Source organism: Marinobacter sp. UBA3607, assembly GCF_002375525.1.
GTDB lineage: Bacteria > Pseudomonadota > Gammaproteobacteria > Pseudomonadales > Oleiphilaceae > Marinobacter > Marinobacter vinifirmus.
On the sequence record NZ_DFLY01000004.1, the window covers coordinates 37,556 to 79,265 of the forward strand.

Consider the following 41,710-nt stretch of genomic DNA (forward strand, 5'->3'; position numbering starts at 1 on the left):
ACCAACTGAACTACCGCTCCGCGCGGCGTGCCTGAGCTGTCTTGCGACTGCTCTGTGACAACGAGGGCGCATTATAAAGACGCCCCCGTTTATGTCAACGCTTTTGAAGAACTTTTTTCAGATTTTCAGAAAACCGCCTTACATGGCGTCGACCATCACATCCTTGGTCTGGGCGGTTTTACGGTACTCGATCGGCGTCATGCCAGACCAGCGCTTGAACGCTCGGTAAAACGTGCTGGGTTCGGAGAAACCGGTCAGATACACGATCTCGTCGATGGACTCGTCGGTCGTTGCCAGCAGCTGTCGGGCCAGCCGGTAGCGGAAATCCGCCAGCACCTGGTTGAAACTGGTTTCAGCTTCGGTCAGCCGGGTGCGCAGGGTTCTGGGCTTGATACCCAGCCTTTCGGCCACCGCATCCAGTGTCACCTCACCGCTGTCCAGCAGCTCGGCAATAATCCGCTCCACCTGCCCTACGATGTCTTTCTTCTCGAGCCTCGCTACCTGCTCACTGGCAAAACGCTCGTGCAGGGCCAGCAGTTCCGGCTCGGCATGGGGCGAGGCATAGGACAGAATTTCCACCGGGAAGTACAGACGGTTTTCACGGGCGCCGAACACCACATCACAACCGAGCACTTCCTTTGCGTGGTCGATACCTTTTTCCCGCTCATGCTCGAACTCGATGCGGGAGGGATAAAAACGGCCATCGGTGATGGATTTGAAGAAGGTAATCAAGCCCTGCACAAAACACTCGTTGAAGTGCCGCAGCCGGCTGACTTCTTCCGAGGCTGCATCCAGCACCATGCAGGCTTCGTCGCCTTCCACAAAGAAATCGGTATTGGCCGCATCACTCAGCAGGCGCTGATAGTTCTGGGCCCGGCGAAGACCTTCGCCAAAGGTGGGGCTACTCAGGAACAGGTATTCCAGTACCTGCCCTTTGTAGGCCGGCAACAGTGGCCCCAGGTGCAGGCCAACATCTTCATCACCGGATACATCTTCAACCGCCTGCCAGAAATACAGCTGGGCATTGTGGGGAGTTCGGAGCTGATCGGTATAAACATACTGCTCGTCTACACCCAGACGGCTGAAAATAGCATTGGTATCAATGCCCTTTTTCTTCATCGCCTCATAAATCAGGCGCAGCATCACGCCCGCATCACGTAGTTCCTGCATAGAGTCCCGCTTTTTTATTTATCAGTTACCACTTTGACCCACCGGACAGGGTTCGGAGCACGCCGGGTCAATGCCACCTCTGGCCGGGTTTGCCAGACTTTCGTCGTACATTAGAGCATATCAGGCCACGCACGCACAGTTGTACCTGAAACCATTAATAATCGGGAGAAAGCCTTAATGCCGGATTCACTGGTCTACCACAGCGCACCGCCGGCCTTGCTGCCACTGTATGGCAAGGCCCTGCTGCCCAAACAACACAAGCCGGGCGAGCAAACCCGCATTCCGGACCTGCAGGCAGACCTGCTGGGGATTGCCACCAACACTCCGGCCCTGAAAACCTATCAGCGCATATGCGGGTTCAAGCCAGGCTCCCGGGCCCCCATTACCTGGCCCCACATCCTGGCGTTCCCCCTGCACCTGAAGCTGCTGACGGAAAAATCCTTTCCCCTGCCCTTGCTGGGGCTGGTGCACCTGCGCAACACCATCATCCAGCATCGCCCGGTCAGTGCCGGCGAAAACCTGGATATACAGGTAACGCTGGGCAACCAGCAGCGCACAGACAGGGGCATGGAGTTCGACCTGATTACCGAAGCCCGGGCCGCCGGCAAGCTGATCTGGGAAGAAACCAGCACCAACCTGTTCCGGATGGCCGGCCAGGGAACCTCCGGAGGCAGCAAGAATCCGCCGCAACTGGACCATTACCCGTTCTCTGAAGCCATCAAGGCGCCGGAAAGCATCGGCCGGCAATATGCGAAGGTATCCGGTGACCGCAACCCCATCCACATGCACGCCCTGAGCGCCCGGGCTTTCGGTTTTCCGCGGGCGATTGCCCATGGCATGTGGACCAAGGCCCACGCACTGGCGCTGTTGGAACAACAGGAAGGCTGGCAGTCAGGGCCGGTGAAGGTCAGCTGCCAGTTCAAGAAGCCGCTGTTCCTGCCCGGCACCGCGCAGCTGAACTGGCGCACCGGGGCAGACGGCTGGGACTATCAGATTCTGAATGCCAAGGGAGACGCGCCCCACCTTACCGGGCGCATAGACTGGCTATAAGGGGTCAGGCTTCGTCGGGGGTGCAGGGCGCGCCCTCGGCGCCTGCAATGGGCAACACAAACCAGAAACAGGCACCGTCGCCTTCCGGGCGCTGGTACCCGATATCGCCACCCTGGGCCTGCATCAGCGAGCGACAGGTAGCAAGGCCAATGCCCATGCCATCTTCCTTGGTGGTGTAGAACGGGTGGAACAGCTTGTCCTCGGCCTCTTCCGGCACACCGACACCGTGGTCACGCACCTCTACCCGAACACACTGATCGCCACAACGCCGTGCTGAAACCTCCACAGGCTGGGACGAACCGGCACTGCGGGTTGCCTCCAGGGCGTTGCGGATCAGATTCAGGGCCACCTGCTGCACCTGGATGGGGTCTGCCAGTACACCCGGCAGATCGTCGTCTACCCGCACCTCAATGCCGCCTTCGTTGTTGCGCATGTCCACCTCGGCAAACTGCCGGGTGTCTTCCAGCAACTCGGGCACCGACAATTCTTCCTTGCCAGTGGCAGGCTTTTTCATAAAGCGGCGGATGCGGCGGATAATCTCGCTGGCCCGGTGGGACTGGGCATCGATTTTATCCAGGGTTTCACCCAGCAGCTCAAGGTCCGGCTCGTCCTTGGCCATCATGCGCTTGGAAACCCGGGCATAGTTGGAAATCGCGGTCAGCGGCTGGTTTACCTCGTGGGCAAAGCCGGCGGCCATCTCGCCCATAGTGGTCAGGCGGGACGTATGGGCCAGCTGATCGCGCTGCTCCTGCACCAGCTCACGGGCTTCTTCCAGGGCTTTTTCGCTTTCCAGCTCGGCGGTAATGTCGTGAAACACCACCACAGCGCCATGCAGCTCATCGCCATCAAGCTTCGGGGTGGCCCGGTATTCTGCAGGGAAGCTGCTGCCATCGGCACGCAGCATCTGGATATCCCGCTGGTGTTCAGGCACACCTTTGTTACAGGTCGCCATCACCGGCAGGCTGTCACGGCATTCTTCAGCCGTGGCAAAGTGCAGGTCAAAGAAACATTTGCCGATCAACTCTTCAACCGGGCGGCCGGCAATCGCGGCGGCAGCCGGGTTGGCAAACTCGATCAGGCCGTTTTCGTCCAGCCCGTAGATGCCTTCGCTGATGGAATCCAGGATGCGGGTCTGGTCGCCCTGCAGTTCCCGGTTACGGGCCTGCAGCTCACGTTCGAGCCGGATAACCCGGGCATGGGTTTTCACCCGGGCGATCACTTCCAGGGACTGGAACGGCTTGGAGATGTAATCGGCCCCGCCCAGGGAAAAGCCCTTCACCTTGGCCTGCAGGTCGTCCAGGGCGGACAGGAATACCACGGCGATGTCGGCGGTTTCGGGATCGGCCTTCAGGCGCTCGCACACCTCATAGCCATCCATCTCCGGCATCATAATATCCAGCAGGATCACTTCCGGGTGGTGACGGTGGGCCAGGTCCAGTGCTTTCTCGCCTTCGTTGGCAATCAGCAGGCGGTAGCCTTTGTCTTTCAGGGTCTCGTAGAGGACTTTCAGGTTCTGCGGGTTGTCATCAACCAGCAGGACCGTCACCTCTGAGTTCTCACTGACAACTTCAGTCATACAAGCGTGGCCGGTTATAAACGTTCTGGCATGATGACCACAGCAACCGGCTTAGTCGATAAGGTCCTTTACGGACAGAACCATACGCACCAGATGTGCAAGGGAATGTGTACCCATCTTGTGCATAACCCGGGAACGGTGGATTTCCACGGTGCGCTGGCTGATCTCCAGCTCGATGGCAATCACCTTGTTGGCCTGGCCGGCAATCATGCGGTCCATGATTTCGGCTTCCCGCGGGGTCAGGCTTTTCACCCGGCGGATGATTTCCTGTTTTTCGTCCAGGGTCTTGCGCTGCTCGAGGTCCTGCTCCAGGGCCGCCTCGATCTTTTCCAGCAGGGCTTCTTCCCGGTACGGCTTCTGGATGAAGTCCACCGCGCCTTCTTTCATGGCGTCTACCGCCATCGGCACGTCACCGTGGCCGGTCACAAAGATAATGGGCAGAATCGAATGCTTTTCGTTCAGCTTCTTCTGCAGCTCCATGCCGTCCATACCCGGCATACGGATATCCAGCACAATGCAGCCGGCCATTTTATCGGAGTAGTCCTTCAGAAAGGCGTTGGCGCTTTCGTAGGTCTTCACCGGCTTGCCATCGGATTTCAGCAACAACTCCAGGGAGTCGCGGACGGCTTCGTCGTCTTCTACCACGTACACAGTTTGCTGGATATCAGTCATGGATCTCTATTCTCCTGTCCGTTTTATTATGGTCCCGGTCAGTGGATGGACGGGTCTTTGTGCTCGTCCCGCGCGTGTTCCTGCCGCTCGTGTTCCCGCATTTTCTCAAGCCGCTGCTGAATAATGCCAAAAACACTCTGCCTGGGATACCGGCCTTTGTCATTCGCCTTGCCAGCGGGCTTGCCCAGCAGCAAGGTAACGGCCTCTTCCACCCGGCTTACCGGGTAAACCGCAAACTGGCCATTGCGCGCACCCTGCACCACTTCACTGTCGAGCATCAGGTTCTGCACGTTGGTTTCCGGAATGATCACACCCTGGGTGCCGGTCAAACCACCCTTGAGCTCGCAGGTGGCAAAGAAGCCTTCAATTTTCTCGTTCACACCGCCAATGGGCTGCACCTCGCCAAACTGGTTCACTGAACCGGTAATGGCCAGGTCCTGGCGCACCGGCACACCGGACAACGACGAGATCAGCGCCACCAGCTCCGCCAGCGATGCGCTGTCGCCGTCTACCTCACCATAGTTCTGTTCCATGGTCAGGCTGGCAGACAGGTGCATGGGGTCGTTCACCGCAAAGTAAGAGGCCAGCCAGGAGCTGAGAATCATCACACCCTTGGAGTGAATGTTGCCACCCAGCTTTACGTCACGCTCGATATCCATCACGGCACCATCACCATAGTAGCAGGTTGCCGTTACCCGGTTAGACAAGCCGAACTCGAAACCGCCGGTAGACAGCACAGACAACGCATTCACCTGCCCCACGCAGGTGCCGGAGGTGGTGACCAGCGTGGTGCCGTCGCGAATGGAATCGTAGAACTGGTCACGAATGCGACTGCTGCGGTAACGGGCACTTTCCAGCGCCCGCTCCACGTGCACCTCGGTAATCAACCGGGCACCGGCCTGGCGGGCCCAGAAATCCGATTCACGCAGCAGATTGGCAATATCCGCGGCATGCAGAGATAACCGGTCCTGGTGGTCGGCCATACGGGCGCTGTGTTCGATTACCCGGGCCACCGCCCTGGTGTTGCAATGCAGCAGTTTCTTTTCCACCACCAGGCTGGCAATAAACTTGGCGTACTGCAGCTGGCTTTCCGCCGTGCGGTACATTTCATTCTCGAAGTCCGCCGTTACCCGGAACAGCTCGGCAAACTCGGAATCGTATTCCTGCAGCAGCATCCAGGTTTCGCGGTCCCCGAACAGCACAATCTTCACGTCCAGCGGCACCGATTCCGCCTCGATGGAAATCGTCCCGGAGAGGGTCAGTTCCCGCTCCAGGGAGTTGATCTGAAGGGTACGGGAGCGCAGCGCCCGCTTCAGGCCATCCCACACGAAGGGCTGCTCCAGCACCTTGATGGCATCCATCAGCAGGTAACCACCGTTGGCCTTGTGCAGGCTGCCGGGGCGAATCAGCGAGAAGTCAGTAAACACCGTGCCCTTGTAGGTGACGTTTTCCACGTAACCGAACAGATTGTGGTAGGTGGGGTTATCTTCCACCACCACGGGTACTTCGTTGCTGGTCTGGTGTACCAGCACATTCACGATGTAGCGGCGGGGTGTTTTCTTGTCCAGCGACGCATAGGCAATGGCCGCCTGTTCTTCGTCGTCTTCCAGGAATATATCCAGGTTTTCAGCCAGGTCTTTGCGCACCGCTTCCAGGTAGGCCGTTACGTCTGGCAGCTCTTTATACTTGTCTTTCAGCTCGTCAATCTGGTGGCCGGAGATGCCTTCCAGGGTTTCCTGGTTCAGGGCCTGTTGTTTCTCGGCGTATTCCTGCTCCCAGTCTGCCAGCTTGCGCAGAACCTGCCGGAGTTTCTTCTCCAGCTTGTTGATGACTTCCTCGAACTTGTCCCGCTGCTCCTGGGTGAGGGCCTGGAAGCTTTCCGCCGTGTGGGGCTCTTCGCCGTTCATAGCCACCAGCCGGTATCCGCCGGGGGTGCTGATGGTCAGGCGCACTTTCTTGCGCTTGGCCTGGTTGGCTACTTTTTCGAGTTCGTCTTCCTGCAGCTTGACGTAGTCGTTCTTCAGCTGCTCCGCACGCTCCAGAAAACTGTCGCCCTCGAAGGTCTGGGGAATCATCTTCACCAGCCGGGCCATCAGCTTTTCCATGTCCTGCTTCAACTGGGTGCCCTTGCCCGAGGGCAGCTTCAGCAGCTTCGGGTTACGAGGCTCTTCGAAATTGGCCACGTAACACCAGTCATGGCTTTGCTGCTCGGTGTCTACATGGTGCTCCAGGTAGCGCAGCATCATGGTGCGCTTGCCCAACCCGTTCCGGCCTACCGCATACACGTTGTAACCACCGTGGGGCATGGCCAGTGCGAAGCGCACGGCTTCCTGGGCACGGTTCTGGCCGACGATCTCAGCCAGCGGCTCAAGTTGCCGGGTGGTTTTGAATGGCAGCTCTTTCAGAACACAGGATTTGTAGAGTTGGTGCAGCGGCAATGACTTCAAGTTTGCTTCCCGTCGACATCGGTTTGAATGGTTTTGAACCCGCCATTGTAGTGTTTGCCAGACAGACTGTCGCCTACCGGTTCCGGTTTTATCCGATCAGGCCGGAGCAACTGCCGGGTGAGACGCCGGTCACACTTTTCATGTTGATCAATTTTCAGACAACCCGGCGCTGGCTACACTTGAGGGTCCGGATGGCTTCCGGAAACAACAAAGACAAAAAGACAGTGGATGCAGCCATGGCAAGTAAGCCCTCAGATCGCCGAATCAAGGAACGGTTTCCCGCCACCTGCCTGAACGTGCAGCTCAGTGAACGCGGCTTTTTTGGCCGTGGCAAGAACCCGGTGGCGGTGAACTGCCTGGATATGAACCGCTACGGCATGGCGGTTCAGTGCCCCCGGCCGGTCGAACCCGGCGCCCGCCTGTACCTGCAAATCCGCGGCAAATATATAAACGAACCCCGCGTAGCGGCCCGCGTAGTCCGCTGCCAGCCATGGCGCACCGGCTTCCGGGTGAGCGTTCAGTTCAGTTACTGCCTGGACCAGAAACGCTATTCCCGGGCCGTCGACAATGCCCTGTCACGCATTGAAGGCTTTTACAGCCGCCTGGCCGGCTAGGCCACCGCCTGCCCGCTTACCCGGCTTTACCAATCCACTGCACCAGATCCTCGAACAACATGGGCCGGGCAAAGTAGTAGCCCTGGAAGCTCTCGCAACCATGGCTCTTCAGGTAGCAAAACTGCTCCTGGGTTTCCACGCCTTCGGCCACCACGTTCAGCCCCATTTCCCGGGCGAGGGTAATCACACCCTTGCACACCGCCGCGTCTTTCTCGTTGGTGGTGACGTTGTCTACAAAGCTGCGGTCGATCTTGATGTTGTCCACCGGCAGGTCTTTCAGGTAACTGAAACTGGAAAAACCGGTGCCAAAATCATCAATGGCCGTGGCAACCCCCATGTCGTTCAGGGCATTGAGGATATCAATGGCGCCTTCGCTGTCTTTCATCAGGATGCCTTCGGTCAGCTCCAGCTCCAGGTGTTCCGGTGCAAGGCCGGTGTCTTCCAGAATCGACCTGAGCACCGTCAAAAAGCCCGGGCGGTGGAACTGCAGCGGCGACAGGTTCACCGCCATACGGCCCTTCAGCAGCCCCATCTCCAGCAACCGCCGTGCATCTTTACACGCCTGGGTGGTTACCCACTTACCCAGGTGGGCAATCTGGCCGGTTTTGATGGCCTCCTGTAATTCATTACGCAACTCCACACGCTTGGACAGCTTGGAATCCAGGTCTTCGGAGTACACCACATAGGTATCACGCCCCTGCTGCTTGGCCTTGTACATGGCCATATCAGCCTGCTGAATCAGCTTTTCCGGGCCGGTGAGCTGCTTTACCGGTGCTCCTATCACTTCCTCGCGGGAATACCCCGTAGAGAAAGTACCGATGCCGGGCCAGCCGTGGCACTGAGTACAAGGTCCGGGCCGTTGGGAATATTTACTGGCACATGCTCGTAAACCTCATGTTCCAGGTGATGAAGTGCAATAGCTCGCTCCACAGCCGGGCTGTCCGCTCCCTCAAGCCGGATCTCGAAATCGTAATAGTCCCTGGATGATTCAAGCGCCAGCAACTCCGCCACATCAAATACCGCGAGGAAATACGCACCCGAATCCAGGTCTGGCCGCACCAGGGCGATCGCCGAAAACGGCTTAGCCGGGTCCGGGAATATCCAGGCGCTGGCCAACCGTTCGTCGCGCGCATTGCGAACCCAACCCAACACTTCCGGGTTGACGGTCTGATCCATCACCCACAGCAGATCCTCAGGGTTACGACTCCGCCGCCACACCGGAGACCGACCATCCCGGAACAACATCAGGGACTTCAGGGCCGGCGTATCTTTGAAATACCAGCGCATTTCGGTTTGCTCGAGAGCTTCAGGCACTTCAAAGCCCAGCGACGCCCACCGGTTGGCCAGCCGATCAATCAACGCTACAGAAGACTGCAACTCCAGTTTTAGCTCGCTGGCATAGTACTGAATGGTAGAGCGGGCAATGTGGTGCCGCTCTTCATGGGTGCCCCAACTGGCAATGACCGACAACACAAACGTGCCAAATACGCCAGCCACCCCAGCAACTACGCCGTCTCGCCGCAGCATGAACGGTTTGCCTGAATCACGCTGCGCCAGGATGATCAACGCGATGCCAAATCCCAGGCAAAACAACCCGGCAATCAGCGAAAAACCTTCAACCAGACCGCCCGGCCCACCCATCAGACCCCGACGAACATTCTCCAGCACCGCATAGGAGCCAATCGCCAGGCCGAAACAACCGGCAAGCAGCGCATACAACCGCCCTGCTGCCCCGCGCAGCCCGATGAGAGATACGCTGGCCAGCACCAATTAAACGCCGTAGCGCCAGGATTTTCAGATAATCCCGGCATCCAGGCTGGCCGCCACAAACAGCCCCAACTCTTCACACTGGTCGGCAAATTCCGGCTGGTAGTCACCCCGGCACAGCAGGGGTTCCTGAATAAGTTTCCAGCGCAGGCCAGTGGTGATGCTGTCTATGGCGCGGCGTGTGCCGGTGCCATCGTGGCCGGCGCGAATATAGAAAGTAAAAGGCAGGCCCTGGGTTTTCTCCAGGCAGGGGTAATAGCTACGGTCAAAGAAGTCTTTGAGGGCGCCCGACATATAGCCGAGGTTTTCGGTGGTGCCAAGGATGATGGCGTCACAGGCGAGAACATCTTCGGGGCCGGCTTCGAGCGGCGCTTTCACCACCACTTCCACCGCTTCAATATCCGGGTTACGGGCGCCCTTTTCCACAGACTCCCGTAACCGCAGGGTATTGGGAGACGGTGCATGGGCTACTATCAACAGTCGCTTCATGTAACGCCTCCCGGGTTCTTACTTAGAGCAATTCACCGTTCGCTTCCACCGGCGCTTCTGCCGCCTCTTTCTTCACCGGCTTGGGCATCAGCTTGTCGCGAACCTTGGCTTCGATTTCGTTGGCGATATCCAGGTTCTCTTCCAGGAACTTGCAGGCATTGGCCTTGCCCTGACCGATCTTGTCACCGTTGTAGGCGTACCAGGCACCGGATTTGTCGACGAAGCCTTCTTTCACACCCATGTCCAGAACTTCGGCCATGTGGTAGATGCCCTTGCCGTACATGATCTGGAACTCGGCCTGTTTGAACGGCGGCGACACCTTGTTCTTGACGACTTTCACGCGGGTCTCGTTACCCACCACTTCGTCACCTTCTTTCACCGCACCGATGCGGCGGATGTCCAGGCGTACGGAAGAGTAGAATTTCAGGGCGTTACCGCCGGTGGTGGTCTCGGGGCTGCCGAACATCACACCGATCTTCATACGAATCTGGTTGATGAACACCATCAGGCAGTTGGCGTGCTTCACGTTACCGGTCAGCTTACGCAGCGCCTGGGACATCAAACGGGCCTGCAGGCCTACGTGGCTGTCGCCCATTTCGCCTTCAATTTCCGCTTTCGGCGTCAGGGCCGCTACCGAGTCGACGATGATGACGTCGATGGCATTGGAGCGTACCAGCATATCCGCGATTTCCAGGGCCTGCTCGCCGGTGTCCGGCTGGGAGACCAGCAGGTCGTCGACGTTTACGCCCAGTTTTTCAGCGTAGATAGGGTCCAGTGCGTGCTCGGCGTCGATGAAGGCACAAGTTTTGCCGGCTTTCTGCGCTTCGGCGATCACTTGCAGGGTCAGGGTGGTTTTACCGGAGCTTTCCGGGCCGTAGATCTCTACAATCCGGCCATACGGCAAGCCACCAATACCCAGTGCCACGTCCAGCCCCAGGGAGCCGGTGGATACCGCAGGAATGGCTTCACGGGGCTGGTCGCCCATTTTCATCACGGCGCCCTTGCCGAACTGGCGTTCAATCTGGCCCAGTGCTGCGCTGAGTGCTTTCTTGCGGTTGTCTTCCATTGTTACCTGCCCCTCACTATTCGATATGACGACACCGGAGGTGTATCCAGTGTTTTCCTGTATATTTGAACAGTATTAAAACATAAGCCTTGGCACAGACCAACCCCTGCCGGGGTGAAAAACATCACAGTGTTTTCAGAAACTCCGTAACCCCTTGCAACACATACAAAACCGATTGCCGGCGTACCTGTTCCCGGTCGCCGTCAAAGTGCTGAACACGGGTTTGCGTGTTGTCCGGGCCGGTTCCCCAGGCAAACCATACCGTGCCTACCGGCTTTTCTTCGCTGCCGCCACCAGGGCCGGCAACGCCGCTGATGGCCACGGCCACATCCACACCGGTGGCGCGAACGGCACCGGCCACCATCTGGCGCACCACCGGTTCGCTGACGGCGCCGTGCTCGGCCAGCACCTTTTCTTCTACGCCCAGAATGGCCTGTTTGGCCTCGTTGCTGTAGGTCACCAGCCCGGCCATCACATAGGCAGAGGAACCCGCCCTGTCTGTCAGCACCTTGGCCACCCAGCCACCGGTGCAGCTTTCGGCGGTGGCCATGGTTCTGCCCTGCTGTATCAACAAGTCTCCCAGCGCATTGCCGGCGGTTTCCAGTTGCTGATCGGTTGCTTGCATAGCCATCTCCAAGCTTCTGTTGCCAAACCCTTCGTTTCATCCCGGGCGTTATTTTCTTACAATCCCCGCTTTGACCCAAACGCACGATCAACCGGACGCTTCCATGCCAGCAACCCAGACCGATCTTTCCAAGCATACCCCCATGATGCAGCAGTACCTGAAGATCAAGCGGGAGCACCCGAACGAGCTGGTGTTCTACCGCATGGGTGACTTCTACGAGCTGTTTTACGACGATGCCAAAAAAGCCGCCGAGTTGCTGGACATTACCCTGACCGCCCGGGGGCAATCCGGCGGCAATCCTATACCCATGGCCGGCGTGCCTTTCCACGCCGCTGAGGGCTACATTGCCCGCATGGTGCGCGCAGGTCAATCCATTGCCATTGCCGAACAGATTGGCGATCCGGCCACCAGTAAGGGGCCGGTGGAGCGGAAGGTGGTGCGCATTGTTACCCCCGGCACCCTGAGTGATGAAGCCTTCCTGGAAGACCGGTGCGATAACCTGCTGGCAGCAATTTTCAGCCATAAAGAGCAGTTCGGCTTTGCCTCGCTGGATATTTCCAGTGGTCGCTTTGCAGTGTCTGAACTGGACAGCCTGGAAGCCCTGCAGGGCGAACTGCAGCGCTTGCGCCCGGCCGAGATACTGATCAGCGAAGACTTCCCTTTCGGTGACCTGCTGGAAGGCTTCACCGGTGTGCGCCGGCAAGGCCCCTGGCTGTTCGAGCTGGATTCGGCCCGGCGGGTGATTACCCAGCAGCTACAGGTGCGTGACCTCACCGGTTTTGGCTGCGAAGACCTGCACCTGGCGATTTGTGCCGCCGGCTGCCTGCTGCAGTACGCCCGGGAAACCCAGCGCACCGCCCTGCCCCACATTCGCAAACTGACACGGGAGCGCCGGGAAGACGCAGTGATCCTGGATGCCGCCAGCCGCCGCAACCTGGAAATCGACACCAACCTGATGGGCGGCCAGCAATACACCCTGGCCTGGGTGATGGACCGCACGGCCACCGCCATGGGTGCCCGGGAATTGCGCCGCTGGCTGAACCGCCCGCTGCGGAATGTGGAGGTGGTCCAGCAACGCCAGCAGTCAGTCTCGGCCCTGCTGGACGGTTTTCACTATGAACCGGTGCACGACCTGCTCAAGCGTGTGGGCGACATCGAACGGATCCTGGCGCGGGTAGCCCTGCGCTCGGCCCGGCCCCGGGACCTCGCCCGCCTGCGGGATGCTTTCCAGACCCTGTCGGAGCTTCAGGAAGTCCTGAAGCCCGTTAGTTCCAGCCATGTAGCCCGGCTGGCCGGAACCATTGGCGAATACCCGGAGCTTGCTGACTTGCTGGAGCGGGCCATTATCGAAAACCCGCCGGTGGTAATCCGCGAGGGCGGCGTGATCGCCGAGGGCTTCGACGAAGAGCTGGACGAGTTGCGCAACATCAGCGAGAACGCCGGCCAGTACCTGCTGGATGTGGAAACCCGGGAGCGGGAGCGTACCGGCATCTCTACCCTGAAAGTGGGCTACAACCGGGTGCACGGCTATTACATTGAAATCAGCAGGGCCCAGTCTGCCCAGGCGCCAGTGGATTACATCCGTCGCCAGACCCTGAAAAACGCCGAACGCTTCATCACGCCCGAGCTGAAAGAGTTCGAAGACAAGGCCCTGAGTGCCAAGAGCCGCGCCCTGGCCCGGGAAAAAGGCCTGTATGACGACGTCTTGGAAACCGTGGCCGAACAGCTGGCGCCGCTGCAGGATGCCGCCCAGGCCCTGGCCGAGCTGGATGTGCTGAGTAACTTTGCCGAGCGCGCCACCAGCCTGCGCTTTACCGCACCGGAGTTTACTGACCAACCCGGTTTTGATGTGGAAGAAGGCCGCCACCCGGTGGTGGAGCAACTGCTGGACGAGCCTTTTGTGCCCAACAACCTGCTGATGGACACCAAACGCCGGATGCTGGTGATTACCGGCCCGAACATGGGCGGTAAGTCCACCTACATGCGCCAGGCCGCCCTGATTGCCCTGCTGGCCTACACCGGCAGCTTTGTGCCCGCCAACCGGGCGGTGCTGGGGCCGGTAGACCGGATTTTCACCCGCATGGGCTCTTCCGACGACATCGCCGGTGGCCGCTCTACGTTCATGGTGGAGATGACCGAAACCGCCAACATCCTGCACAACGCTACCGAACACAGCCTGGTGCTGATGGACGAAGTGGGCCGTGGCACCAGCACCTTCGACGGCCTGTCCCTGGCCTGGGCCACGGCAGAGCACCTGGCGAAGGACATTCGCTGCTACACCCTGTTCGCCACCCACTACTTCGAGCTGACGCAACTGGCGGATGACCTGGAACATGCGGTAAACGTGCACCTGACTGCCACGGAGCATGATGATTCCATCGTGTTCCTGCACAATGTGCATGACGGGCCCGCCAGCCAGAGCTATGGTTTGCAGGTGGCCAAGCTGGCCGGCGTGCCGCAGGATGTTATCCGTAACGCCAAGGCCCAGCTGGCACACCTGGAAGGCAGCGCCAGCCCGTCAGCGCCGGCCCCGGAGCATGTGCATGAACCGGCGCCGAAAGCCGTCAAACAACCGACCAGCGCGGAAACGGTTTATCAGGGTGATATGTTCGCCATGGCGGAGCCAAGCGCGGTGGAAGAGGCCTTACAGCAGCTGGATGTTGATGGCCTGTCGCCCCGGGACGCCCTGAACCAGCTGTACGAACTGCGGGCATTACTGAACAAATAACAGAAAACTGGGCCAAACTTGATCTGTGTAATAAGGTTATAGCAGCCCAATGCTTGCGGCTACGGGGGCCGCTCCCTACAATATCGCGCACAAAATTATAGATGGGGCCGGATTTTCAGGGCTCCTGATGAGACTGAATATTCTACGAACCAGGGATCTGACTATGGCGTTTATCGTTACTGATAACTGCATCAAGTGCAAATACACCGACTGCGTGGAAGTGTGTCCGGTAGACTGCTTCTATGAAGGCCCCAACTTTCTGGTGATCGACCCGGACGAGTGCATCGACTGCGCCCTGTGCGAGCCCGAGTGCCCGGCGGAAGCCATCTTCTCTGAAGACGAACTGCCGGCAGACCAGGAAGCCTTCGTTGAGATCAACGCGGACCTGGCCGGCAAGTGGCCGAACATCACCGAGAAGAAAGACCCGCTGCCAGACGCCGACGAGTGGGACGGCCAGCCCGACAAGCTCCAGTACCTGGAGCGCTGAGGCCAAAAGCTGTCAGCAGCTACAAAAAAGCCGGAAGAGCGATCCTCTTCCGGCTTTTTTTATATCAGGCCTGTGCAGCCCGACTTAGCCCTCTGCCAGCAACTTCTTCGCGGCAGCAGACTTGTAGAAGCTTCCCAGCCTTCTGCGCACCAATGCCTCCACATAACCTTCCTTGTGCAGCACATCGATAATCGGCAGGCCCAGTTCGGCAACTTCCGTAACAATCACGTCCCGGGTCACCCCAATATCATTCAGCAGGTCCATCACCGGCCGGTCGCCATACTTGGCAAACAGGTGCTCGACCACGGCCCGGGCGCAGCCTTCAAAGTAGGCGGTTTTGCGGAAGTTCAGCCAGAAGTCATAACCCAGTACCACAAACTCCTGCAGTTCCACCTCGCCCAGGCCATCCTGAAGCTCGGCAATGGTCTGGTTCTCCAGTGATACCCAGGCCGCCATCACACTGTCACGAAGCTCATCATCGGTCAGTGCCCGATGCAGGAACTGCTCGCTGCGCACAATCAGCCCTGGCAGGCTGTCGGCCAGCCAGGCCTTGATGCGCCGCTCGAAAGTTTCATCCAGCCCCGGCACGGCCTTGTTGGCCATTTTCTTGCCGAACTTCATCACCGAACCCACTCCCGGCACCGAGCGGGTAATCAGGTTGTCTTCATACAGGTAATTCACCAGCCCGTGGTACACCACGTTCGACACCAGCTCCTGGTACACCGGGTGTGCCATGATCTCGCTGATGATCCGCTCCCGCTGCTGGCGAAGCTCCAGGGCCTCTTCGATAAAGCCGCTGGCCTGCTCCCGTGACAGGATTTCGCCCAGCGTGGTGTCTGCCTGAACCGGCGCTTTGAGCACTTCTGCCGCCATCTCCGCAGCCAGTTCCGGAATGCCGGCATCCAGCTCCATGTTCACGGCGATGCGCTTGATCACGCCCATTACCTGCTCGGGGCTGATCAGCCGGCCCAGCGGCACTTTTTCGGCATAGCCAAGCAATTCGTCCACTTCCTGTTCCAGGAACTTCTTCAGCTTGGCGCCTTTGAGGGCGGCCACTTCGTGCTTTACGTGGGCTTCAAACAGGGTATCGACAAGACTGGGGGCAGTTTTGCTCATAGAGCTGGCATCCTTTGGCTGAATTCCTGAAGTATGCCGGTGAGGCTAACACGGAAGCAGGCAGCTGGGGTTTGCCGGAATTACCGGCGGACCCGTGATTATGGGCCAGTCCGGCGACCAGCCCGACAGAAACAGACGGTTACTGGAAGTCTGAAAACTCGTGGGGTTCCGCCGCCAGCGCCAGGCACAGGCTGCCGGGGCCAACGTAGATGGAGCTGGTAATGCCCATCTGCGACAACAGCAACTCTACACCGTGCTTTTCACAGGCATCGCGCAGGCGATTCAGGCCCGGCAGCTCTTCGATCTCAGTCCAGCTCAGGCCGCAGGACAAACTCACATAGGGTGTCAGCAAACCGGCTTCCAGGCGGCCGATGGCGTAATTCATCACTTTCTCGACCGCCACGTTGAAGTCGCGGGTTTTGGCCACGGGCTTGCCTTCAACGCCCTGCCCGAAGATCACCGGGTTGATGTTCAGCACCTTGCCCATGAAGGCGGCCATCGCAGACACACTCTTGTCGCCGCGGCGCCGGGCCCGTTCACGGATGTAATGCAGGTCGCGGGGGATCACGCAGGTGTAGATCTTGTCAGTGAAGGTTTCCACCTCGTGGCGCAGGGCATTCTTGGAGACTTTCTGGTTGATCAGCCGCAGGGTGTGGGCCGCCAGCAATCCCTGGCCCGCAAAGATCTGCTTACTGTCGATGACCCGCATGGAGAATTTGCCTTCCCGGCCGGCGGCCTTGCGGGCGCCTTCGTAGTTGGCCATCACGGTGTTCATGGCTTCGGAGGCGTGGTCGAAAATCTGGCTGCGGCTTCGGGTGACGGTTTCACAGATGGCCACGTCAAACTGAGTGACAATCTTTTCCATGAACAGGTTGTGGATCTGTTCTGCGGAAAAGGCTTCGGTTTCCGCCTGGTGGCCTTTATCAAGCAGGCCGCTCTGGTAGAACTCCTGGGTACGCACCGGATCGTGGGTATCGATGTAGGTCTGGCCATCAATAATGGCCGTTACCGGCAGCACAAACAGATCGTGTTTGCGGGAAAATTCATAGGGTAGATCACAGGCGGAATCAACGATCAAACCAACTCGCATGTGCAAAAGCCTCCGGGGTTCGGGTGTTTCCTCAGGCGGGAGCACCCTTTCTTGTGATTATTCTGGAGACACAAGTCTTGCACATGCCGGCGATAATTTCAGCCGCCCCGTGAATCAGTTAACAAAAAGGCCCACGACAACAAATCCGGTAACCGAAAACAAAAAAAAGGAGGCCGAAGCCTCCCAAGGACACACAGTGGGTTGGTACCGCTGCTAGCTCAGCGGCACCGGGTTCAGAATTACTCGCTCGTCTCGGCGCCCGGCGCTTCCGGGTCAGAGGTAAACTTCAACAAGTGAGTACGCTCGATCAGGTAGTACAGGATGGCACCGGTGGCCAGGCCCCAGCCTGCGCCGTACACCGCCAGTACCACACCCATGGTGCCGGCAATGCCACGCTCGGTGTTGTTCTCCAACTGCTCCAGGCCCACCATCAAACAGATGTAACCGGTCAGCAGCAGGGTCAGCGACAGGGCAATCGGCAGCACCGGCTGGAAGAAGCTCACCAGCGGCAGCACGAACAGTGCAATGAAGCCGGTAATCCAGAAGGTGCCACCACCGCTGTAGATGGAGTCCATGGCGTTACGGCCGTACTTGTAGCGCTCGGCCATGGTGGCGGTTACGGCGGTCCAGATCGGGCCGGCCAGGCCAGGGTACGGCGCGAAGAACGCATGGCCACCATTACGGATGGCGGTTACCAGGTGGGCGCGGTCGATGCTGTTGTCGATGTCTTCATCTTTGCGCAGGTGGTCGACACGACTCATCAGGGATTGCCCCACCACGATGTCACCAAAGGCGATGACATAGGCGATCACCGCGGTCGGAATGGCATACAGGAAGATGTTCAGGTCCGGGAAACCCACGCTGAACGGCAGGTAGTTCCACAGCTGGTCAAAGGCCGGCTTGGTGATGCCCCACTGTACGTCGGGGACTTCATACTCGCCAACGGCAAAGCCCACCAGGATGGCCACAACCATACCCGGCACCATGCCGTAGTTGGCAATCTTGCGGGCGATGTTGCTCTTGTCCACAAAGCCTTTGAAGGAAACTGAGAACATCAGGTACAGGCACACCAGGCCACCCACAATCAGGGAGATCGGTGTGTTGGCCAGGCGGCCGCCGGCTTCGATTTCACCCATCAGCGCGGCAATACCGGCACCGATGATGATACCGCCCTTCATGGACCGGGGAATCCACTCCACCAGCTTGCTGCCCAGGCGGGTAACACCCAGAACCAGGAAGATCAGGAACACCAGGAATTGCAGGGCAAAGAGCGCCTGGATGGCCTCGGGGCCGGGTTCGTAGTCTGAAAGGAACAGCAACACCACGGGGATACCCGGGGTAATCCAGCCGGGCACCAGCGGCACACCCAGCAGGGCCGGCAGCATGAAGCCGATACCACACACCACAACGTAGGCCAGGGCCACGTCGTAGGGAACGCCCAGGTATTTTTCCAGCAGGGGAATCATCGCCAGGCTGACCACGAACATGATCAGTGCCTGCACCATCTCCGCAAATTCCCAGCGATAGTGGACAAACGGAAGACGGATTTTGAAGGGGCCAGCCGGCCAGAACGGCTGTTCTTCACCGTTTTTTCTGTGGAACATTTGCATAAAACTACCTCCGGGCACGCCGGTGTCGGGTGCCAATCAATGTTGTTTTTGTGGAAAAGAGGTGTGGCTGCGCCCGGTGGCGCAGCCTTGCCGGATCAGTTCAGCTCTTTGGCCTGATCCCGCAGCACGAACTTCTGGATCTTGCCGGTTGAGGTCTTCGGCAGCTCCGAGAACACCACGGTTTTCGGAACCTTGAAGCGGGCCAGGTGCTCGCGGCAGAAGCTGATGATGTCTTCCTCGGTTACGTTGCCGGCTTCCGGTTTCAGGGTAACGAAGGCGCAGGGTGTCTCGCCCCACTTCTCGTCTGGCCGGGCAACCACCGCGGCTTCCATCACCGCCGGGTGGCGGTAAAGGGTATCTTCAACTTCGATGGTGGAGATGTTCTCACCACCGGAAATGATGATGTCTTTCAGACGATCCTTGATTTCCATGTAACCGTCTTCGTGCCATACCGCCAGGTCGCCAGTGTGGAACCAGCCGCCGCGGAAGGCTTCTTCGGTGGCGGTCGGGTTCTTCAGGTAGCCCTTCATCACGGTGTTACCGCGCAGGAAGATCTCGCCGATGGTCTTGCCGTCTTTCGGCACCGGCTGCATGGTGTTGGGGTCTGCCACCATAGTGCCGCCCAAGGTGTGATAGCGAACGCCCTGGCGCGCCTTGACCTGGGCACGTTCTTGCAATGGCAGCGCATCCCACTCGGATTTCCAGGCACACACGGTAACCGGGCCGTACACTTCGGTGAGGCCGTATACGTGGGTTACCTTGATGCCCATCTCTTCGATGGCACCAATCACCTGGGCTGGGGGCGCCGCACCGGCGGTCATGGATTTCACTTCGTGATCGATGCCGGCTTTCGCTTCCGGCGAGGCATTCAGCAGCGCGTTCAGGACAATCGGCGCACCACACATGTGGGTTACCTGGTGGTCGCGGATCAGCTTGAGGATTTTCTCAGGGTCTACCCGGCGCAGGCACACGTGGGTGCCGGCCATGGCGGTGATGGTCCAGGGGAAACACCAGCCGTTGCAGTGGAACATCGGCAGGGTCCACAGGTACACCGGGTGCATGTCCATAGACCAGACCGCCTGGTTACCCAGCGAGTTAATATAGGCACCACGATGGTGGTAAACCACGCCCTTGGGGTTGCCGGTAGTACCGGAGGTGTAGTTCAGGGAAATGGCATCCCACTCGTCGGCGGGGAAACTCCACTGATATTCGGGGTCACCTTCCTGCAGGAAGGCTTCGTAATCCAGGTCGCTTACCTGAACGCCTTCACCGTACTCGGGATCATCAACATCGATCACCAGCGGCTTGTGTTCCAGGTGACGAACAGCATCTTTGACCACCTGGCCGAATTCACGGTCGGCAATCACCACCTTTGCTTCACCATGTTCCAGCATGAAGGCAATGGCTTCGGCATCCAGGCGCACGTTCAGGGTGTTCAGCACCGCACCAATCATCGGCACACCAAAGTGGCATTCCACCATGGCCGGAATGTTCGGCAGCATCACCGCAACGGTATCACCACGGCTGATTCCGCGCCCCTTCAGGGCAGAGGCCAGCCGGCGGCAGCGATCGTAGGTTTCGGCCCAGTTGCGACGGATGGCACCGTGGATAATGGCCGGATAATCCGGGTAAACACTGGCGGTACGTTCGATGAAATCAATGGGGGACTGGACCGCGTAGTTTGCGTTCCGGGGCTCAAGGCCCTGATCAAAGATCGAAGTCATTGGTGTGGTCCTCGTATGCTTATGTTGTTCTTATGCGTGTTCAGTAGAAACGCCAAAGCAGCTATACTTTGCATTAACAACAATGGTAGTTAACGAAATCAATACTAGAAACTCTACCATGGTATTATAGGACCACTACTATAATCTATGAAAATCCCCGAGAAAGACCCCCAACCCACACTCGTGACCAGCGCCGATGCCCGGGTTTTAAGCTGCAATGCCGCCGCCCGCCAGCTGATGGAAGCCGCACGCCTGGCCGAAGCCGGGGAACTCTTGCCGGTAAACGCCCCAGCCCTTGCCGCCTCGGCCCTGAATCAGGACCGGGCCATCGAGAACGTGGAATCCCGGTTTGCCGACAAGATCTGCCTCTGGACGTTCATTCCGCACTCCGACAAGCAGCAGGTCATGATTCGTGGGCGAGACGCCACCACCGATGTACTCACCCAGGAAGAAGCCCTGCGTTCCAGCCGGCTTTACCGGCTGATTACCGAGAACACCACAGACCTGATCTCCCGCCACGCCCCGGACGGCCGGTTTATCGACGCCACACCGGCCTCCTGGCGGCTGCTGGGCTACTGGCCGGAAGAGCTCAGGGGCAAATCCCTTGAAGAGGTTTTCGGCAACGACAAGGTGGCGGAACAACTGACTCACACCCGCAATCGCCTGCAGGAAGACGGCTACGCCACCCTGACCCTGGAAATCCAGCACCGCAACGGCAGCCGCCGCTGGTTCGAGATTGCCAGCCGGGCCATCCGGGAAACCTACACAGGCGCTGTGGTGGAAGTGATCAGCGTGTCCCGCGACATCACGCCCCGTATCGAGCAGGAAGAACAGAACCGCCTGCTGGCCGAGGAGCTGGCCCACACCGCCCGGCTGGCCACCCTGGGCGAACTGGCCTCGAGCATTGCCCATGAGATGAACCAGCCGCTGGCCTCGATTGTGAATTTCGCCAGCGCCAGCCAGCGCTTTCTGAAAGAAGCCGACAAGCGCCCGGAGAAACTGGCCAAGGTAGACGATGGCCTGCAGAAGATCGTGCACCACGCCAACCGGGCCTCGGAAGTGATCAAGCGCCTGCGGGCCTTCCTGCGCAAGGGCCAGAAACAGATGGCCCCGGTACAACTGAACGCCGTGGTAAGCGACGTGGTGCGCCTGTGCCAGTGGGAAGGTGAAAAGAACGGCGTGAAGCTGCAAGAGAACCTGGCGGAGAATTCCCCGGTGATCACCGCAGACCCGATTTTGCTGGAGCAGGTGTTGATTAACCTGATTCGTAACGGCATTGAAGCCAACGTGGAAGCTGCGAGCCAGAGCGAGAACCGGGAACCGTCCCGCATTACCGTATGCACCTGCATCAACGACCAGCAGGAAACCCTGATCCAGGTTACCGACGAAGGCCCGGGGCTGAACGACGAAGGCATTCGCCAGATGTTCCAGCCGTTCTACACCAGCAAACCCAAAGGCCTCGGGCTGGGGTTGTCCATGAGCCGCTCCATCATCGAAGGCTTTGGCGGCTTCCTGGATGCCATTCACGCCGACACCGGTGGCCTGTCACTGATTTGCCGCTTTCCGGCCAACCTTTCCTTCAACAACAGCCGCGGGGGCTCTAGAATGACCGCCGCCAACAATAATACGGAGAGATCCCCTGATGTCCGCTAGCACTCCTGCCGAAGCCAACACCGTGTTCGTGGTAGACGACGATGCCGGTATGCTCGAGTCCACCCAATGGCTGCTGGAATCGGTTGGATTACAGGTGCGTGCCTACAGCGACGGCCGCCAGTTTCTGAACGATGTGGCCGAAAACCGCCCCGGCTGTGTGGTGCTGGACATCCGCATGCCCGGGCTCGGCGGCCTGAACGTACAGGAAGAATTGCAGAAACGCGGGCTGGAGATTCCCATCATCTTCGTATCCGGCCATGCCGATGTGCCCATTGTGGTGCGCGCATTCAAATCCGGCGCCTTCGATTTCATCGAAAAACCGTTCAACGAACAGTTGCTGCTGGACAGCGTGCAGCAGGCCCTGCAAGACACTGGTGATGTCACCGGCAAGATGGCCGCCAATGGCGATACCGAAGCCTTGATCGCCACCCTCACCCGCCGGGAAAAAGACGTTTTCCTGCCCCTGGCCCAGGGCTACACCAGCAAGGAAATTGCCGAGCAGCTGGACGTCAGCGTAAAAACCATCGACCTGTACCGGGCCCGCGTGATGAAGCGCCTGGGCGCTGAACGCCTGCCGGATGTGACCGGCATTGCCATCGCGGCAGGGTTGCTGGACCCGGTGCACCTGCGGGCGTAGCTGATATACTGCCCGCCGGTTTTCTATCAGCGGCGGGCAGGCAATGGCAGTATCCACATCCCAGTATGACGTGATCATCATCGGCGCCGGTGCCGCCGGGTTGATGTGCGCGGCCACCGCCGGCTATCGCGGGCGAAAGGTGCTGGTGATTGACCACGCTAACAAGCCCGGCAAGAAGATCCTGATGTCTGGCGGGGGGCGCTGCAATTTCACCAATCTGAACAGCACGCCGGCGAACTTCCTCTCGGACAATCCCCATTACTGCGTTTCTGCCCTGAAGCGTTATACCCCGCAGGATTTCGTCGAACTGGTGGACCGCCACGGGGTGGAATACGAAGAAAAAGCACCGGGACAGCTGTTCTGCAAGGACAGCGCGAAGGACATTCTCAATGTGCTGTTAACCGAGTGCGAGTGGGCCGGTGCGGAAATCCGCATGAACACCGCTGTTTCCGGCGTTCAGGCCTCCGGTTCCGGCTATACGGTCAAAACCAGTGCCGGCAGCCTGAAGTGCGAATCGCTGGTGGTTGCCACCGGCGGCCTGTCCATCCCCACCATGGGCGCGACCGGTTTCGGCTACGAACTGGCAAAGCAGTTCGGACTGACGGTATTACCCACCCGCGCCGGGCTGGTGCCCTTCACCCTGCACCCGGAGCTGAAGCAACAGCTGTCGCCCCTGGCCGGCGTAAGTTGCCCCGTAGACGCAAGCTGCCACAAGCAGCATTTTCGCGAGCCCATGCTGGTCACCCACCGGGGCCTGAGCGGGCCCGCCATGCTACAGGTGTCCAGTTACTGGCAGCCGGGAGACGAGCTGCACATCAACCTGCTACCGGCACAAACCGTCCAGGACGACCTGTTTGCGCTGCGCAAGCAGAAGCCCCAGTCCACCATGGCGCAGTACCTGAACCAGCACCTGCCCAAGCGCTTCGCCCAGGCCTTTAATGAATTGCAGGGCTGGAGCCGGCCGCTGCAGGAATACCGTAACCAGGACATCGAGCAGATTGCCGACACCCTGGGCAACTGGACCATCAAACCCGCCGGGACCGAAGGTTACCGGACCGCCGAGGTGACGTTAGGTGGGGTGGATACCCGGCAGTTATCCTCAAAAACCATGGCCGTGCTGGAGCAACCCAACTTGTTCTTTATCGGCGAGGTGGTGGATGTGACCGGCCATCTGGGCGGGCATAACTTTCAATGGGCGTGGGCGTCCGGCGTGGCAGCAGGCAACGAGGCCTGAGCCGGTTACAGATACTTCTCGATAGGTAACCAGGACAGGAACCGCGACGTCGCCCGGCGCCAGAAACCGACGCCCGGCTCATGGCCAACCTGCTCGCCCTTAGACTGCCAGACCAGGTCGCCCTGCTCGTCCAGCGTTACCTGCCAGCTGTTTTCCGGCGACATGGCATAGCGGATGTCTTCAGCAACGGCGGTGGCCAGTTCCGGGCTATGGATAATCAGCACAGTTTCGCCATTCAGGTAGATCGAGCGCAGGTTGACGTTGAACGAGCCGATGAACAGGGTTTCCCGGTCAAACACCACTGCCTTGGAATGCAGGCTGACAGCACCCTGTTCGCAGGCCGGGCGGCTGGCTACCCAGTGCTGGCAGGCCGGCGCATCCGGGCGCAGTTCGTATAGTTCGATGCCCTGCTCCAGCATTTCCCGGCGCCAGCGGGCATAGCCGGAGTGGTTGGTCACCAGGTCGTTGGTTGCCAGGGAATTGGTTAACGCCGCCACCTTCAGCGGCTGGTTGTCCAGCGCTCCGAGGTTGTCGAGCTGGTTGTCTGCCAGGATCAGGTAAGCGGATTCAATCAGGATTTCGGATTGCGCTGCCTGAACCAGTCCGTACAAGGCCCTGGCGGTATTCTGGGGGGAATCCGCCGGAACCTGGGGATCTTGCGGTGGCGGGTCAAACACCAGTTCGCCAGGGGCCTGCACCATACCGGCAAACCAGCCCCTCAGATAGGTTTCCGCCGCGCCCTGTTCCTGGTGCGGAACTGCCCGGATACCCGGATCAGCCGCCGTTTCCCTGAGCAGTTGTGACAGTGCATCGCGGCCAGCGAGGTTGTCAGGCAGGTCATAGAGGGTAGCCAGCGGATAGGCCCACTGATTATTCCAATAGGCCTCGAAGTTGGCGGTCATATCTTCAGCAAGCGGCCCCAGAACCATCACATCCCGGTCCCGGAAATTCAGGCTGGGATGTTCGTCAAAATATTCGTCACCAATGTTACGCCCGCCGGCGATGCCCACCTGGCCGTCCACCACAAAGGTTTTGTTGTGCATGCGCCGGTTGATGCGGTCGAAGTCGGTAATCAGCGACAACCAGCGCCCCACCCCGCTGCGGGAACGGGCCGGGTTGAAGATACGCACCCGGATGTTGGGGTGTATTGCCATCGCAGCAAACAGCGGCTCCTTGCCAGCCACGTTGATGTCGTCCAGCAGCAGGCGCACCTGAACGCCACGGTCTGCAGCGGCTACCAGCCGGCCGGCCAGATAGCGCCCGGTGGAATCGTTATTCCAGATGTAATACTGGGCGTCGATAAACTGTTCGGCGGTTTCGATCAGCGCAGCCCGCATCAGGAAGGCATCACGGCCACTGTTCAGCAGCTGAAAGCCGGTGTTCGGGGAGTCTGGGGCAAGGTGCATCCGGCGCTGGTCCGTTATGAAGGAATCCTTCACCGAGGATAGCCGGAAATCCGGGTCATGCACGACTGGTTTCAGGGCGGTGGAACACCCGGCCAGCATCAGCAAGGCGCAGAGGCTGGCGACAAGCGAAAGTAATCGCTGACCGGGCATAGGCTGGGCTCCTTAGCGAAGGATAACCAGGGGCTTCTTCGCGGTTTTCAGCATGGTGGTTGTGGTGCTGCCCACCAGGAACTGGCGAATGCGGGAATGGCCATAAGCGCCCATGACCAGCATGTCGATGTCGTGCTCGTCCTGATAGGCATGGAGCGTGGGCTCCACATCGCCGGCGCGGATGGCGAGCGTGATCTCCACATCCAGGCCTGCCAGCATTTTCTCGGCCTTCCGTAGCTGTTCCCAACGGTCTGCCGTATCTGCCCCTACCATCACCAGGTGCAGGGGCATGCCTTTCAGAACCGGGCTGGCGGCCACCATTTCCACGCCTTTGAAGGCGGTTTCGCTGCCATCAAAGGCCAACATGGCGCTCTTCGGCTGGGTAAATTCGTCGGGCACCAGCAGAATCGGGCGGTGAACGCTGCGGATCACGGTTTCCAGCTGGCTGCCGATGTGAATATCCCGGTCGGAGCTGCTTTCACCGTGCAGACCCATCACGAACAGGCGGGTTTCTTTCTCCAGGGCCAGCAGCGAATCGGTCAGATTATCATGGCGCTGGCGCTTTACCACTTCGGCAATGCCGGCCTTCTGTACCCGCGCTTCGGCTTCATCCAGCATGTGGTGGCCGTGCTCCAGGGCCAGTTTGGAGCGTTTCCGGTCAAGGTCTGCCAGCTCGTCCAGCAAGTGCTCCCGGCTACCCAGCCCGATGCTACCAGCCAGGTCCGGTTCAGCGGGGTAGCGCTCTTCATCCAGAACGTGCAGCAACATCAGCGGTGTTTCCATGTGCCGGCTGGCCCAGGCGGCGTAATCACACACCGCGGGGGCTGCCCGGGAACCGTCGATACAGGCCACTACTCGTAACATGTTCGCCTCGCCTTTCTGATTCATGGTCAGTGCCCTCCCATCAGCTGGTCAACGGCTTCGGGCTTGTCATGCACCCCGAAACGGTCAACGATGGTGGCACTGGCTTCGTTCAGGCCGATTACCTCAACGTCTGCACCCTCACGGCGGAACTTGATGACCGCCTTGTCCAGCGCACCTACGGCAGTAATATCCCAGAAGTGTGCGCGGCTCAGGTCTATCACAACATTATCCACCGCTTCCTTGAAGTCAAAGGATTCGAGCAACTTTTCCGAAGAACTGAAGAATACCTGGCCTACAACCGTGTAGCGACGGGTGTCGGTTTGCTCGTCCAGCTCGGAGGTCACCAGCATGTAATGGCCCACCTTGTTGGCGAAGAACAGGGCTGCCAGCAAAACACCGGCCAGCACGCCGAATGCCAGGTTGTGGGTGGCCACCACCACAATCACCGTCACCAGCATGACAATGTTGGTGGACAGGGGATGCTCCCGAAGATTGCGAATGGAATCCCAGCTGAAGGTACCGATGGATACCATAATCATCACCGCCACCAGGGCGGCCATGGGAATCTGTACCAGCCACTTATCCAGAACCAGCACCAGAATCAGCAGGAACACGCCGGCCGTCAGCGTCGAGAGCCGGGTGCGGCCGCCGGATTTCACGTTAATAATGGACTGGCCGATCATGGCGCAACCGGCCATGCCACCCAGCAGGCCGGAACCGATGTTGGCAATCCCCTGGCCTTTACACTCGCGGTTGCGGTCACTGGTGGTATCGGTCAGGTCATCCACGATGGTGGCGGTCATCAGCGATTCCAGCAAGCCCACGACGGCCAGGCCGAGGGAATACGGCAGGATGATCATCAGGGTTTCCAGGGTCAGGGGCACATCCGGCCACAGGAAAATCGGCAGGGTATCCGGCAGCTCACCCATATCTCCGACGGTGCGGATGTCCAGCCCGACAATCATGGCCACGGCCGTCAAACCCACAATACACACCAGCGGAGAAGGGATCAGCTTGCCGACCACAGGCACCAGCGGGAACAGGTAGATAATGCCAAGGCCCGCAGCCGTCATGGCATAGACGTGCCAGGTTACGTTGGTCAGTTCCGGCAGCTGGGCCATGAAGATCAGGATAGCCAGCGCGTTCACAAAGCCGGTAACCACCGAGCGCGACACAAACCGCATCAGCCCACCCAATTTAAGGTAGCCGGCTGCAATCTGGATGACACCGGTCAGCAGGGTAGCCGCCAGCAGGTACTGCAGGCCGTGCTCTTTCACCAGCGTAACCATCAACAACGCCATGGCGCCGGTGGCTGCAGAGATCATCCCCGGCCGGCCGCCAACAAAGGCAATGATTACGGCAATACAGAAAGAGGCATACAGGCCGACTTTCGGGTCTACGCCCGCAATGATGGAGAACGCGATGGCCTCCGGGATCAACGCCAGCGCCACCACAATACCGGCGAGCAGGTCGCCACGAATGTTCGAGAACCAGTTTTGCTTGAGTGCATTTATCATGGCAGGAAATATCGCTTTAACTTATTGGGAGGTCATATCGGGGCCGCGCAGGTTACCAGAAACCGCCTGAAAAGTATGGCAGCGCGATGTTGCTAACCGGCTAAAGGGTGACCTGGCCACCGGTAATTGCCTAGAATGCAAGGCAAATCTATTTTTTCAGGGACACGCGGCCTGTGGATGACGTAGCCAGCCAGTTTATTGCCTCTAACCAGACCACCATTAACCTGGCCGTGGCCCTGTTGCTGGGCGCGATTGTTGGCCTGGAGCGGGGCTGGGATGCCCGGGAGCAGAAGTCCGGGGAGCGAATCGCCGGTATCCGCACCTTCTCGCTGGTGGGGCTGCTCGGTGGCATCTCGGCAGTGCTGGCCTCGGAGATTACAGTTTGGGCATTCCCGGTGCTGCTACTCAGCGTGGTGGCCATGGGGCTGGTGGCTTACAGCGAGCGGCTCGAACACATTCGCAATTTCAGCATCACCGGGCTGGTGGGCATGCTGCTGACCTTCTGTTTTGGTGCGGTGGCGGTCGCGGTCGACCCGGTGATTGCCACGGCAGCGGCGGTGGTCACCGCCATTATCCTGGACAACAAGCAAGAAATTCACGGCTGGGTGCAGAAGCTCCAGGCCCATGAACTGGACGCGGCCCTTAAACTGCTCTTGATCTCCGTGGTGATGCTGCCCCTGCTGCCCAACGAGCGCATGGGCCCGGGCGGTGTGCTGAACCCTCGGGAAATCTGGTGGATGGTGGTGATGATTGCATCCATCTCCTTCGTCGGCTACTTCGCCATCCGGGTCGCCGGCGCCCGCAAGGGCATTCTGTTCACCAGCCTGTTTGCCGGCCTCAGTTCGTCCACCGCCCTGACCCTGCACTTTGCCCGCCAGTCCCGAAGTAACGAAGGCTTCAGCCCCCAGTTTGCCGCCGGCATCCTGATTGCCTGCGGCACCATGTTCCCCCGCATCCTGGTGTACTGCCTGGTGATCAACACTGCCCTGCTGCCCAGCCTGGTCTGGCCGGTGCTGGTTATGACTATCCTGCTCTACGGCCCGGCGTTGTACATCTGGCAGAAAAACTCCAAACAGCTGCAGGTCAGCCAGCCCAGCTTGTCCCAGAACCCGCTGGATCTGTCTTCCGCACTGGTGTTCGGGTTGCTGCTGACCGCTATCCTGCTGCTGGGGGAATTCCTGAAAAATGCGTTTGGCGATGCCGGCATCTTCGCGCTGGCGGCCACCTCCGGCGTGGCAGACGTGGATGCGATTACCCTATCGCTCACCCGTATGTCCAACAACGGACTGGCGATGGACACCGCTGTGCTGGGCATCGTGATCGCAGCGGCGGTGAACAACCTGGTGAAGTCCGGTATTGCCTGGAGCATCGGCAACCGGCAGACCGGACTGCTGGTGGCCGGGCCCATGGTGCTGTCACTGGGGGCCGGCTTGCTGGTGGCGTGGATTCAATAACTAACTGCCTGAATTTTCAGCGCAAGCGTCTAAACTGACGGTAGGCTTCCATTTCCTTCAAGGGCTCTCCATGCAGCAACACCGTCAACTCGCCCAGGTTTCACTGGCTTTTTTGATTGCCTCCGCAGTTACCCTGGGCATGTTGATTCTGACCATCGTTCTGGTGGGCCAGAGTTTCCGTGGCATGGAGCAAGCCAAGGTCACCGCAGCCACGGCCACCGCCCGGCAGCTGGCGATCAGTGTGGATGACCGGATTCAGGCCATTACCCAACCCCCGTCCACCGCCCTTGCGGTGCTCCGGCACGACCCACTCACCGAAGCCGATACCCTGGAACAACGCCTGGACCGCCTGCCGGTTGTGGCCGACATCCTGGCCAGCAGCGAGATTGTCAGTGCCGTATACGCGGGCTATGAAAACGGCGACTTTTTCCTGTTCCGGAAATTGCAGAATTCGAGCGCCAGGCAGTTTCCGGATGCACCGGCCAACAGTCATTACCTGCTGCAAAGCCTGGTTCGCACCGGCAACGATCACCAAGGCCGCTGGCATTTCTATGACCGCAACCTGAACTTGCTCGAGCAACGGGACCTGGCCAGTTACAACTTTGATCCGCGCGAAAGGCCCTGGTACCAGGCCGCCCGGGAATCAGGCGCCCTGACGTTATCTGCGCCCTATGTGTTTTTTACCACCCAGGAAACCGGCATCACCCTGTCGCAGCGTGCCAGCGAAAAGGCAGGAACCGTTCTGGGCATTGATGTCACGGTCACCGACCTTGGTGCCCAGCTGGCGGAGCTGAAGCAAACCCCCGGCAGCCGCATTGCCATCCTGAACGCCTCGGGCCAGCTGCTGGCCGGCTCGTCACAGGATAGTGAGCCAGGCGAGGTAGTACTCCAGGCCCTGCAACCGGAAAGCCATAGCCGCATCAGCCAGTTCACCCGCGACGGGCGAAGCTGGTACGGCATCAGTGAACCCCTTGAGTCTCTGCCCGGCGAGGAATTGTCCATTGTTGTCGCCATACCCTCCAACGAGTTACTGGCCGATGTCTGGGCCGCCCTCACCCGGCAAACCCTGATCGCCGGGGCCATCGCCCTGCTGTTACTGCTGGCAGGCTGGGTACTGGGCAGGCAGGTCGGTAAACCTATTGAACTGCTGACCGGGCAGGTCAGCCGGCTGTCCAGGTTCCGGTTTGATACGCCGATGCGGTCGACCTCCCACATTCGCGAAGCCTCCGAGCTGAGCATCGCGCTGGACGATATGGCCCACACCATTCGAAGCTTCCAGAGTATCTCGACCGTGCTGAACCGGGGCCAGGATCTCAAACAGTTGCTAAACGACATCCTCGAACAGCTTGTGAGCATCGTCGGGCAGGAACGGGGTGCGGTGTATCTGTTCAACAGTCGCGAGCAAAAACTGGAACTGTCTGTTAACCGGGGGCTGGAGTTGCCACAGGCTGTAAACCCGGTCGCCCCGGACGCCAGCGACTACGACGTTATTCAGGAGCTTCGCCGATACATTGCCGGGCACCCGGTGTTTGCGGTACTCAGGAACCGCCGCAGGAAACTGATCGGTGTGCTGGTTATCGAGATCGAAAACGGTGATCAAACCAACCTGAGTGATGACCTGATTACCTTTGTTGATGAGATTGCCGGCTCTGCCGCGGTTGCCATCGAAACCCGGGAACTGATCGAAAGCCAGCAGGCCCTGCTGGACGGCATTATCCGGCTGGTAGCAAACGCCATTGATGCCAAGTCACCCTACACCGGCGGCCATTGTGAGCGGGTTCCCAAACTGGCGCAGATGCTGGTTGAACAGGCGGAGCAGAGTTCCGAAGGCGCTTTCGCCAGCTTCGGAATGACGGAAGACGAGCGCTACGAATTCCACCTGGCGGCCTGGCTGCACGATTGCGGCAAGATCACCAGCCCGGAATACGTAGTCGACAAAGCAGTGAAACTGGAGACCATCTACAACCGCATCCATGAAATCCGCACCCGGTTTGAAGTGCTGCACCGGGATGCCGAAATCACCTGCCTGAAGGCCATCCTGGCCGGTGAGGATCCGGACCAAGCGCGGCAAGACAAAGCCGACGTCCAAACCCGCCTGCAGGAGGACTTCCGCTTTCTGGCCGCCGTTAATCAGGGCAGCGAGAGCATGGAGGATGCTGACATCGAACGCATCCACGCCATTGCCGGGCAAACCTGGACCCGTCACTTCAGTGACCGGCTGGGGCTGTCAGAGGAAGAACAACAGGCCCTGAAAGGCCATCCTGAGCCCCCGCTGCCTGCCACCGAAACCCTGCTGGCCGACAAACCGGGCCACCTGAGAGCCTGGGGCGAGCATGTACCACCGGTACGCAAAGATGACCCGGAAAACCGCTGGGGCTTCGATATGTCGTTGCCGGAATACGCCTATAACCAGGGCGAGCTGCATAACCTGACGGTGCGTTACGGCACCCTGACCGAGGAAGAGCGCTTCAAGATCAACGAGCACATTGTGCAAACCATTTGCATGCTCGATGCCCTGCCCCTGCCCGATCGCCTGGCCAGGGTGCCGCGACTGGCGGGCACCCACCATGAGCGGACCGACGGCAACGGCTACCCCTGCCGCCTGACCGGCGATGCCATGGGCATTCCGGAAAAGATCATGGCCATTGCCGATGTGTTCGAGGCCCTGACCGCCTCGGATCGTCCCTACAAGCGGGGTAAAACTTTGTCGGAATCCCTGGCCATTATGGCCGGCATGGTTGAAAACGGGCACCTGGACGGCGAGGTTTTCCGGCTGTTTGTAAGCTCCGGCGTCTGGCGTGACTATGCCGAGCAGCACCTGCATTCCGACCAGGTCGATACCGTGGATGAAAGCCTGTTCATGAAGCCTTGACCAAAAACCCGTATATTCTACGGACTGATTTACTAGCGAAGGAACTCTGAATGCTGTTTGCAATTATCTTTGGTGGCCTGATCGGTTATGCCTTTGGCCGTTTTCCGGGATTCCTGGTGGGGGCTGCCATCGGTGCCTTCCTGTTCCAGCGCATGAAAAAGCGCCTGATCGGCAAGCTTCAGAACCTTCAGTCCGGCTTTATCGAATCCATGTTCGCGGTGATGGGCGCCCTGTGCAAGGCAGATGGCGTGGTCACCCGGGATGAAATCCGCATGGCCGAGACCATGTTCGCCCGGTTCCGTCTCAACGAAGCCCAGAGAGCCGTGGCAAAGGAAGCCTTTAACCGAGGCAAGTCGGAGGATTTCGACCTGGATGCCGAGCTGGACCGGTTCCTGCGCAGCACCGGCCGGCAGCCCGCCTTCCTGCAGATGTTTCTGCAGGTTCAGGTTTCTGCCGTGGCCGCCGATGGCGTGGTCCACCCGGCCGAACACGAAATGCTGGTACACATTGCCCGCAAACTGGGCTTGCCGGAAAGCCAGGTAGACCAGCTGGAAGCCATGTTGCGGGGCGCCCATGCCGGCCAGGCGGGCGGTGCGTCCAACTATTCCACAAGCCAGCAGCTGGACGATGCCTACAAGGTGCTGGGGGTGTCACCCTCGGTGTCTGACGCCGAACTGAAACGGGCCTACCGGAAGCTGATGAGCGAAAACCATCCGGACAAACTGGCCGGCCGGGGCATGCCGGAAAGCATGCGGGAAATGGCCGAAGAGCGTACCCGGGAGATCAGCCACGCCTATGATGTGGTCAAGGCGGCCCGCAGCCGGAACGGCTAATACCCGAAATGACATATCGTCACATTTGAAGGTGCGGTATGGTTCAGGGCAAACAACAAGCTCGGAGTGAACCATGCCCCACACGTCTTCTTCCCCTTTCCACTGTTTTCGAGATGATGCGGTGGGCGAGTCTGATGCCACGGAGCTTGCCGCCCGCATCCGCAGCGGCGAAGTTTCAGCGGAAGACGTAGCCCGGGCAGCGGTACAAAGGGCAAGGCTGGCACAGCCCGTTCTGAACGGTGTGGTGGCAGAGAACTACGAGCAGGCCCTGAACCAGGCCGCCAGCCTGCCCGACCCGGACGCCCCCTTCGCCGGCGTGCCCATGTTTATCAAAGACAACACCGATGTCGCCGGCCTGCCCACCGGCCATGGTTCTGCCGCGGTGCCTGCCAATGTTGCCAGGACCACAGGCGCCTTCGCCCGGCAGATGCTGGCCCAGGGTTACCTGAACCTGGGCAAAAGCACCCTGCCGGAGTTCGGCTTTAACGCCACCACGGAGCCGGCCCACGCCGAGCCTACCCGCAACCCCTGGAATCCGGCCTATTCCTCCGGCGCATCGTCCGGTGGTGCTGCGGCCCTGGTGGCAGCCGGGGTGGTACCGGTGGCCCACGCCAACGATGGCGGCGGCTCCATTCGCATCCCGGCGGCCTGTTGTGGACTGGTCGGTTTGAAACCCACCCGGGGCCGGGTGGTGGATAACGATGCCGCCAGGGATCTTCCGGTCAACATCGTCAGTGATGGCGTGGTTACCCGCTCGGTTCGGGACACCGCAGGTTTCCTGGCCCATGCCGAAGACTACTTCCGCAATCGCAAGTTGCAGGAAATCGGCCATGTGCACGGGCCATCCGGCCGGCAACTGCGCATTGGCCTGGTGCTGGATTCAGTGAATGGCCACCCGACGGACCCGGTTACCCGAAGCACGGTGGAGAACACCGCCCGCCTGCTGGAAAAGCTTGGGCATGTGGTCGAACCCATGGCGGTGCCCATCAATAAATCTTTCCCACAGGACTTTGCCTTGTACTGGTCCATGCTGGCTTTCGGCGTAAAAGCCCGGGGCCACAAGCTGATGCACCCGGATTTCGACAAGCGTAAAACCGATGACCTCACCAATGGCCTGGATGCCATGTTCCGGAAGCATTTCTGGCGCCTGCCTGCGGTTATCTGGCGCCTGAAGCGTTCATGGAACGACTACGCCCAACACATGACCAACTACGATGCGGTACTGACGCCGGTGCTGGGCCAGACCACCCCACCGCTGGGCCATCTGAGCCCCACGGTGCCGTTTGACCTGCTGTTCGAGCGGCTGAACAGCTATGTAAACTTCACCCCGCTGGCCAACGCCACAGGCGCCCCGGCGATCTCTGTACCCATGGCACTGACCGAACACAACCTGCCGGTTTCGGTGCAGTTCATGGCCCGCCACGGGGATGAACGCACCCTGCTTGAACTTGCCTACCTGCTGGAAGCGGAGCAACCGTGGCCACAGATTACGCGGTTCTCGGCAACAGCCTATGACAACGCAGTTGCCGAAATGCTCTGACACTTGTGCGGGTCTGAAGCCACACGGTTCCGGCCCAGATTCTTGGCCTGGTACAGGGCATCATCCGCGCAAGTAAAGATTTCCTTGGTGGCGTCGGCCCGCGCTGGCGTGGCACTGCAGACGCCAATGCTGACCGTTACCCGCAGAACTTCGCCAGACACCCGGAACCCGGTTGATTCGATTTCATTCCGTATGCGCTCGGCCACCCGGAGCGCGCCCTCCTCCGGCGTATCCGGCAGCAGCACCACAAACTCTTCCCCACCGTAGCGGGCTGCCATATCCTGTGGACGGGTAATGTGGCGGCCAATGCACTCGGCGACCATCCGCAGGCAATCGTCCCCCACCAGGTGGCCGTAGGTGTCGTTAAACGACTTGAAGTGGTCGATATCCACCACCAGCAGAGACAACGGCTGCTGGAAACGATAGGCCCGCACCACATCCTGCTGGAAGACTTCATCAAAGTGGCCACGGTTCTTCAGGCCGGTCAGCGGATCCCTGGCGTTCAGCTCCAGCAACTTCAGGTTAACGGCCTCAAGGTCACGGGTGCGCTCCTGTACACGCTGTTCCAGCATGGTGTTGGCTTCCTGCTGGACGCGCAATGAGTCTTCCTGGGCCATGCGGGCTTTTCGCTCCTCGGCCAGCAGGCGCTGCTGAGCGGCGAAGGCCCGTTTCTTTTCCCGGTTGATGCGGTCAGCCAGCGCAACAGACAGCAGGATAACCCCCAGAGCCGAACCCACCTGGGTGGCGTTTTCAGTGATCAGGTTACGGGGCAGTACGGTGAATTTACTGAGCGCCAGAACAATGCCGCCGAACAGCATGAACACCCAGGCCACGGTGTAATAACGCGCGGCTGGATCGCGCTTTATCCAGCGCACCACACTGAGCATCAGCATGGTGGAACACCCCACAAAGGCCGCCAGGATGGTAGGCAGTATCATGTGCTCGTAAGGCACAAACAGCCCGGCCAGCGCCAGCAGGCCGGCGGTCATAACCATGGCCATGGTCCAGCGGTTCAGGTAAGGATGTTTTTGCCGGGTTACGCTGATAAAGCGGATGCTGAACACCCCGCCAAACAACACCGCCAGGTTGAGGAACACGATGATGGACTGGTCGTTCCACCAGGTGGCCTCCGGCCAAAGGTACTGGAACGCCACCCCGTGCAGGCTTGCAAGGAACAACGGCATGCTGCTTATGTAGCCCACGTAATAGAGAAAACTGCGCTCCCGGACCGCCATGTACACAAACAGGTTGTACAGGATCATCACCAGGACAATGCCGTAATAGACCCCTTCGAACATGCTGCGGGACTGCTCTGCCGCGTAGAAGGCCTCCTGGTCCCAGAGGGTCAGGGGCACCTGCATGGAGCTGGTAGTTTCAACTCTCAGGTAAAGGGTTTCCGTGGTATCCGGCGCTATGGCGATAGGCACCACAAAATTCCGATGGTGAATGGGGCGCTCGTGGAAAGGTTGTTTGTCGCCCAGAACAAGTGGCTGTGGCGGGCTGGCACCAGACGAACGATACAGCTCGATACGATCAAGCACCGGATAGCTGATTTCCAGGAAGGTCAGGGCTTCAGCCGCCCGGGCATTTCGTAAACTGACGCGGAACCAGTAAACATCGCCGCCATAACCCAGGCTGACACTGTCACTGCCGTTCTGTTGCCACTCCGCCTCCGGCAACGCCTGCACCTGGGAAAACGAGATAGGGCTGGATTCAACACGGTAATCCACGAACCGGGACAACTCCAGCCGCTCGGACTGCTCGTTCCAAACGGCGGTCTCCGCCTGGACCAACGCAGGCAGTAACAGGCCGGTGATGAACGCAAGGACAAGACAGAATCTGGGCACGGGAAGCCTCGATAACGAGCTTTATTATTCGGTTATAAGCTTATTTTCGAGTATGCACCAAAGGGTTCTGTGTTTCCGCCGATCCCAACCAATCGAAGCAAAACGATATAAAAAGATACACAAATCACATCAAAGAGTGACAGGCAGGGGCGTTTAGCCGGCACCCGGCGACGGAAAGATGGACAGAACATCCATGAAACTCTGCTCCGGCGGAGCTTTCAGAGCCAGCTCCTCGCCGGTTACCGGATGCGTTAACACCAACTCTGTCGCTGCCAGCATCAGCCGCCCCTGCCCGAAGCGCTCGGCAAAATACCGGTTATGCCGGCCGCGGCCGTGGTTGGCATCGCCGATAATGGGGTGGTTAATGTGCTTCATATGGCGCCGCAACTGGTGTTTGCGCCCGGTTTTCGGATACAGCTCTACCAGGCTGTAGCGGCTGGTGGGATAGCGTTCGATTTCCACCGGGATTTCGGTGGTCGCCAGCCGGCGATAATGCGTAAGCGCTTCCCTTACCGGCTGCTCGGTTCCGCGCAAACGCCGGTCTTCCGGCTCGTCCTTCAGCGGGTGATCAATGGTGCCAGATTCCGGCGTCCAGCCCCGAACTACCGCGAGGTAGGTTTTGCTCACCTCACCCGCCATCATGGCCTGGCCGACTGTCCTGGCGGTGTCCGGGTCCCGGGCAAACAGCAACACACCGGAGGTGGGCCGGTCCAGCCGGTGCACCGGGTACACGTGCTCGCCGCCGTTCAGGGCCCGGGCGTACTGCAGGGCAAACTCGGTTTCATGCTTGTCAATCGGGCTGCGGTGTACCAGCAGGCCGGCGGGTTTGTGGACTGCCAGCAGCCACGGGTCCCGGTAGATTTCCATAAGCGGATTGTTCTGGTAATCCATCACTGCCTCCGGCCAATCAGTGCCCGGAACCGTTCACCGGCCTTGTCACCCAGTACCAGCAAGGCCGGTGTCAGCAGCAGGGTCAGGAAGGTGGCAAAGGCCAGGCCACCGGCGATGGCGCTGGACAGCTGGGTCCACCATTGGGTAGAGGGTGCGCCCAACCCCAGTGACGGAGACAAAAGATCTACGTTAATGCCCAGCACCATGGGCATCAGCCCCAGTATGGTGGTAATCGCGGTGAGTAACACCGGCCGGAAACGCAGACAACCGGTTTCCAGCGCCGCGTCATAGGCGGCCTTGCCTTCCTGTTTCATCTGGTTGTAGGTATCGATCAGAATGATGTTGTTGTTCACCACAATGCCGGCCAGGGCAATAATGCCCATGCCCACCATCACCACGCCAAAGGGCTGGCCGTTAAACAGCAGCCCCAGCAACACGCCGGCGGTGGACAGCACAATGGCCGACAGAATCAGGAAGGTCTGGTACAGGGAGTTGAACTGGGTTACCAGGATCAGCAACATCAGCCCCACCGCCACCAGGAAGGCTGCCACCAGGAAGTTTGCGGCCTGTTGCTGGTCTTCGTTTTCACCGGCAAAGCGCATGGTGACTCCTTCTGGCGGCTCCGGCATCTCTGCCTGCAAAGTGCGCAGCAGTTCATCCATCCGCTGCCCGGGGGCCACATCGGATTTGATGGTAACGGTACGCTGGCCGTCTACCCGCACAATGGTTCCGGTCTTGTCGCCCGGCTCCAGGGTCACAAATTCGGACAGCGCCACCTGGCCCCTCGGCGTGTTGATGGTCTGGCGTTGCAGCTGCTCCAGCTCACGCCAGTTGTTGGGCACCCGCACGGCAATGTCCACTTCGTCCCGTACGTCTTCAGGCCGGTAGGTGGCCAGTATCAGGCCGTTGGTTACCAGGCGCACGGCACTGCCGATACTCAACACATCGGTACCAAAGCGGGCGGCGGCCTCCCGGTCTACCTTCAGGCGCCACTCAATGCCGGGCAGGCTGCGGTCATCTTCAATGTCGACAAAGCCACCCTGGGCGCGCATTTGCTGTTGTATCTGGTCCACATAGCCGTCCAGGTCGCCGCTGTTCATGCTGCTGACCAGCAACTCCACCGGCTTGCCCTCAGCGGGGCCGCCTTCCTGTTTGCGGAACTCCAGCTCTACCCCGGGAATGTCTGCGGTACGTTCACGGAAATCCTCCAGGATCTCGGTGGCCGTCCGGCGGGTGAACCAGTCATTGAACTGGAACTGCAGCACACCGATAACATCCGGTGCCATCTGGGTACTGGTCGACAGCATGGAGCGGGCGTACAGCGCTTTCACCTCCGGCATATTCTGCAGGCGTTGTTCTACCTCACGCACAATGGCATCCCGCTCCCGGATGGAAAGGTCGCCCCGGGCACGCACTTGAACCTGGGCAGAATCCGGTTCAACACTGGGAAAGAATTCCACACCGTGATTGAAGCGGCCGTAGGCGGCATAGATCAGGATTATCAGCACCAGGGAACCAAGCAGGGTCAGCCCCGGGCGTTTGAGCAGGGTTGCCAGCGCCTTGCGGTAGCCCTGAACAAACCGGCTTTCTTCCGGATCATGGTGCGACCGCTTGCCACCACTAACGCCCCCAAGCACCGGCAGAAACACCAGTGCCATAGCCAGGGACGCAATCAGGCAGATCAGCACTGTCATGGGCAGGAATTTCATGAACTCCCCCACCACCCCGGGCCAGAACAACAGCGGCACAAACACCGCCAGGGTGGTGGCGGTGGAAGCAATCACCGGCCAGGCCATGCGGGATGCGGCTTCTACCCAGGCTTGCTTGACCGTCTGACCATCACTCAGGTTTCGATCCGCCAGTTCCGACACCACAATCGCGCCGTCTACCAGCATGCCGGCCACCAGGATCAGGCTGAACAGCACGACAATGTTGAGGGTGAGGCCCATGCCCGAGATCACCAGGATGCCGGTCAGGAAGGCACCGGGAATGGTCAGGCCCACCAGCAGTGCCGAACGGGGGCCCATGGCGGCGATGACCACGATAATCACCAGCACAATGGCGGTCAGTACGTTGTTGAGCAGGTCCGAGAGGATGTCCCGCACTTCCTCGGACTGATCCATGATGTAGCGGATTTCCAGCGTCTCCGGCAGCCGCGGGCGGGCGTCATCAATCAGGGTGCGAATCTGCTCGATGGTTTCGATGATGTTGGCCCCGGAGCGCTTGGACACCTCCAGCACCAACGCCGGCTCGCCGTTAATCCGGGCAAAGCCGGTGGGGTCTTTGAAGGTACGCTGCAGCATGGCAATGTCGCCGAAAGTCACCACGGTATCGCCATCCACCTTCACGGGCATGGACATCACATCTTCAATGTTCTCGATGACCCCGGGTACTTTCAGGGCCATGCGACCGTTGCCGGTATCCAGCGAGCCGGCGGCCACCAGCTGATTGTTGCGGGTAACCAGTTGCGCCAGCTGGTCGAAATCGATGCCGTAGCTTTCCAGCACCTGGGCATCCACCACGATTTCCAGCAGGTCTTCCCGGTCGCCGCCTATTTCCACTTCCAGTACATCGGGAATGGCTTCAATGGCATCCTGCAGGCGGCGGGCAATGGTGATTAGCTCCCGTTCAGACAAGGGTCCGGACAAGCCGATGGACAGCACCGGAAACAGGGACACGTTGATTTCATGCACCCGCGGCTCGTCTGCCTCCTGGGGCAGCTTGGAGCGGGCAGTGTCCACTTTCTCGCGCACATCCTGCAGGGCTTTGTCGGGGTCGAAACCGGCATCAAACTCCAGCATCACCGAGGCATGGCCTTCGGCGGAGGTGCTGCGCATTTCCTTGATGCCTTCGAGCGCCCTCAGCTCCTGTTCCATGGGGCGCACTAACAGGCGCTCCGCATCCTCGGGGCTGATGCCATCCAGGGTCATGGACACATAGATCATGGGAATAGTGACGTCCGGGTTCGATTCCTTGGGAATCGCCTGGTACGCCGCCATGCCGCCAAGAAGCAGGAACAGGAAGGTCAGCAGCGTGGTGCGGCTGCGGTCCATGGCCGCAGAGATCAGTGCTCTCATGTTGGTCAGCCCCGCTGGTCTGAGCGGTCGACCGGCTGCACGGCCTCACCCTCGGCCACAAACCCGCCACCCCGGGTAATCAGCCGGATCTGATCCGGCAGGCCGGACACCCAGGCGCCATCGGTGGCTACGTTGAGCAGTTTGACGGTCTGGAACATCACCCGGTCCTGCCCGTTGACGTACTTCACACCGGGCCGGCCGTCGTCGTCCAGCGTCAGGTAGGCCGGTGAAATGAACTGGGCCTTTTGCTCCGGCAAGCGGATGTTCAGGGTAGCGGTGCCGCCAGCCGCTCTCAGCAAATCCGGGTTCTCCACCAGGATTTCCACCGCAAAGCTGCGGGTTTCCGGGGATGCCGCACTGGCGACAAAGCTGACCACACCCGCCATGGCGGTGCCATCCAGCAATTTGATCTCCACCGCCTGCCCGGGCTCGACCGCAGACACCGACTGCTGGGGAATCTGCCCGGTGGCTTTCAGGCGATCAATCTGCACCAGCTCGAACAGGGGCGTGCCCACCTGCACCAATGTACCGGGGTCTACTTCCCGACGATTCACTACTGCGTCAAAGGGAGCGGCCGGTTTGAGATGTTGCAACGCCAGTTCTGCCGCTGTCCGTTCAGCCCTGGCGGCGGCCAGTTCACTCTGCAACCGCAACACTTCGGTTTCGGAAGCCAGGTTATTCGAACGCAACCGGCGCACGCCGGCCAGGTCGGCTTCCAGCTTGCGAATAGTGGCTCTCCAGCGCTCAACCACGGCATCCCGGCCATCGGTAGACAACGTCAGCAACGGCTCCCCGGCTTTTACCTGGTCCCCCAGCTGCACGTGCAACTGCTCTACCGTTCCGGCCACCCGGGCACCTACCATCACCGACTGCCAGGGCTGCAGCTGGCCCTGCAGTTTCAGTACCGGCTGATAGTTGGTGGCTTCCAGCGTTTCCACCTCTACCCGGGTGGGCTGGCGCTGTTCCTGCTCGGGGTCGGCCGGGGCATCATCACTGGCCACTTTGAGCTCACCGGTAGCCATCCAGATAGCCAGGAGAATAATGACCAGCAGGGATAAACCGAGGGATCCGAGTTTTGCTTTTGTCATGAAATGCTCATCACTTCCGTATTTGAGGCAATAAAGGGTTGCAACCGGTTTTAAACGTGGGTTAGATTCTACACATATTGTTTTTACGAATTCAGAGCAGATTGCCGATTTTATGAATCTCAACGCAGTGATTGTCCTTGTAAAGCTAGTCCTGGTGGTCGTGGTACCGTCCGGGGGCTTTTGCGTGGACAAGCGGGTGAGATAGCGACAACCTGACTCAAACACCAGAAACCCCCGGCACCGAAAGGTCCCGGGGGTTTCTTTTTTGCGGCAAAGAAAAAGGGAAAAACGACCATGAACGGCGCACAGCACATTCTTGAAGCGTTCCACCGCCATAACATCAACACCGTTTTCGGCTATCCGGGCGGCTGCATCATGCCGCTATACGATGCCCTGGTGGACGATGTCGGTGTGGA

32 protein-coding genes are annotated in these 41,710 nt (G+C 59.6%); 12 read left to right on the plus strand and 20 right to left on the minus strand.

The features are described 5' to 3' along the window. Window positions 1–138: 138 nt before the first annotated feature. Window positions 139–1,170, minus strand: a complete 1,032-nt coding sequence (locus B2589_RS00940) for an AraC family transcriptional regulator (RefSeq protein WP_036219645.1) — start codon at window positions 1,168–1,170, stop codon at window positions 139–141. A gap of 177 nt (window positions 1,171–1,347) precedes the next feature. On the opposite strand from B2589_RS00940, the gene B2589_RS00945 reads away from it, so the two are divergent. Further along, window positions 1,348–2,220 (plus strand): MaoC family dehydratase, encoded by an 873-nt coding sequence (locus tag B2589_RS00945; RefSeq protein WP_286815324.1) that lies wholly within the window; start codon window positions 1,348–1,350, stop codon window positions 2,218–2,220. A gap of 4 nt (window positions 2,221–2,224) precedes the next feature. Here the strand turns inward: B2589_RS00945 and B2589_RS00950 are convergent, their stop codons facing one another. From B2589_RS00950 to B2589_RS00960, 3 genes are read right to left on the minus strand one after another with little or no spacing between them, the layout of a single operon-like run. Next, window positions 2,225–3,796, minus strand: coding sequence for a response regulator (locus B2589_RS00950; protein ID WP_286815325.1), 1,572 nt, complete (start codon window positions 3,794–3,796; stop codon window positions 2,225–2,227). A 51-nt stretch (window positions 3,797–3,847) separates the two neighbouring features. After that, window positions 3,848–4,468, minus strand: coding sequence for a response regulator FixJ (fixJ, locus tag B2589_RS00955; protein ID WP_058341163.1), 621 nt, complete (start codon window positions 4,466–4,468; stop codon window positions 3,848–3,850). 38 nt (window positions 4,469–4,506) lie between these two features. Beyond that, window positions 4,507–6,915 (minus strand): Lon protease family protein, encoded by a 2,409-nt coding sequence (locus B2589_RS00960; protein ID WP_286815326.1) that lies wholly within the window; start codon window positions 6,913–6,915, stop codon window positions 4,507–4,509. 236 nt (window positions 6,916–7,151) lie between these two features. Between B2589_RS00960 and B2589_RS00965 the strand changes: the two genes are divergently transcribed. Beyond that, the gene (locus tag B2589_RS00965) at window positions 7,152–7,529 is read left to right on the plus strand and encodes a PilZ domain-containing protein (protein WP_036219667.1); all 378 of its coding nucleotides are present in this window, start codon (window positions 7,152–7,154) and stop codon (window positions 7,527–7,529) included. Between the two features lie 16 nt (window positions 7,530–7,545). Here B2589_RS00965 and B2589_RS00970 read toward each other — a convergent pair whose 3' ends face one another. The 5 genes from B2589_RS00970 to pncC all read right to left on the minus strand — a co-directional run bounded on the left by B2589_RS00970 (window position 7,546) and on the right by pncC (window position 11,476). Then, a complete protein-coding gene (locus B2589_RS00970) occupies window positions 7,546–8,313 on the minus strand; it encodes a putative bifunctional diguanylate cyclase/phosphodiesterase (protein ID WP_286815327.1) in 768 nt (255 codons plus the stop codon). Next, on the minus strand, window positions 8,310–9,296 hold the full coding sequence (locus tag B2589_RS00975; protein ID WP_286815328.1) for a hypothetical protein: 987 nt from the start codon (window positions 9,294–9,296) through the stop codon (window positions 8,310–8,312). Before B2589_RS00975 ends, B2589_RS00970 begins: the two co-directional genes overlap by 4 nt. 27 nt (window positions 9,297–9,323) lie before the next feature. Continuing rightward, the gene (locus tag B2589_RS00980; RefSeq protein ID WP_273134248.1) at window positions 9,324–9,785 is read right to left on the minus strand and encodes a flavodoxin family protein; all 462 of its coding nucleotides are present in this window, start codon (window positions 9,783–9,785) and stop codon (window positions 9,324–9,326) included. A gap of 22 nt (window positions 9,786–9,807) precedes the next feature. Further along, a complete protein-coding gene (gene recA, locus B2589_RS00985) occupies window positions 9,808–10,851 on the minus strand; it encodes a recombinase RecA (protein WP_286815329.1) in 1,044 nt (347 codons plus the stop codon). 124 nt (window positions 10,852–10,975) lie between these two features. Further along, on the minus strand, window positions 10,976–11,476 hold the full coding sequence (gene pncC, locus B2589_RS00990) for a nicotinamide-nucleotide amidase (RefSeq protein ID WP_022989401.1): 501 nt from the start codon (window positions 11,474–11,476) through the stop codon (window positions 10,976–10,978). A 103-nt stretch (window positions 11,477–11,579) separates the two neighbouring features. On the opposite strand from pncC, the gene mutS reads away from it, so the two are divergent. Next, on the plus strand, window positions 11,580–14,204 hold the full coding sequence (mutS, locus tag B2589_RS00995; protein ID WP_286815330.1) for a DNA mismatch repair protein MutS: 2,625 nt from the start codon (window positions 11,580–11,582) through the stop codon (window positions 14,202–14,204). A 163-nt stretch (window positions 14,205–14,367) separates the two neighbouring features. Then, the gene (gene fdxA / locus B2589_RS01000; protein ID WP_286815346.1) at window positions 14,368–14,691 is read left to right on the plus strand and encodes a ferredoxin FdxA; all 324 of its coding nucleotides are present in this window, start codon (window positions 14,368–14,370) and stop codon (window positions 14,689–14,691) included. Between the two features lie 84 nt (window positions 14,692–14,775). Here the strand turns inward: fdxA and B2589_RS01005 are convergent, their stop codons facing one another. The 4 genes from B2589_RS01005 to B2589_RS01020 form a co-directional block, all read right to left on the minus strand. After that, complete coding sequence (locus tag B2589_RS01005; RefSeq protein ID WP_286815331.1) at window positions 14,776–15,807, minus strand: hypothetical protein; 1,032 nt, start codon at window positions 15,805–15,807, stop codon at window positions 14,776–14,778. A gap of 139 nt (window positions 15,808–15,946) precedes the next feature. Then, on the minus strand, window positions 15,947–16,897 hold the full coding sequence (locus B2589_RS01010) for a DegV family protein (RefSeq protein ID WP_058341078.1): 951 nt from the start codon (window positions 16,895–16,897) through the stop codon (window positions 15,947–15,949). A gap of 239 nt (window positions 16,898–17,136) precedes the next feature. Beyond that, window positions 17,137–18,507 carry a solute carrier family 23 protein gene (locus tag B2589_RS01015; protein WP_286815332.1) on the minus strand — a complete coding sequence of 457 codons (1,371 nt, stop codon included), beginning with the start codon at window positions 18,505–18,507 and terminating at the stop codon, window positions 17,137–17,139. A 95-nt stretch (window positions 18,508–18,602) separates the two neighbouring features. Next, window positions 18,603–20,231: an acyl-CoA synthetase gene (locus B2589_RS01020; protein WP_273133441.1), complete on the minus strand. Its 1,629-nt coding sequence runs from the start codon at window positions 20,229–20,231 to the stop codon at window positions 18,603–18,605. Between the two features lie 147 nt (window positions 20,232–20,378). Here B2589_RS01020 and B2589_RS01025 point away from each other — a divergent pair, with 147 nt between their 5' ends. From B2589_RS01025 to B2589_RS01035, 3 genes are read left to right on the plus strand one after another with little or no spacing between them, the layout of a single operon-like run. After that, window positions 20,379–21,884 (plus strand): sensor histidine kinase, encoded by a 1,506-nt coding sequence (locus B2589_RS01025; protein ID WP_286815333.1) that lies wholly within the window; start codon window positions 20,379–20,381, stop codon window positions 21,882–21,884. After that, on the plus strand, window positions 21,874–22,521 hold the full coding sequence (locus B2589_RS01030; RefSeq protein ID WP_058341075.1) for a response regulator transcription factor: 648 nt from the start codon (window positions 21,874–21,876) through the stop codon (window positions 22,519–22,521). Before B2589_RS01025 ends, B2589_RS01030 begins: the two co-directional genes overlap by 11 nt. Window positions 22,522–22,564: 43 nt before the next feature. Continuing rightward, on the plus strand, window positions 22,565–23,755 hold the full coding sequence (locus B2589_RS01035) for an NAD(P)/FAD-dependent oxidoreductase (RefSeq protein WP_286815334.1): 1,191 nt from the start codon (window positions 22,565–22,567) through the stop codon (window positions 23,753–23,755). Between the two features lie 5 nt (window positions 23,756–23,760). Here the strand turns inward: B2589_RS01035 and B2589_RS01040 are convergent, their stop codons facing one another. The 3 genes from B2589_RS01040 to B2589_RS01050 are packed head-to-tail and all read right to left on the minus strand — an operon-like array spanning window position 23,761 to window position 27,692. After that, window positions 23,761–25,311 (minus strand): phospholipase D family protein, encoded by a 1,551-nt coding sequence (locus B2589_RS01040; RefSeq protein WP_286815335.1) that lies wholly within the window; start codon window positions 25,309–25,311, stop codon window positions 23,761–23,763. Between the two features lie 12 nt (window positions 25,312–25,323). After that, on the minus strand, window positions 25,324–26,199 hold the full coding sequence (locus B2589_RS01045; protein WP_058341072.1) for a universal stress protein: 876 nt from the start codon (window positions 26,197–26,199) through the stop codon (window positions 25,324–25,326). Between the two features lie 2 nt (window positions 26,200–26,201). Further along, entirely contained in the window at window positions 26,202–27,692 is a 1,491-nt protein-coding gene (locus B2589_RS01050; protein WP_286815336.1) for a SulP family inorganic anion transporter, read from the minus strand. A 173-nt stretch (window positions 27,693–27,865) separates the two neighbouring features. Here B2589_RS01050 and B2589_RS01055 point away from each other — a divergent pair, with 173 nt between their 5' ends. The 4 genes from B2589_RS01055 (at window position 27,866) to B2589_RS01070 (ending at window position 34,391) form a co-directional block, all read left to right on the plus strand. Continuing rightward, complete coding sequence (locus B2589_RS01055) at window positions 27,866–29,146, plus strand: MgtC/SapB family protein (protein ID WP_022989416.1); 1,281 nt, start codon at window positions 27,866–27,868, stop codon at window positions 29,144–29,146. Window positions 29,147–29,216: 70 nt separating this feature from the next. Further along, window positions 29,217–32,018 carry an HD domain-containing phosphohydrolase gene (locus B2589_RS01060; protein WP_286815337.1) on the plus strand — a complete coding sequence of 934 codons (2,802 nt, stop codon included), beginning with the start codon at window positions 29,217–29,219 and terminating at the stop codon, window positions 32,016–32,018. A gap of 50 nt (window positions 32,019–32,068) precedes the next feature. After that, window positions 32,069–32,851, plus strand: coding sequence for a co-chaperone DjlA (djlA, locus tag B2589_RS01065; RefSeq protein WP_022989418.1), 783 nt, complete (start codon window positions 32,069–32,071; stop codon window positions 32,849–32,851). Between the two features lie 73 nt (window positions 32,852–32,924). After that, window positions 32,925–34,391, plus strand: a complete 1,467-nt coding sequence (locus tag B2589_RS01070; protein WP_286815338.1) for an amidase — start codon at window positions 32,925–32,927, stop codon at window positions 34,389–34,391. On the opposite strand, the gene B2589_RS01075 is transcribed toward B2589_RS01070, so the two are convergent. From B2589_RS01075 to B2589_RS01090, 4 genes are all read right to left on the minus strand, one after another. Continuing rightward, window positions 34,361–36,238 carry a sensor domain-containing diguanylate cyclase gene (locus B2589_RS01075; RefSeq protein WP_286815339.1) on the minus strand — a complete coding sequence of 626 codons (1,878 nt, stop codon included), beginning with the start codon at window positions 36,236–36,238 and terminating at the stop codon, window positions 34,361–34,363. The two genes, B2589_RS01070 and B2589_RS01075, sit on opposite strands and share 31 nt — an antisense overlap. Window positions 36,239–36,391: 153 nt before the next feature. Continuing rightward, on the minus strand, window positions 36,392–37,129 hold the full coding sequence (locus B2589_RS01080; RefSeq protein WP_286815340.1) for a pseudouridine synthase: 738 nt from the start codon (window positions 37,127–37,129) through the stop codon (window positions 36,392–36,394). After that, window positions 37,129–40,206: an efflux RND transporter permease subunit gene (locus B2589_RS01085; RefSeq protein WP_286815341.1), complete on the minus strand. Its 3,078-nt coding sequence runs from the start codon at window positions 40,204–40,206 to the stop codon at window positions 37,129–37,131. The genes B2589_RS01080 and B2589_RS01085 overlap by 1 nt, the downstream gene beginning before the upstream one ends. A gap of 5 nt (window positions 40,207–40,211) precedes the next feature. Next, window positions 40,212–41,294: an efflux RND transporter periplasmic adaptor subunit gene (locus tag B2589_RS01090; protein ID WP_286815342.1), complete on the minus strand. Its 1,083-nt coding sequence runs from the start codon at window positions 41,292–41,294 to the stop codon at window positions 40,212–40,214. Window positions 41,295–41,588: 294 nt separating this feature from the next. Here B2589_RS01090 and B2589_RS14340 point away from each other — a divergent pair. After that, the coding region (locus tag B2589_RS14340; RefSeq protein WP_414673914.1) for a thiamine pyrophosphate-binding protein at window positions 41,589–41,710 on the plus strand (122 nt) is incomplete at its 3' end.

What these genes read in the sequence shown, in the direction of transcription:
- B2589_RS00940 (WP_036219645.1), bottom strand. Translation starts at nt 1,170, where the DNA reads ATGCAGGAACTACGTGATGCGGGCGTGATGCTGCGCCTGATTTATGAG.
- B2589_RS00945 (WP_286815324.1), top strand. Translation starts at nt 1,348, where the DNA reads ATGCCGGATTCACTGGTCTACCACAGCGCACCGCCGGCCTTGCTGCCA.
- B2589_RS00950 (WP_286815325.1), bottom strand. Translation starts at nt 3,796, where the DNA reads ATGACTGAAGTTGTCAGTGAGAACTCAGAGGTGACGGTCCTGCTGGTT.
- fixJ (WP_058341163.1), bottom strand. Translation starts at nt 4,468, where the DNA reads ATGACTGATATCCAGCAAACTGTGTACGTGGTAGAAGACGACGAAGCC.
- B2589_RS00965 (WP_036219667.1), top strand. Translation starts at nt 7,152, where the DNA reads ATGGCAAGTAAGCCCTCAGATCGCCGAATCAAGGAACGGTTTCCCGCC.
- B2589_RS00980 (WP_273134248.1), bottom strand. Translation starts at nt 9,785, where the DNA reads ATGAAGCGACTGTTGATAGTAGCCCATGCACCGTCTCCCAATACCCTG.
- recA (WP_286815329.1), bottom strand. Translation starts at nt 10,851, where the DNA reads ATGGAAGACAACCGCAAGAAAGCACTCAGCGCAGCACTGGGCCAGATT.
- pncC (WP_022989401.1), bottom strand. Translation starts at nt 11,476, where the DNA reads ATGCAAGCAACCGATCAGCAACTGGAAACCGCCGGCAATGCGCTGGGA.
- mutS (WP_286815330.1), top strand. Translation starts at nt 11,580, where the DNA reads ATGCCAGCAACCCAGACCGATCTTTCCAAGCATACCCCCATGATGCAG.
- fdxA (WP_286815346.1), top strand. Translation starts at nt 14,368, where the DNA reads ATGGCGTTTATCGTTACTGATAACTGCATCAAGTGCAAATACACCGAC.
- B2589_RS01005 (WP_286815331.1), bottom strand. Translation starts at nt 15,807, where the DNA reads ATGAGCAAAACTGCCCCCAGTCTTGTCGATACCCTGTTTGAAGCCCAC.
- B2589_RS01010 (WP_058341078.1), bottom strand. Translation starts at nt 16,897, where the DNA reads ATGCGAGTTGGTTTGATCGTTGATTCCGCCTGTGATCTACCCTATGAA.
- B2589_RS01015 (WP_286815332.1), bottom strand. Translation starts at nt 18,507, where the DNA reads ATGCAAATGTTCCACAGAAAAAACGGTGAAGAACAGCCGTTCTGGCCG.
- B2589_RS01020 (WP_273133441.1), bottom strand. Translation starts at nt 20,231, where the DNA reads ATGACTTCGATCTTTGATCAGGGCCTTGAGCCCCGGAACGCAAACTAC.
- B2589_RS01025 (WP_286815333.1), top strand. Translation starts at nt 20,379, where the DNA reads ATGAAAATCCCCGAGAAAGACCCCCAACCCACACTCGTGACCAGCGCC.
- B2589_RS01030 (WP_058341075.1), top strand. Translation starts at nt 21,874, where the DNA reads ATGTCCGCTAGCACTCCTGCCGAAGCCAACACCGTGTTCGTGGTAGAC.
- B2589_RS01035 (WP_286815334.1), top strand. Translation starts at nt 22,565, where the DNA reads ATGGCAGTATCCACATCCCAGTATGACGTGATCATCATCGGCGCCGGT.
- B2589_RS01040 (WP_286815335.1), bottom strand. Translation starts at nt 25,311, where the DNA reads ATGCCCGGTCAGCGATTACTTTCGCTTGTCGCCAGCCTCTGCGCCTTG.
- B2589_RS01045 (WP_058341072.1), bottom strand. Translation starts at nt 26,199, where the DNA reads ATGAATCAGAAAGGCGAGGCGAACATGTTACGAGTAGTGGCCTGTATC.
- B2589_RS01050 (WP_286815336.1), bottom strand. Translation starts at nt 27,692, where the DNA reads ATGATAAATGCACTCAAGCAAAACTGGTTCTCGAACATTCGTGGCGAC.
- B2589_RS01060 (WP_286815337.1), top strand. Translation starts at nt 29,217, where the DNA reads ATGCAGCAACACCGTCAACTCGCCCAGGTTTCACTGGCTTTTTTGATT.
- djlA (WP_022989418.1), top strand. Translation starts at nt 32,069, where the DNA reads ATGCTGTTTGCAATTATCTTTGGTGGCCTGATCGGTTATGCCTTTGGC.
- B2589_RS01070 (WP_286815338.1), top strand. Translation starts at nt 32,925, where the DNA reads ATGCCCCACACGTCTTCTTCCCCTTTCCACTGTTTTCGAGATGATGCG.
- B2589_RS01080 (WP_286815340.1), bottom strand. Translation starts at nt 37,129, where the DNA reads ATGGATTACCAGAACAATCCGCTTATGGAAATCTACCGGGACCCGTGG.
- B2589_RS01085 (WP_286815341.1), bottom strand. Translation starts at nt 40,206, where the DNA reads ATGAGAGCACTGATCTCTGCGGCCATGGACCGCAGCCGCACCACGCTG.
- B2589_RS01090 (WP_286815342.1), bottom strand. Translation starts at nt 41,294, where the DNA reads ATGACAAAAGCAAAACTCGGATCCCTCGGTTTATCCCTGCTGGTCATT.